We start from the raw sequence: 57,671 nt of genomic DNA on the forward strand, positions 1-57,671 counted from the left end.
CGTACCCGAATTTTCTTACTCAACGGCCTTATTCAATACAAATAAAAAACACCGGAGAAGGAGTTCGATTCCTTCTTCCGATGTTCATTGGTGATACTATCAGTCCGATTTGACAAAGAGCCATTATTTAATAGAAGAAACTCAACCATCCAATCAATATCTCAAGATAAAAACGGCTCTTCTATCATCCCAAAGGATGACAGAAGAGCCGTTTACGTCCGAGTACACCAGTTTTTCCAAACCAGTTCTATTGCTATATGTTAAATTGAATTATTTAACGATTTCAGTAACAACGCCTGAACCAACAGTACGTCCACCTTCACGAATAGAGAAACGAGTACCGTCTTCGATCGCGATTGGGTGAATCAATTCAACGTCCATTGCTACGTTATCACCAGGCATTACCATTTCAGTACCTTCTGGCAATTCAACTACACCAGTTACGTCAGTTGTACGGAAGTAGAACTGAGGGCGGTAGTTAGTGAAGAATGGTGTATGACGTCCACCTTCTTCTTTTGATAAAACATAAACTTCAGCTTTAAATTTTGTATGTGGAGTGATTGTAGCTGGTTTAGCCAATACTTGTCCACGTTCGATATCTTCACGTGCTACACCACGTAACAATGCACCGATGTTGTCTCCTGCTTCAGCGTAATCCAACAATTTACGGAACATTTCAACACCTGTAACAGTTGTTTTGTTGATTTCTTCAGCGATACCAACGATTTCAACTTCGTCACCAACACGAACTTGTCCACGTTCCACACGTCCTGTAGCAACAGTACCACGACCAGTGATTGAGAATACATCCTCAACTGGCATCATGAATGGTTTGTCAGTGTCACGAGTTGGAGTAGGGATGTACTCATCAACCGCAGCCATCAATTCCAAGATTTTTTCTTCGTAAGAAGCGTCGCCTTCTAATGCTTTCAAAGCAGAACCAGCGATGACTGGAGTGTCATCTCCCGGGAAGTCGTATTCTGATAATAGATCACGAACTTCCATTTCAACTAATTCAAGCAATTCTTCGTCGTCAACCATATCCATTTTGTTTAAGAAAACAACGATGTATGGTACACCAACGTTACGTGATAACAGGATGTGCTCACGAGTTTGAGGCATAGGGCCATCAGCAGCAGATACTACCAAGATAGCTCCATCCATTTGTGCAGCACCAGTGATCATGTTTTTAACGTAGTCCGCGTGTCCTGGGCAGTCAACGTGCGCATAGTGACGTGCATCAGTTTCATACTCGATATGTGAAGTATTGATTGTGATTCCACGTTCTTTTTCTTCTGGAGCATTATCAATTTCAGCATAGCTGGCAGCTTCTCCGCCACCATGTTTAGCTAATACTGTAGCAATTGCAGCTGTTAAAGTAGTTTTACCATGGTCAACGTGTCCAATAGTACCAATGTTTACATGGGGTTTAGAACGGTCAAATTTTTCTTTAGCCATTTTAAAATGTTCCTCCTAAAATCAATTGATTTTTTATTTATCTGATAGGCGGTTCAACGACCGTCTGATCATCTTTAATTATTTTACCCGAAATCTCAAAAAAAGCCTAGTCCTAAGTTAGCTTCTCAAAGCAGCCTTTAACTATTCAGCGGAATTACCGCCATTTTTCTTGATAATTTCTTCTTGGATGGACTTAGGTACATCTTCATAGTGGTCAAATACCATCATAAAGGTTCCGCGTCCTTGTGTTGCAGAACGTAATGTTGTAGCATAGCCGAACATTTCAGCCAAAGGTACGATCGCATTCACGATTTGTGAGTTACCATGCGCTTCCATTCCTTCAACACGTCCACGACGACTTGTAACGTGTCCCATAATATCACCTAAGTAATCTTCAGGAACGGTAACTGTTACTTTCATCATCGGCTCTAAAATTACAGGATTTGCCTTTTTCGAAGCAGCACGTAAAGCCATAGACGCCGCTACACGGAAGGCAGTTTCATTTGAATCGACATCATGATAAGAACCATCATAAAGTTTTGCTTTAATATCAACTAATGGATAACCAGCAAGTACCCCATTGTCCATTGAGTCGCGCAATCCTTTTTCTACAGCTGGAATGTATTCACGAGGAACCACACCACCAACGATTGCATTTTCAAATTCAAAGCCTTTTCCTTCTTCGTTTGGTGTAAATTCAACCCAAACATGCCCGTATTGACCTTTACCGCCGGACTGACGGACAAATTTACCTTCAGCTTGAGTAACTGGTGCACGGAATGTTTCACGATAAGATACTTGAGGAGCACCCACATTCGCTTCAACTTTGAATTCACGTCTCATACGGTCAACCAATACGTCCAAGTGAAGTTCTCCCATACCAGAGATAACTGTTTCACCAGTTTCAACGTTTGATTCAACACGGAATGAAGGATCTTCTTCTGCAAGTTTTTGCAATGCTACACCCATTTTATCTTGGTCTGCTTTTGACTTAGGTTCAACCGCAACTTGAATAACTGGTTCCGGGAACTCAATTGATTCAAGGATAACTGGTGAATCCAGCGCACATAACGTATCCCCTGTTGTTGTATCTTTCAAACCAACCGCAGCTGCGATGTCACCTGAATATACTTTGTCAATTTCTTGACGAGTATTTGCGTGCATTTGCAGAATACGTCCAATACGTTCTTTTTTATCCTTAGAAGCGTTCAATACGTATGAACCACTTTCAAGAACACCAGAATATACACGGAAGAAAGTTAAACGACCAACAAACGGGTCAGTCATAACTTTGAAGGCTAATGATGCAAATGGTGCTTCATCATCAGCAGGGCGAGTTGTTTCTTCGCCTGTCTTCGAGTCAATCCCTTTGATAGCTTCAATGTCAAGTGGTGACGGCAGATAGTCAAGTACCGCATCCAACATCAATTGAACCCCTTTGTTTTTGAAGGCTGAACCAGCCATTACAGGAAAGAATTCAACATTGATTGTTGCTTTACGGATACCCGCTTTTAATTCTTCTTCAGTAATTTCTTCGCCTTCCAGATATTTCATCATTAAGTCTTCATCAGTTTCAGCAACTGCTTCGACCAATTTTTCACGCCATTCAGTAGCTTGTTCCATATATTCTTCTGGGATTTCAGTTTCCTGAATATCTGTTCCCAGATCATTTGTGTAGATTTCAGCTTTCATCTTAACTAAGTCAATGATTCCAGTAAAATCTTCTTCAGCACCGATTGGTAATTGAATCGGATGCGCATTCGCTTGTAAACGGTCATGTAATGAGTTTACTGAATATAGAAAGTCTGCACCAATTTTATCCATCTTGTTACAAAAAACAACACGAGGAACTTTGTATTCAGTCGCTTGACGCCAAACTGTTTCAGTTTGAGGCTCAACACCTGACTGCGAATCAAGAACGGTAACCGCACCATCCAATACACGAAGAGAGCGCTGCACTTCAATTGTAAAATCCACGTGCCCTGGTGTATCAATGATATTAACACGATACCCTTTCCACTGCGCAGTTGTTGCAGCAGAAGTAATCGTAATACCACGTTCTTGTTCTTGCTCCATCCAGTCCATTTGTGAAGCCCCTTCGTGGGTTTCACCAATTTTATGGATTTTACCAGTATAATATAAGATACGCTCTGTTGTTGTTGTTTTACCCGCATCAACGTGAGCCATGATACCGATATTACGAGTGTTTTCTAACGAAAATTCTCTTGCCATTCAGCTTATTTCTCCTCTCTTTATTTAAATGAACTGTAAAAACTTATCTGATGCAGTCTGAAGCTGCACACAGAGAGGGATCTTACCAACGATAATGTGCAAATGCACGGTTAGCGTCAGCCATTTTATGTGTATCTTCACGTTTCTTAACTGAAGCGCCAGTATTGTTGGCAGCATCCATTATTTCTTTTGCTAAGCGTTGTTCCATTGTGTGTTCGCCACGCAGACGTGCGTAGTTAACAACCCAACGAAGACCTAAAGTCGTACGACGTTCTGGACGAACTTCAACTGGTACTTGATAGTTAGAACCCCCAACACGGCGGGCTTTTACTTCAAGAACAGGCATAACGTTCTTCATGGCTTGTTCAAAAACTTCCAATGGATCGTTACCTGTAGATTCTTTAATAATATCAAATGAATTATAGATAATATTAGCAGCAATCCCGCGTTTTCCGTCAACCATTACACGGTTGATTAAGCGAGTAACTAATTTTGAGTTATAAATAGGATCTGGTAAAACATCACGTTTTGCAACAGGACCTTTACGAGGCATTCGTAACTCCTCCTTCCGAAATATTTCTTCTATTATAATATGTTAGTTGTCAGCAAATTAATTAGCAGCTTTTGGTCGTTTAGTACCATATTTAGAACGGCTTTGTTTACGATCGTTAACGCCGGCAGTATCAAGCGCACCACGAACGATATGATAACGTACCCCTGGCAAGTCTTTTACACGTCCACCGCGCAGCAATACTACACTATGTTCTTGTAAATTATGACCAATCCCTGGGATATATGCTGTTACTTCGATCAAGTTTGACAAACGAACACGGGCATATTTACGTAAAGCTGAGTTCGGTTTTTTAGGTGTCATAGTCCCCACACGTGTACATACCCCACGTTTTTGCGGAGAGTTCACGTTTGTTTGAGATTTCTTGAAACTATTATATCCTTTGTTCAATGCAGGTGAGTTAGATTTCTCTACCTTTGATTTACGAGGTTTACGTACTAATTGATTAATTGTAGGCATTCCTTGTTTTCCTCCTTCCTCAATTCGCTTCTAGTTCCACACATCCAGGTGGTTCTTTTTTTGCGATAAAAAATAATGCATCTATGCATCCTTTATCAAATATGCTTTGATAGACAGTCAGCACGTCTCAACGAGAGACCTGTACATAAAGCACCTTCGCTAGGATAGCACGATATACCCTATCTGTCAAGCTTTTGAAGTGTTTTTTTCATCAAATATTATTCTTAGATTTTTCTTCATTTTTTTCCCACTTTTTTTAATCCTTTCTATCTTTTCTATTCAAGAAACGGTACAATATTTTTGATAAAGCGAAAGGAGCTTGCACTGAAATGAATCAAAAACAAATGGTGGGAATTGAAGCAGCTAAATATGTCAAAGATGGAATGATTGTTGGTTTGGGAACCGGTTCAACCGCAAAGTACATGGTTGATGAAATTGGACGGCGCGTGAACGAAGAAAATCTTAATATTGTTGGTGTAACAACGTCTAAAGCAACTGAAAGACAGGCACTTGAGCTAGGAATTACGTTAAAAAGTATTGATGATGTTTCCCATGTAGACATAACAATTGATGGTGCGGATGAAATCAGTTCCAATTTTCATGGAATTAAAGGCGGCGGCGCAGCTCTGCTTTTTGAAAAGATTGTTGCTACTTATTCCAGAAAAAACATTTGGATTGTTGACGAGTCAAAACTGGTGGACAAGCTTGGGGCATTCCCTCTTCCAGTCGAAGTCATTCCTTACGGCAGTCAGCAGTTATTGTACCTTTTTGAAACAAAAGGTTTCAACCCGTCCATCCGAACATTGCAAGACGGCACTCCTTTAATAACCGATGGCGGACACTATATTATCGATCTGCAAATGAATGTGATTCCAGACCCAATTGCACTGGGCTCTTATCTTGATCAGCTGGTAGGCGTCGTGGAGCATGGCTTGTTTTTAAACATTGTCTCAACTGTGATTGTTGGAAGTAATGAAGGCCCGCAGACGATTCAAGCTCACTCACGCTAGATTTCTTTCTCTCCCTGTCTCAATTATATTTAAGCTCAAAACTATCAAACTATATAGGAAAGGATATTCTATGAATTTTATCGGTTATGCACGAACGACTATAAATGAATGCGATCTGGATACACAGCTCTCTTTGCTTTCAACCTATGGATGTGACAAAATTTATCAGGATACATTTAAGCCTGCTGAAAACAATGTCAATTGCTCACTTCTTGATTCAATTGTTGATGATTTGAAAGAAGATGATACATTAGTAATCTGCCGACTTAACCATCTGGGGAAATCTACCAGACAACTGACTGAATTCGCCCATTTTTTCAAGAAGAACCATATCCATTTAGTCAGTCTTGAAGAAAAAATAGATACCCGCGGTCCGGAAGGTCCTATTTATTTTAAGTTAATGCAGGGACTGGCAAAAATGGAGTGCGAGCTGATTAAAGAACGAACGCTGATCGGACTGACAAATGCCCGTAAAAGAGGCAAAATCGGAGGGCGCCCTAAAATCGATATGAAGGTTGTTCATAAAATACGGCAGATGTATTATGACAACCATGAAAATGTTCAGGTTATTGCTTCAAAATGCCAGGTTTCGATTGGAACCTGCTATAAATATATAAATTTAACAGAAGCGGATATTCAACAAATGAATAATTGAGAGAGTTAAGCTGAGATTGGTTTTCTGAGATAAAACTGTCTCAGCATTTTTTATTTCCTGCTTTTTTATCCTGTATTCAAGCTTATCACTTCCCCTTCTCTGCTCTGTTACGATTGCTGCGGCTTTTCCTGTTGCGCCAGATTCTTGGCTGTTTGCTAATTTATATTGGAAATTCAATGAAAAACATTGTACAATAAACAAGTAATGAAATTTTCAGAAACCATATATAAAGGAGACTTATCATGCCAAAATTAGTTTTTTCTCGTCACGGATTAAGTGAATGGAATGCATTGAATCAATTTACCGGATGGGTTGATGTGGATTTAGCACCTGAAGGGATCGAAGAAGCCATAGAAGGCGGACGCAAAATTAAAGAAGCAGGAATTGAATTTGATGTAGCATATACTTCAGTATTAACTCGTGCAATCAAAACATGTAACCTGATTTTAGAAAACTCAGATCAATTGTGGGTTCCTCAAATCAAATCATGGCGCTTAAACGAACGTCATTATGGTAAACTTCAAGGATTAAACAAAAAAGAAACAGCTGAAAAATATGGCGATGAGCAAGTACACATTTGGCGTCGTTCTTATGATACTCTGCCTCCATTATTGGAAGTAACTGATCCGGAATCAGCTGCAAATGACCGTCGTTATGCAATGCTTGACAAGCGTGATGTCCCAGGCGGAGAAAATCTGAAGGTTACATTAGAACGTGCCTTACCTTTCTGGCAAGACGAAATTGCTCCTGCTCTATTGGACAATAAAACTGTTTTAGTTGCAGCACATGGAAACTCTTTACGTGCATTGGCAAAACATATCGAAGGCATCTCTGATGAAGATATCATGGATCTTGAAATTCCAACTGGACAACCTCTTGTTTATGAATTAAACGATGATTTAACAGTTGCGAAGAAATATTATTTATAAGAATATCTTTTTAAGAACCCGCTCGGAACTTTCGAGCGGTTCTTTTTTAGTTAGACTCCGGTAGTCGTTTAACTAAAAAAGAGAGGCACACATCATTATGATGTCACTCCCTTTCCTCATTATGTTATTCAACCAGTTTTTCAGTATCTTCTTTACTTCATAAATTATTTTCTTCTGTTCCATGTAGCATTTGACCTAATTGTCATCATCGTGAATGCCGTCTAAAGTTACATCTAGTTGCTCAATTTCTTGAATATTACCTTTTACCAAAGAACCCTCGTAATTGAGCTGCTTGTCAATACTATCATTCTCTTGTTCAGCCGCCTTTTCTTCATCTCTTTCGATTTTATTTTCTTTGCGACTAATCGATTTTACTTCATATAAGTGCTTTTTCCTGTTCATAAAAGCACTTGATTTTGCTAGCATTATCTTCAATCTTGGCCAACGGCTCAGCCAGCTTAGACATTTCCTTGCCAATTTTTTCCAATAGTTTAACTTCTTTTTGTCCGTAGTCTGCCATTCTTTGTTCCTCCTAATTAAAACAAATCGCTGTTATTCAATATCAGCAGTTCCACAAAAGACAGAAATAACTAACTGATTCTGACATAAAGAATACACCCATAACTGATTTCCCTCAAAAATTTGTACCTCCTATATGAAAATCATAGAGAAAATAAAACAGGAATCCCCTGATTTTCCAAGGAATCCCTGTACATTGGCAAAAATTAATTCAATTGCTTACATTTTTACCTGTTTATTCATTTTATTAATCATCAAACCCATTACTATCAGAAACTGTTCTAAACCAGCGACCTGACTTTTTAATTGTGCGTTTGCCGTCTTCTGCCAGATCAACTGCAATAAAGCCATAACGATTTTTATAAGCATTTGTCCATGACCAGTTGTCCATGCATGTCCACATGTGGTAGCCTAGGCAGTTGCTGCCTTCCTCAAGCGCTTGATGCACATAACGCAGATGATCTTTTACAAATTCAATGCGGTAGTCATCTTCAATAACACCCAGTTCATTGATATATTTTTCTTCCCCTTCAACACCCATTCCGTTTTCAGAAATGTAGCAGGGAATGTTGCCATAATTTTCTCTTACATTTGTCAAGATATCATAAATCCCTTTTTCATAGATTTCCCATCCACGATAAGGGTTCATCTTTTTACCAGGCATGTCATATACATCAAAGTAGTCATCCGGCATTGGTCCATGTGTATGATCCACTGCTGATTCTTTTGCTTTAATACGACGAGGCTGATAATAATTGATTCCCAGAATATCAATTGTATTCTCTTTGATAACGACTAAATCATCTTCCTGCATTTCAGGAACCATATCCAGTTCTTTAACAATCTCTATCAATTCTGACGGAAACTCACCTTTCACTGCCGGATCAAGGAATGAACGGTTAAAGAATGCATCTGCAATCGCCGCTGCTTTCACATCTTCAGGGTTGGATTCATCACGCGGATAGCTTGGTGTCAGATTCAGAATAATCCCGATCTGTCCGTCCAGCTCCATTTCATGGTACACCTTCACAGCCAATGCACTGGATAACGCTTCATGATAAGCCACTTGAATCGCATGCTTCAGGTTGATTTCTTCTGGGTAATGGAACTGATACAGATAGCCCGCTTCAACCGGTACAATCGGCTCATTATGCGTAAACCATTTTTTTACACGATCTCCGAATAATTCAAAACATGTTTTCGCAAATTCCACATAGGCATCCACAGTTTTTCTATTTAGCCAGCCACCCTGTTCTTGCAGCGTCCAGGGCATATCAAAGTGATATAAATTCATGAAAGGTTCGATGCCTGCTTCAATCATTTCATTAATGTAGTCATTATAGAAAGCAACAGCCTTGGGATTCACTTCTCCCGTGCCGTTTGGAATTAGACGACTCCACTGAATAGACGTCCGAAATGTTGTATGTCCGGTTTCCTTCATCAACTGGATATCCTCTTTATATTTTGTATAAACCTGAGATGTTTTCTCTGGTCCTACCTCATTAAAAAACTTTTCCGGAGCCAATTTGTACCATTCATCCCATAGACTTTCTCCTTTACCGTCACCTGCTGCACGGCCTTCTGTCTGTGGTCCGCTTGCTGCTGATCCCCACCAGAAATTTTCAGGAAATTTGTATGTTGTCATGTTTATCCATCCCTTCTTATATCCATTCCCATAATAATCTACTTCACCACAAAAATCAATCTTTGCAAACAAAAGTATATACATTTATTTTAAAGGATAGACATTTAAATCAAAAGATGGTATATTTGTCGTTGTGATCGGTTACAAAAAAATATTTAGGGGGATATTTATGAATAGTTTTATGGATAAGCTTAGCGAAAAAATTATGCCTTTAGCTAACTGGCTAGGACAAAATCGCTATCTAACTGTTTTAAGAGATGCATTTATGCTGTCATTTCCGTTAACAATGTTTGGTTCAATTGTAGTGGTTATTAATAATCTGCCATTTTTCAGTGATGACTTAAAAGGAAATTTGGGAAATCTGTTTGGAAATGGTCAAAATGCTACAATGAGTATCATGTCAGTGTTTGTCACTTTTGGTATCGGCTATTATTTATCTAAATCTTATGATGTAGAGGGCATTTTTGGCGGAGCTGTTTCATTTGCCAGCTTCCTGATCCTGACACCCTTTTTCATAACTCTTGAAAGCGGCGAAACCATAAGCGGTGTGTTAAGTCTTGACCGCCTCGGTGCTAAAGGCATGTTCATTGGTATGATTGCTGCTTTTCTTGCAGCGGAAATCTACTGTCGTATTACAAAACGAGGCTGGCAGATTAAAATGCCGGATGGCGTTCCTCCAGCAGTAACAAAATCTTTTGCAGCACTGATTCCAGCAGTCTGTACCTTAACTATTTTCTTGTTCATCAATGCAGCAGTAACTGGATTCTTCAACACAAACCTTCATGACGTAATTTACGAAGTAATTCAACAACCATTGACTGGTTTGGGAAGCAGTCTTCCAGCAACACTGATTGCACTGTTTTTCGTTCAATTCCTGTGGTTTTTCGGTTTGCATGGTCAAATCATTGTAAATTCTGTAATGGACCCAATCTGGAATACATTGATGCTTGATAATTTGGAAGCTTACCAGGCAGGAAAAGAATTGCCGCATATTATTACAAAACCATTCATGGAAACATTCACTGTAGGTCTTGGCGGCTCCGGTATGACCTTGGCTGTAGTTCTGATTATGGCCTTCTTCCTTAAGAAAAAACAATATAAGGATGTTGGCCGTTTAGCATTAGCACCCGGGCTGTTTAACGTAAACGAACCTGTAATCTTCGGTTTGCCGATCGTTTTAAATGTCTCAATCCTTATTCCATGGGTTCTGGCTCCAATCGTTGTAACAACCATAAACTATCTTGTTATGGCAGCTGGGATTGTTCCTCCGCCAACCGGAGTCTCTGTCCCATGGACAGTTCCAATTATTGCAAGCGGTGTTCTCGCTACCAACTCCTGGCTGGGCGGACTGCTGCAGGTGATTGACTTCATCATAGTCGCTCTCATCTGGTTTCCATTCTTAAAAATTATGGACAAACAGGCAGATGTCAATATCTGATATTCAACTTTCTAAAATGATCGAAAAGGCTGGATTTCTATTCCGGCCTTTTCCTTTACCTCAAAATATAAAGTATATTGCAGAAAAGAAATTTTTGCCTATCAAAAGGTCCTAATGCTTTTTAAAAATCGCTCTTGCAATAATTACGGAGAGTAAACAAAAAAAACGATGACAGCCTCATTTTCTGAAAAGGTGAGCAAATTTTTCGTCATCGCTGTTTTCACTTATAAATACTGTATAAAAAAATTATCGTTGTAGAAAGTCACAGAGTTCGTTATACTCATGATTGAGGTGAAAGTTGTATGCCAAAATACGAAGAGATTGCGAATATACTGCGGGAACGCATAAAAAATAAAATATATCCTCCTGACACTCTGCTGCCAAATCAAACTGATTTAGTCAAGGAATTTTCAGTCAGCAGAATGACGATCAAAAAAGCTGTGAATATTTTGACAATGGAAGGACTGGTTTATGCGCAGCGCGGAGCCGGTACTCGAGTGTTAAATCACTCTTTTTGGGACAGAGATACTTCTCCTGCCAATGAATATCAGGGGCTTAGTGTCCAGATGAATGCCGCCAACCGGGAGCTTGCCAGTCAGGTCATCCTGTTTGAAGTGGAATTTCCCAGCGAAAATGTACAGGAACGTTTAATGCTTCGACCGGAACAGCCCGTCTACAAGATCATTCGATTAAGAATTCTGGAGAAAAAACCATATGTACTGGAACATACCTTTATGCCTGTTGATCTGGTTCCCGGCTTAACCAATGATGTTCTGTTAAATTCCATTTATGATTACCTGAAAAAAAGTTTGGGTATTCAATTTGCCGGTGCTTTTCGTTCCATTCAGGCGGACAAAAGCAACCACTATGATCAGGAATACCTTAATTGCAGTGTAGATGATCCCATACTTGAAGTGGAGCAAATTATTTACTTGAAAAATGGACGTCCGATAGAATACTCAAAAAGCCGCAGCCGATTTGATCAGCGCAGCTATTCAGTACTGGACGTTCAGGGAACATAATTGTTTGCTGAATCGGTTAAATACAAGAAAATTTTCTATAATAAAAATAAGCGTATCTGTGATATTAGTATATCTAGAACCCTTAAAATCGAATAAACACTGTTCCAGTCTTTGTATGATTCAAGCATTCGTAAAAGCGTAGGAGTACGTTCTTGCATAACCTTAAAACATGCGATGAGCATTCAAAGAAGCGTAGAAGCAAAGCCCCTCCATGCTTCGAGGAGAAAAGATGTGCTCTTGCAATTACTCGTCGCATGGAGAAGCTTTGTCACAACCTCGCTTATTTTTTATTAGGGCTTATCTAAAAAATATTGCAAAATCACTTTTCCAAACAGGTCCTAGATAAATGCAGATTCCGACATACATGCCTGATAAATGGAAATAACATCATAAACAGATAGCGGGACATACGCAGCTGTTTCGATTGTACTGTGTTTTACTGCCTGCTCAGCCATTTCGGTCAATTTTTCTTCATTAATCCCCACTTCTGGAAGAGTCATTGGAATACCGCAGGATTTAAAGAAATCATAAGTTGCCTGTATTCCTTTTTTAGCGGCAGTCATTGCATCCGCTTCTTCAATATTCCACACATTTTTAGCAAATTGCTGGAATTTAGCTGCTGTTTCTTCCGACAATACATGCGACATCCAGCGTGGTGTTAAAATAGCCAGTCCTACACCATGCGTAATATCATAAAATGCACTCAACTCATGTTCCATCGGGTGGCAAGACCATGCACCGTCTTTTCCATTTCCTGTCAGACCATTCAACGCAAGACTGCTGGCCCACATCAGATTGGCACGGGCATCATAATTGTCCGGTGTCTTCAAAGCAATCGGGCAGTTCTTAATCACAGTTTTCATCAATCCTTCAGAAACAAAATCCTGAACATTCGCTCCAATCGTTTTCTTAAAATAGTTTTCAAATAAATGACTTAATATATCTGCCGAACCGGCTGCGGTTTGATACGCAGGAACCGTAAATGTATTCTGAGGATCAAGGAAAGAAACCTTTGGTATCATGGAAGGCGCGCCCACACCCAGCTTTTGGTTTGCTGCAAGGTTACTGATAACTGCTCCGCTGTTCATCTCACTGCCTGTTGCTGCCAACGTCAGAATAGTTACAAGAGGCAATGCGGGTCCGTTAAATGTTCGCCTTTCCAAAACAAGCTCCCACGCTGATTTTTCATAATAATAGCCGGCAGCAACAACTTTGGCACAATCAATGGTAGAACCGCCGCCAACAGCCAAAATCACATCTACTTTATGCTCACGACACAAAGCAATCCCGCGATCCACTGTTTCAATCCGAGGATTAGGCTCAATTCCGTTTAGCTCCACTACATTGTTTTGATTCTTCTCCAGCAATTTAAGAACCTGGTTATACAGACCGTTCTTCTTAATACTTCCCCCACCATAAGCCAACAGGACAGTTTTTCCAAAAACGTTCAATGCATCTGTCAATTCATCCTTTAAACGATCTTTCCCAAAACGTACATCAGTTGGTACATAAAAACGAAAATTATCCATTCTTTCACCTGCTCTAAAAGTATTGTTTGACTCAAGATAATCATATACTTTTTCAAGCTCTTTCGCCAGTCAACGATTTGTCATTTAAAATTCTAACGGCACCGCTTTCTGCTGCAAATCACATTGCTTCTGTTCCGATCCAAAAAGTCGCACAAGCCAGAATCCAGCAAGCGCTCATAGCCTATTAAAAGGTTTCTCTCTGACAGCAATCATCACTTTTCACTTTTCAGCAGCAAATATAGGAAATAAGGAGCCCCGACAATGGCAACAATCACACCTGCCGGAATTTCACCACTTTCCAGCAGTAAACGTCCAATCGTATCACTAACCACCAACAGCAACCCGCCAACTAATAAGGAAGCCGGCAGCAGTTCTCTATGCTTTTTAAATCCCAGCCCTCTGACAATATGAGGGGCAATCAATCCCAGAAAATTAATACCTCCAGTAACTGAAATAGCTGATGCAGCCACCGCAACTGCCAATACTAATGAGAGCAATCGTTCTTTCCCTACACTCACACCAACTGAGGCTGATGCTTCATCTCCCAATTGAAAAATATCATAAATCCGATGTTTATGCATGGTCAGCAAAAAAGAAATGAACAGCCAGGGAATTAACGCCCACACAAATGTCCAACTGCTGCCCCAAATACTTCCCGCCTGCCACATCGTAACAAAGCGGTAATTTTCAGAATCCAGTTTTGTCATCAACAAAATAGTCAGTGCCGAAATCCCAGTACTTAAAACTACCCCAGTCAAAACCATTCTTACCGGTGTGATTCCTTTTCTGCGATCATAGGCAATCCAGACGATGCCTCCAGCCGCAGCCAAAGCACCAATCAATGCAACAGCAGGCAGCAAAAATACAGTCAAGCCGCTAGTTTCTATAAAGCTTATAAACAAGAGCACAGTAAAACCAGCTCCTGCATTAATCCCCATAATCCCAGTATCTGCCAAAGGATTCTGTGTCACACTTTGCAAAATAGTTCCACTTAAGCCTAACGCCCCACCAGCAAGTACAGCAAGTAAAATTCTGGGGAGTCGAAAATCCAGGATTAACAAACGTTGTGCTCGGCTTCCGCCACCAAGAAAAACCTGACACAGTTCCTCAAAGGAAACTGATATCTGTCCGTGCATCAGACTGAAAAGCACTGCTGCTAGAGTCAACATAAGAAACAGGATATACATAACCATTATCTTCTTTTTACTCATCCCAGGTTTCCTCCTTTTCTAAACAGATAAATAAAGAAAGGAATCCCAATTAATGCAACAACAACCCCAAACGGTGTTTCAAAAGGGGGATTAATCATTCGGGCTGTAAAATCAGCTGAAACAACCAGCAGAGCCCCGCCGACAGCAGAAAAGGGAATCAGCTTCCGATAATTCTCTCCTGCAAAAAAACGCATCATATGCGGAACAATCAAACCGACAAAGCTCACTGACCCGGCAATGGCAACTGACAGACCAGATAAAATAAGAATCAGCACACTAACCGTTAAACGAATACGCTGAGGATTTTTCCCTAGACTGACCGCAGTGTCATCACCAAAACGCAAGACTGTGACAGAAGAGCTGTAGAAAAGTGAAGCCGCTATTGCCAGAAGAAAGATTGGCGCAGCAAACTGCAGCTGCTTCCATGAAATCACACTGACACCTCCTAATGACCAGAAGGTAATATCCTGACTGAGATTAAACCAAAGAGCGATAAACTGGCTGATTGAAATAAATAAGGCGCTGATACCGGCACCAGCCAACGTCAACCGGATAGGTGTTGCACCTTGCCGGGAACGACTGGATATCTTGTATATCAGATAGACACTGACACCAGCACCCAAAAAGGACACCAGTAAAATTTGCCAATACCCTGCACTGGGCAGAAAAGCGAACGATACCGCAATTCCCAGAGCAGCTCCTGCATTAATACCCAAAAGCCCGGAATCTGCCAACGGATTTTGCGTAATCCCCTGAGCCAATGCCCCAGTCACCGCCAGACTTGTTCCAACTAAAGCAGCGCCAAGTACTCTGGGTAGGCGAATCGAATAAATCACCTGATGCAGCTGGTTCTCCTGATCAAATTGTAAAAAACTTTCTTTCATAATTTTAAAAGGAACGTTAACCGCTCCATTACTTATGGAGATAATCATCATGATTAGCAGAAGAAGTATTAGGAGCAGAAACGCCAGCCCCTGCTGCTGTTGCAGCTTAGCCTTCACATTCATATGCATTCTCCTTATCCGCCATTTCATAAGAAAGCACTAGCGGGCGCTTCGTTTTGCCGTGACAGACAATCTCTGCATCAATCGAGAACACCTGTCTCAGCGTTTCTTCAGTGATGACCTCCACTGGTGTCCCTTTTTTAAATATCTGTCCTTCTCTCATTGCAATTACCTGATCCGAGAACCTGGAAGCCAGATTAATGTCATGAATTGTCATAATAATTGTTTTTTTCTGTTCCTGATTAATCATTTTTAAAACATTCAGAATTTCCAACTGATGTGCAGGATCAAGATAGGTTGTCGGTTCATCCAATAGTAGAACCTCCGTATCCTGTACCAGTGCCATAGCAATCCACACCCTTTGTCGCTGTCCTCCTGATAAAATGGCCACAGATTCACGTGCCAGTTCTGTCAGCCCGGTCATCTCCAATGCCCACTGGATATATTTCTGATCTTCTACAGTAATGCTTTTCCAGCCTTTCTGGTAAGGATGGCGACCGAAAGAAACTAAATCAAAAACAGAAAGATCAATCGAGTTTTCTGGAGTTTGAGAGAGAATGGCTAGTTTCTGAGCTATTTCTTTGGATGTATACTGATTCAAATTTTTACTGTCTAAAAGAATCTGCCCGCTTAATTCAGGTAATATCCTTGCCAGCGTTTTCAGCAATGTAGATTTCCCACATCCGTTTGGTCCGATAATACTGGTCATTGATCCTCTTTCAAAAGAGGTATTTAAATTCATGCTGATTATTTCCCTGCCATAACCGCTTGTCAAATCAGCCGCTGTTAGAATATCCATAGTTCCCCTTCTTTTATGAAGCCTGTACTTGTCAAATATCTGCTAAATTGAGAATGATTCTCAACAGATTGCACTTCATTATAAAAAAATACGCTGTAAAAAGCAATCATCTTTAGAAAAGTTTGAAAGAAAATACTTTCAAACTTTTCTTTTTTACATCCAGACCATATCTGAAAACTATTGGGGAAATGGTTTTTTTAAGAATTTTAGTGAAGGTCTAAATTTACCAAATAAAAAAGCCAGCTCATTTTGGCATATTCATTTTTCTATAAACAATGGTTGGAAAAATAGGACCTATTCTCATCCGCATACTAGCGATCTCTTAGTGATAACCATAAGTATTTGGCTATTTATTTCAATCAGAGTATTGCATGCCACCCTGCTAGTGCCCCTAGATAAGCTAGCCTCCATTCAAGGACTCCGCATATAGCCCGTCTTATATGATCAAAAGACATGCGACGAGCATTCGTAGAAGCAAGCTTTTAATACTGGAATGAATTATTGCTAATTCATCAGATTGTCGGTTCGCATGCCATTCTACTAGCTATTCCTGCATCAGTAGAAAACCCTTGTATCTACGAGGCTTACTACACTACACTTCGTTTCGATCTCATCAATTTCTAAACGGCAGAGCCATTAAGAATTGAAGGACTTCGTTTCGATCTCATCAATTTCTAAATGTCAGAGCCATTAAGAATTGAAGAACCTTGTTCGATTCTCCATACAAACGCGTTTACTTGGAAAAGCGTTGACAGTATGGTGCATAAGCGAGGCTTTATGACAATGACTGCCACGAAAGTATTCGCCACTAGAATTTTCAGACAAGTTTCAATATAATGATTGACAAACTTCTTAATATAAATGATAATGAGAATCGTTATCATCATTAACAATGTTTAAGGAGAGTAATAAATGAACTTATTGAATAAATCTGCTCTATTTGGCTTAACGTTACTGATAAGCGGAGGTTTATTAGCCGCATGCGGTACACAGAATGCCGGAACAAGCAACTCGACAATCGAGAGTACTGCGAAAGAACGGGTTCTGACGGATACCTTGGGAAATGAAGTAACGATTCCAGCCAATCCAAAAAGAATTATCGCCAGCTATCTGGAAGACTATCTTATCGCTTTAGACGAGACGCCTGTAGCCCAATGGACAGTGAACAACGCCAGTATTCAGGATTACCTGCAGGAGGAATTAGACGGCATTCCGACAATTTCCTATGATTTGCCTTATGAAGAAATATTAAAATACGAACCAGATCTGATCTTGGTCAGCTCTTCACCACTGGTTGAAGGCGGAAAGTATGACGAATACAACAAAGCAGCTCCTACCTATGTTGTGAAAAACGGTGAGGGTGTTACATGGCGGGACCAGTTAACAGATGTTGCCAATGTGCTGAATAAAGAAAAGCAGGCGGAAGAAGTTTTAGAGACGTACGACACACTGGCTGCAGATACAAAAGAAGAATTGACTCAAGCCAATGCAAATAATCAGTCAGCTGCGGTTTTATGGGTAACAAACAATCAGGTATTCATGGTTGCTGAGACAAAATCAAGCGGTACTGTTCTTTATGGCGATCTTGGTTTGAAAGTTCCTGAGCTGGTAACAGAAATATCCAAGGATGCAACAGCAGACTGGAGTGCTGTTTCTCTGGAAAAAATGGCAGAACTGGATGCAGATAATATTTTCCTTATAAACAGTGACGAATCTGATCCTTTTTTTGAGGAAAGTGTCTGGAAAAATCTAGATGCAGTGAAAAATGATAAAGTATTCTCTTTTGGCGGCGATTCCAGCTGGTTGTATAATGGACCAATTGCCAACACCAAAATCATTGAAGACGTAAAAACATCACTATTAGGCGAATAAAGAAAAAGCTGAAACAAATGCTCAGAAAACGGGCAATTCTGTTTCAGCTCTTTTATTGTATACTTCGAAAAATCTATTCTGCAATCGCCGTTTCCAGACCTACTTCCATCATCTCATTGAAGGTTGTCTGACGTTCTTCTGCAGTTGTTTCTTCACCAGTAATGATATGGTCGCTGACCGTACAGATCGCCAGTGTCTGTACCTTGTATTTCGCACCCAGATAATACAGTGCAGCTGCTTCCATCTCAACTCCCAGAACCCCAAGTTCAGCCAGCTTCATTGTTTCTGCTGTATCATCCTTATAGAAAGAATCCTCAGAAAGTACGTTGCCGACATGTGTTCTATAGCCTTTTTCAGTTGCGAAATTATAGGCTTTCAACAGTAAATCGAAGTCGCCGATTGGCGGAAAGTGAAACTGCTGAAAATGTTTGGCAATCATGGATGAACTTGTAGCTGCTCCCTGCGCAATAATCAGGTCACGAACGTGAACATCTGTTGAAAGAGCCCCGCAGGTTCCAACACGAATCAGTTTCTTCACATCATAAGAGTTGATCAGTTCATGGGCATAGATTGTTGCAGAAGGCATCCCCATGCCAGTTCCCTGAACAGAAATACGCTCTCCCTTATAAGTTCCTGTATAGCCCAGCATTCCCCGAACCTGATTGTAACAAACCGGATTGTCCAAAAATGTTTCAGCAATATACTTTGCTCTTAAAGGATCTCCCGGCAGTAAAATTTTATCAGCAATTTCTCCCTGTTTTGCTTCAATATGGATGCTCATTTGTTTCCTCCTCATATTAACTTTCTTTCAATCCTATCACCTCTGTACTGCTTTTGATAAAGTACAGGTGATCCAAGATTTTTTACAGTTCTTCCAATGTTGCTTTAATCAGCTGCTTAAATTGCTCTTTTACTCTTTCCGTTGTTTCAACTACTTCTGCATGGTTCAGACTACTTTGCATTCCTGCCGCCAGATTTGTAATACAAGAAATACCTAAAACTTTCATACCACTGTGTACTGCGACAATCACTTCAGCAACTGTTGACATTCCAACCGCATCTGCTCCAATTGTCCGAGCCATGCAAATTTCAGCCGGTGTTTCATACGTAGGTCCAGAGAAACCCATGTAAACACCTTTCTTAAGCGCCAAGCCTTGATCAACAGCAACTTTCTCCGCTTTTTCCTGATACTCTTTTGTATACGCCTGACTCATATCCGGGAAGCGAGGTCCCATTTCCTCTTCATTTTCTCCAATTAACGGATTATCCCCGGTGAAGTTAATGTGATCCGTAATCAGCATTAAGTTGCCCGGTTCAAAGCTTGTGTTGACTCCGCCAGCCGCATTCGTCACAACCATTGAATGGATACCCAGTGCTGCCATCATTCGAACAGGATAGGTGACAGTCTGCATTGAATGTCCTTCGTAGTAGTGGAACCGCCCCTGCATTGCCAAGACTTTTTTACCCGAAAGTGTGCCATAGACCAGCTTTCCAGCATGACCGACTACTGTTGAAACAGAAAAATGAGGGACTTCTGAAAAAGGGATTGCAATCGCTTCTTCAATTTCCTCAGCCAGTTCTCCCAAGCCGGAACCAAGAATCAGTCCGAAATCAACTTGCTCAATTCCTTTTTCTTTTAAAAATGCTGTTGTTTCCTGTAATTGCTCGTTCAACTTTGTCATAGTTTCCCTCCTATTTTAGGTCCTTTAAAAAGCTTATGCCGTTTTCTGTTGGTGCAACATCAAAATTTTCTGCAATAGTTGCTGAAATATCTGCATAGTGTCCTTGAGCCAAACTTCCCTGTCCCTGCATATTTTTACTGTAGACCAATAACGGTACATACTCTCTTGTATGATCTGTTCCCGGGAATGTCGGGTCGTTTCCATGATCCGCTGTAATCATCAGTAAATCATCCTCCTGCATAGTATCGATAATCTCTGGAATGCGCAGATCGAACTCTTCAATAGCATGTGCATAGCCCACAACATCTCTGCGATGACCAAACAGTGCATCAAAATCGACAAGATTCGTAAAGCTTAACCCGGTAAACTCCTTTTTCATAACGTTCAACAGCTGATCCACACCATCTATGTTGCTCTTCGTACGAACAGCTTCTGTGATCCCCTGTCCGTTAAAAATATCATTAATTTTCCCAACTGCAATCACATCTTTGCCAGCTTCCTTCAGCGAATCCAGCACTGTATGCCCAAATGGATCCAGTGCATAATCATGGCGATTGCTTGTACGTGTAAAGTTACCGGGCCTTCCGAGATAAGGACGAGCGATAATACGACCAATCATATACGGTTCATCTTTCGTAATATCCCGAACATACTGACAAATTCGATACAGTTCATCCAGCGGAATAATTTCTTCATGGGCTGCAATCTGGAGAACAGGGTCAGCAGATGTATAAACGATCAAATCACCTGTTTTCATTTGATGCTCACCGTAATCATCAATAACAGCAGTCCCGCTGTAAGGTTTGTTACAGACAATTTTTCTGCCGGAAAATTCTTCAATCTGCTTCAGTAATTCCTCCGGAAAGCCTTCCGGAAAAACACGAAACGGCTTTTGTATGTTCAGTCCCATAATTTCCCAGTGACCGGTCATCGTGTCTTTGCCGACAGAGACTTCTTCCAGTTTTGTTGCATAGCCAAGATGATTTTTCTCAGCAGCTACATTATGAAGCGGGGCAATAGTCCCCAAGCCCAGCTTCTCCAGATTAGGAATTGTCAGCCCAGCTTCTTTTGCAATATGACCTAGGGTGTTGCTGCCGACATCGCCAAATTTATCCGCATCAGGTGCTTCTCCGATGCCTACAGAATCCATTACTACTAAATGTACACGTTTAAACATAACCATCCTTCTTTCTTCCAGTTTTGTTTAGATATATAAAAGGATGACGAAATATATCGCCTGCTTTCGCCATGCCCTTTGTCCCAATAAAAAAATAACTGACTCTTGGTTTCGCTCATTTAACAAGGAGAGTGGGACAGAACAAAGTTCCAAACTCTCTTCGTATCTAACCCCGAATAAACAGCGGTATAAAAGCAAAAATTCTTTTTGCGACGAGTAACCGCAAGAGCAACTCCTTTAGAATTAAACCGAACGATCCTGAAAATATGAAGAGCTTCAGGTCCTTCACCGAGCAGGTAACAGGACTTCATCTACTCTGCTGAAGCAATCCTAGTGAAGCCTGCCAACTCTAGTATGTTTTATATCTAGAAGTTGATGTGATCGAAGCACAGCGTAGAGTAGTGTATCCATTCACAGCTCTTCATTTTATGAATCGTGTTCCTTGACAATTTTCGGATAGTCCTTCTTAATTCTCGGAGCTGATCGCTTTTGTCCAGACCTCAGCGGCAGAAGCAATTAAACTGATACTCTGTTAAGAAGCTGCTGTTTTTCCTGCTTCCGATCTTTCTTTTACAGTACTCATTTCTACAAAAAAAGGCAAGACTAAAGAAATGTTCCCATAGTCCCGCCCTGTTGTACAATCGTCTCTGTTATTTTGATTTAATATAATTCTGTCCGTTCGCTTTCGGTCCTGATGCTTTTCCTAAGAAAAGTACCAGTACAATCACTGTCAGTACGTATGGCGCTGACTGCAAATAAACATCCGATATTTTGGAAATCAAAGGAATGCTGGCTCCGGCGATACTCAGATTCTGAGCAAAGCCAAAGAATAAAGCTGCTCCCATCGCACCAAGCGGATTCCATTTACCGAAAATCATGGCAGCCATGGCGATGAAGCCCTGACCGGCAATCGTTGTTGCCGCGAAACGTCCGGCGATAGACTGTGCAAAAATTGCTCCGCCCATACCGCCTAAAAAGCCGGAAAGCATTACACCGGAATAGCGCATCATATATACATTAATTCCCAGTGTATCTGCTGCCTGAGGATTTTCACCAACAGAACGCAGTCGCAGACCGAAGCGTGTTTTAAAGATAACAAACCAGGCAATCACTGCAATGCCGACCGCAAAGTAGGCAGGCAGGAATGTTCGTTTAAAGAATAGATCTCCGATAATCGGAATATCTTTTAAAATTGGAAATGCAAAATAACCAAATGATTTAGCAATTGTGTCTGTCTGACCTTTTCCATAAATAACTTTAACAAGGAAAATCGCCAGTGCAGGTGCCATCAAATTAATAACCGTTCCGCTAATAATGTGATCCGCACGCAAATTGACAGTCGCCACAGCATGAAGCAGCGAGAACAGCAGACCCACAGCTCCGCCGACCAGACAGGCCAGCCAAGGCGTAAGGCTTCCAAATGTTTCAGCAAAAGTTAAGTTGAACACCACTGAACTAAATGCCCCCATAACCATAATACCTTCCAAACCCACATTTACAATCCCGCTTCGTTCTGAGAAAGTTCCGCCCAATGCAGTTAAAATCAACGGAGTGGAATAAAATAATGTCTGATTGATAATCGTTTGAATTGTTGACATTAACGCTGCATCCATTAGATTTCCCCTCCTTCTTGACTCTCATTATTCCCTGTTGTTTCTATCTCCTGAACAACAGCCAGTTCTTTTTTCCCTCCGGTTGTTTTCGCCATAAAGAAACGAATCAGATAATTGATTCCCACAAAGAATATAATTGACGCAATAACTACATCTACTAATTCAGTAGGTACTCCGGCTCTAAGCGGCATTCCCTGTCCGCCGAGCTTCAGAATACTAAACAGCAAGGCAGACAACAGAATTCCTATCGAACTGCCGGCTCCCAGCAGAGACACCGCCATCCCATCAAATCCAATACTCAGAGAAGAGCCTTGGACAAAGAAGTTTTGGAATGTCCCCAGCCCCTGAACCACACCACCAAGACCAGCTAGTGTCCCGGAAATAATCATGGAAAGAATAATCGTCCGTTTACTGCTCATCCCAGCATATTCAGAAGCAAATGGATTCAACCCAACTGAACGGATTTCAAAGCCAGCCGTTGTTTTCTTCATTAAGAACCAAACAAGGACAAGGAAAATCAGAGCCAGAAGAATCCCTAAATTCAACCGTGAGCCATTACTCATTTCAGTCAAAAACGAATTTCTAAGAGTTGCATTCGCTCCAACCATCTTCGTTACACCTTTATTACTCATCACGTCCGATGACATCACATTGTTCACAATATGCGTACTTGCGTAAAGCAGGACATAGTTCATCATAATTGTTACGATGACCTCACTCGTTCCAAAATAGGCCCGGAGAATCCCAGGGATAGCTGCAGCTGCAGCTCCCGCCAGTGCTCCGGCTAAAATAGCCAGCGGCAATACGATGATTCTTGATGTATCCGGCATAGACAAAGCCACCCAAATACTTGCAACCCAGCCGCAAAGTGCCTGTCCGGAAAGTCCGATATTAAAGAAACCGGCTGAATTGGCAACAGAAAATCCTAACGCCGTAAAGATAAGCGGACCGGCTGTTACAAAGATTTCCCCGATATTTTTAGGTCCCTGTCCAAAAACAGTTGTAAACATTGCAGCATATCCTTTAACAGGAGAATAGCCGAAAATCAACATAATAATTGCTCCAAGTACAAACCCCATAACAACTGAGAGGATAGGAACCATAATATTTCTTAATTTTTCTGATTTATCATTCAACAGAATCACCTGCTTCCACAGTGTTTAGCTCTCGACGGGCTTCTTCCAGTGAATAGCCTGCCATCAAAAGTCCCAGTTCATTTTCCGAAGTCTCTTTCGGATCAACAATTCCCACAATCTTGCCGGCATGAATAACAGCAATACGGTCTGAAACATTAAGAATTTCATCCAGCTCAAAGCTGACAACTAAAACAGCCTTATTCTGGTTGCGTTGTTCAATCAAACGTTTATGAATGTACTCAATTGCTCCGACATCCAGACCCCGTGTCGGCTGTGAAACAATCAGCAGATCCGGATTGCGATCCACTTCTCTGGCAATAATTGCTTTTTGCTGATTTCCACCAGATAAAGCTTTTGCCGGAACCAGTTCGTTCGTTGTCCGTACGTCATATTCTTCAATCAGCTTACGCGCATACTCATCAATCTTATTGTAATTCAACACGCCATTTTTACTTAAAGGTTTTTGATAGTACGTCTGCAGTGCAATATTCTCTGCCAGTGTCATTTCCAGAACCAATCCATATTTATGACGGTCTTCAGGCACATGCCCAACACCCGCTTCTGTGATCTGGCGAGGCTTTTGATTTACAATGGATTTTCCATTTAATTCAATCGTGCCGCTTTCAATCTTTCTCAGTCCTGTCAGAGCCTGAATCAATTCAGACTGTCCGTTTCCGTCAATTCCAGCAATCCCGACCACTTCACCGGCACGAACATCCAGACTCAATCCCTTCACAGCTTCAAGTCCGCGACTTTCTTTTACTACCAGATTATTAATTGAAAGTACTGTTTCCGAAGGCTTTGCCGGTTCTTTTTCTGTCTTAAATGACACAGAACGACCTACCATCATGTCAGCCAGCTGTTGAGAGGAAACATCTTTAATATCTACAGTATCAATACTTTTCCCTCTGCGAATAACGGTACAGCGATCGGCTACCTTTTTGATTTCATCCAGTTTATGCGTAATCAAAATGATTGATTTACCTTCTTTTACCAATCCGTGCATAATATCAATCAGCTCATCAATTTCCTGAGGTGTCAGTACAGCTGTCGGTTCATCAAAAATTAAAATATTCGCTCCGCGGTAAAGAGTTTTCAGAATTTCCACTCTTTGCTGCATACCAACAGAAACATCTCTGATGTAGGCATTGGGATTCACATCCAGACCATATCTTTCCGATACTTTTTTGATCTCTTCAACCGCTTTTTTACGATCAAGAACGCCGCCTTTAGCCGGTTCATTACCAAGTATGATATTCTCGGTAACTGTAAAGGCGTCAACCAGCATAAAATGCTGATGGACCATTCCTATTCCCAACCGGTTTGCTGCTGTAGGACCATTAATATCTACTTTTTTCCCGTCTATGTAGATTTCACCTGATGTCGGTTCCAAAAGTCCTGATAAAACATTCATCAGTGTCGATTTACCTGCTCCGTTTTCTCCCAGTAATGCGTGGATTTCTCCGGGTTTCACCTGCAGATTGATGTTGTCATTCGCTTTGAATGTGCCGAATTGTTTTGTAATGTTGCGCATCTCAATGACATAGTTTTCAGCCACGTTTTTCACATCCTAATATTTTTTTCACTTGTACCAAGCAGTAATATACTAAATTTCAAATTAACTGCCAATTCATAACAGTCATGTAACGCAAAGCCCGGGGAATCATGCTTAAAAGCCGAGAGACAAAATCTGTTGTGTGACTTTTAAGAAAACAGGTTAGTTTATGCCTTATAGTACCAGTAAAGAAGCTCTCGAAGCTTCCCAGGTAAACTAGTTTATCTATCCTGCTTTCTTAGAAACCGGAACATTTATTGAACAAAGTCAAAGCGAAAGATTCTTTCTGTCCAAAACAGGAAGTTCTCCCGCTTCTTCTTTGTTTCAAAAGCAGAGACTGAGATACTGCTGTTTGTAATTAATATCTCAGCCTCCCAGTTCAACTAGTTGTTTAGTCTTTTACATCTTCTGGAACTTCCGGAACAGTGACTTCTTCAGCAATGATTTTTTCTTTCGCAGTATCAACAGCTTTTAGAGCATCTTCACTTAAGAAGCCCTCTGTCAAATCAACTCCGCCGTCTTTCAAACCATATACTTTATGTTCGCCGCCAGGGAATTTGTCTTCTAAAGCAAGATTAGAAATATCTTTCACTGCCGTACCCACTCCTTTAAGAGTAGAAGTCAATGTAAAGTTGTCTTCTTTTCCATCTTTAGTTGTGAATTTCCCTTCAGCTTCCTGATCACTATCAACACCGATAACCCATACTTTGTCCTGGTCGCCCGTTTCGTTTAAATCTTTTGCTTCCTGGAAGACTCCGGCACCTGTACCGCCTGAAGCGTGGAAGATGATGTCGACACCACTTTGGTACATTGCAGCTGCAAGTGATTTACCTTTTGCAGGGTCGCCAAATGAAGCAGCATATTTAACATCTACTGTGATGTCTTTGCCTAATTCCTCTGCCGCATCTGCAACGCCCTGACGGAAACCAGCTTCAAAGCGATCAATTACAACCCCTTCTTCACCGCCGATAAATCCAACTTTATCTGTTAATGTTGTATTCGCTGCAGCAACACCTGCTAGATAAGAGGCTTCGTGATCTTTAAATGTTGCAGAAACAACATTGTCTTTTCCTTCAATTACACTGTCAATAATACCGAATTGAGTATCAGGATTTTGATCTGCAGCAGCACTGATAGAATCAGCAAGCAGATAACCAATACCAAATATTGTATTGAAACCATTGGATACAGCTGTATCAATATTTGTTACATACTCAGAAGCATCATTTGACTGGATGTAATCATAACCACCTGCGCCTTTTGACAAGCCATTTTCTTTACCCCATTCCTGCAATCCTTCCCACGCAGATTGGTTAAAGGATCTGTCATCCACGCCGCCGATATCTGTTACAATGACTACACTGTGTTCAGCATCTGTCGAACCGCCTGCTGAGCCGCCGTCTGTTGAATCCGTAGTTCCGCCGTTTCCGCCGCATGCCGCTAACGCAACTGTTAAAGCAGCCGCAACTACACCTAGACCAAATAATTTTGCTTTTTTCATTTCTGTAAAGCCCCCTAAATAAAATAGTTTTATATTTCCAACAGCCAGGATGACTGAATGAAACTGATGTAATAACGCTAGAAATTCTACATGTCGTCTTCTGTAAATGCATATGGCAGCAGTTCAGCTACCGTTGTTTCTTTTGATACACCCTTATCACCGACCAGAGTTACCGGCATATCAGGATCACAAAACTCTGCAATAACTTGACGACAAGCACCGCAGGGAGAAATAGGTCTTGGCGTATGTCCTGCCACAACCAAATGTTTAAATTTGCGCTTTCCTTCTGAAACAGCTTTAAATATAGCTGTCCGTTCTGCACAATTCGTCAAGCCATAAGATGCGTTCTCAATATTAACACCTTGATAGATCTCGTCGTCTTCAGTTACAAGACAGGCGCCGACCGGAAAATGTGAATAAGGAACATAAGCCTTATCCAATGCATCTTCTGCAACAGCAAGCCATTCTGGTTTCACAGTCATGAGTTTCCCACTTTCCTGTTCATTTCATTTGTTTTAAAATCAGTCAGTATTATCAGTAACCAGTACCTGTAGCACCTTCCATAATAGATACGCCGGCACTCGTCCCGATTCTTGTTGCACCTGCATCAATCATTGCCTGAGCTTCTTCTTTATTGTGGATACCGCCTGAAGCTTTCACTCCCATGTCGGGTCCCACAGTTTCCCGCATCAGCTTCACATCTTCTACTGTTGCTCCGCCTGTTGAAAATCCTGTAGATGTTTTAACAAAATCTGCACCTGCTTCTTTTGCCAGCTCACAGGCCTTTACTTTTTCTTCATCTGTAAGCAGTGCTGTTTCGATAATTACTTTTACCAGTGCTTTATCGGCTGCCGCCTGAACAACTGCCTGAATATCCTTCAACACTTTTTTATAATGCTTCGATTTCAGTGCACCAACATTTATCACCATATCCACTTCATCTGCACCATTGGCAATCGCATCTCTTGTTTCATATGCTTTCACTTCCGAAGTATTAGCTCCTAAAGGAAATCCGATCACTGTACAAGTAGAAACGTTTGTCCCTGCCAGCTTTTCATTCGCCAAAGCTGCCCAGAAAGGATTCACACAGACAGAGAAAAACTCATATTTTTTTGCTTCTTCAATTATTCTCAACACATCTTCTTCTGAGGCATTTGCTTTCAAGATTGTGTGATCGATCATTCGATTTATTCCCACATTTGACACTTCCCTTTTCTTTAATATTTTACAGAGTAATTATATCATGAATCAGAACAGGTTCCTCGCCTGAATCCCCGATTTCAATATTTTTATAAAGCATTTCTTTGATATTCCCGATTTCTTCTTTATTTGAATAAATCGTCAGTAAGGATTCTCCTTCAGAAACCGGCATACCAACTTTCTTATGCAGCTTAATTCCTACTGCATAATCAATCGCATCTTCCTTTGTTGCCCTTCCTGCACCCAAAAGCATGGCCGCAATCCCGATCTCATTTGCAACAATTCGCTGGACAACGCCTGTTTTTTTTGCAGGTAAATCAATCTGGTATTTTGCTGTAAGCAAGCATTCAGGATTATCAACGATTGTCTCGTCGCCGCCCTGATTGCGAATCATTTCTTTGAATTTGGCCAACGCAGCACCAGATTTCAAGGCTTCTTCCAAAAGCCCGCGTGCTTCTTCCAATGTCGCTGCTTTTTCAGCAAGTACGACCATTTGACTGCCTAACGCGTAGCACATTTCCACTAAATCTTCCGGACCGTTCCCTTGCAGTGTTTCAATCGCTTCAACAATTTCCAGACTGTTTCCAATCGCTTCGCCTAATGGCTGAGACATATCTGAAATCACTGCCATCGTATTTCTGTTGGCCAGTTTGCCAATGCGAACCATTGTTTCAGCAAGACGACGCGCTTCATCCAGATTTTTCATGAATGCGCCCTCACCAGTCGTGACATCCAGCACAATAGCATCTGCCCCCGCAGCAATTTTCTTGCTCATAATGGAGCTGGCAATCAATGGAATGGAGCTGACTGTGGCAGTCACATCACGTAAAGCATAGAGCTTTTTATCCGCCGGAGCCAATTCTCCTGATTGACCAATTACTGCTACATGACTTTCATTCACCAGCTGAATAAAACGTTCATCCGGTAATTCCACCTGAAACCCCGGTATAGCTTCCAGCTTATCGATCGTTCCGCCGGTATAGCCCAGTCCTCTGCCGGACATTTTAGCTACACTGACACCGACACTTGCTACTAAAGGAGCTAAAATCAGTGTGGTGGTATCTCCCACACCGCCTGTTGAATGCTTATCCACTTTAATTCCCTTTATGCCGGACAGATCAATGGTTTCACCTGAATGCGCCATTGCCAGAGTCATCTCTGTTATTTCTTCATCTGTCATGTCCTGATAAAAAACCGTCATCAAAAATGCACTGATCTGATAATCGGGAATATCTCCTTTTGTATATCCGTCAATAATAAACTGAATTTCTTCTTTATTCAGCTTTCCTCCATCACGCTTCTTTTCGATCAAATCGACCATTCTCATGATTATTTCCTCCGAATCCCCAATGTTGTATTATGCACTAAAAAACTCTGCTGATGGATGTTTGGTAAACCAGTTTACTAAATCCAATCAGCAGAAAAAGAAAGCGCTTCTAAAACGAACTTTACCTTTTTTCTACGCATTGTCAATTTCTTTTGTACTGTTTCTTTCAATAAAGGTGGCTTCAAATATCTTATTGGGCATCTTTTCCCCTTCATCATGGATGGCATCAACCAAAAATTTCGCAGCAAAATAACCAATATCAAATGCGGGCTGATAGACAGTTGTCAAAGTCGGTGTCAGATATTTGGATATTTCCAGTCCGTCAAATCCAATGATCGAAATATCTTCCGGAATTCGCAGTCCCTTTTCAAATACAGCCTGATACGCACCGATAGCCATCTCATCGTTACCACAAAAAATTGCTGTAACCTCTTTGTTTTTTAACACTTCTTTAGCTGCCTGATAGCCGCCCTTCAAGGTGAGTTCCCCGCTTTGAATGTAGGCCTCCGTGATTGCAATCTCATGCTTTTCCAAGGTGTCTCTATATGCTGTCACTCGTTCTGTCAGCTTGTAGTAGCCCTGGCTTTCCTTCAGCATCCCAATATGACGGTGCCCTTTTGCTATTAATGATTCCATTGCCTGGCAGGCACCTTCGTACTCCTCAATCAGAAGCTGCCCCTGATCCCGTGTGTTGATTCCCCTATCTATAAGCACCACCGGAAATGAAGACTGCAGGTGACGATGCAGAACATGGTCTTCCGGTAAAATATTTGGTGTTGCCAAAATAATACCATCTACCGACCGATGAAGCAGTTCACTTACATATTTCGTTTCCTCTTCCTCACTGTGCTTGGAGTTGCAAAGAAGAATCATATAACCAAGTGAGTTGAGATAGGTTTCAACTCCTTCAATAATTTTCGAAAAGAAAAAATCAGTCACATCAGGTACAATCATTCCGATTGTTTTGGAATGGCGTGTAATGATGTTCGATGCAAAAAAATCTGGTTTGTATTGATGCTTTTCAACAATTTCCAGGACTTTTTCTCTTGTTTCTTTGCTAAATCGGCTGCCTTTATTATTAAGTATCTGAGAAACTGTGGTGACTGAAACACCTGCCAGTTCAGCTACTTCCCTAATGGTTAATTTCATCCTCGATTAGCTCCCTATAAAATCCCATACATTTTCAAAAATACTGAATTGAACAAAGTCATTTTACCAAAAATGTTCGGATAAATACAGAAAAATAAAAAATTTATCATAATAAAAATAACAGCATTTTTTCATTTTATTTTCTGAAAACAAGTAAACAACACCTTAGTAATCGACCGTTAGATACCTCTCAACATTTGTGAAATTTACTGAAAATTTTCAGAATCCTGGAAACATATTTAAGTCAAAAGACGAATATTCTATTTTTATTGAAAGACCTTCACTAAAACAGTTCGATTCTACTTCCCTTTACACGGACTCGAAGTCCCAACATACTTAAAACTGATTCTGAAAGTGTTCTAGACAAGCCTATTTTAACTGGATTTTAGCTATGGGGCTTTTTTTATGATCAACTGTTGCACTTAACATGTATATTCAAGACTAAAAAAAGGACTTTACAGACTTAAGTAAAAAAACAAAAGAAAACGTTTGCGAAACAACAGTTATGTAGTATTGTAAATTCAATAATTTGAAAGGTAGGGTGTTATTATGAACAAGTTTTTTAGGAAGACAATTGGGTTGGTGAGTTTAACAACAATTTTAGCAGCTTTGTTACCAGGGAGACGGTTCTAGCTACTGAAGATTCTCCACAAGAATGGGCTGGTTTATCTGGAATGGAACTGCTTCGGGATTCACTTTCTTTCGTTGTGAAAGAAAGGCTTGTTTAGATAGTGTCATGTCAGAGGCCCCCTTTCGTTTTAAATAGTGGTAAACTTCCATCGTTGCGGTAAGGTCACGTTTGAAAAGAAATGAATAAATGACCTCTTTTAAAGGGAATTTTCGATTCCGGTAAAACTGTTCGGCGAATCAGGGAATAGTACAATGGAATGGAACTGAGAAAAACCGAGTAAGCGGGCAGTCAGATCAAATCGCTTGTGATAGGGAACAGCCATGCAAATCACCCCTTTTCTTTTACTGTAAAAGATTTTGGGAGAAAAGAAAAGAGAAACTCCAACTTTTTTTCGGAGTTTCTCTTAAGTTGACGATGTTACCTACTTGGTTCTTGAGACAGAACACTTCTGTCACAACCTCATTTTTTCTAACTGGTAACTATCAAACCTTAACCGTTTACCAACTATTAGGGCGTATCTGAAAAATTCGGTTTCCTCCATAATTTTCAGATACACCCTGTTTTTTTCTGCTTCATTATTTTGTCATAGTGTAAAAAGGATCATTAGAATTTTTTCGAAGCAGCCAGATATAAAAAATGAAGCTCCCCGTACACAGAATAAACAACACAGTACCTGCTACAAATCCCTGCGGAAGGAAGACAAATTCAATTGTATGCTTTCCTGCCTCTACCGGTAAAGTCAGCAATGCCTGTTTGAAAATTGGAATTTCAGCCTCCTCACCATCGATATATGCTTTCCAGCCTTTATCATAGGGAATAGTAGTAAAAATCACCTGATTTTCCGATAAGTCAACTTCAGCTGTTGCTTTCCTGCCGGAAACTTCAAAATCGACAGCTTTTTTCTGAATATTTTCAACAGCACTTACAAACTTATTTACATCTAAAAACGCCGCCTCTGGCTTAACAATAGTAAATTTGCTGTCATTTACATAGACTTCATTTTTTTCCAAATTTGTAATAGTCATTTTTACTTTAACCGTTTTTGCTTCTTCATAATAGCCCAGAGAATAGTATTGTCCGGTTTCAACTACAGAACTTTGATAAGCTGTTCCCTCAACATCAAACTCAATAACCGGTGCGGCAAACGTCTTATAATCTACTGGATAAATACTTACGTAGCCCTGTTTTCCCGCCGGTACGTCCACTTCCCATTCCAATACTACAGGCTCTTCAATATCGTTCGGAGTATAGGTCACTATATCCGTTTTGTTGATTTTGTTTGTTTCAATCGTAACATTTTCTGAATCTGTCAAGTTTATTTCATCAAAGGAAAAATAGACTTCATCTAAAGCTGCCAAATGATTCAATAAGGATACCTGGGTTTCAACAGCTCCTTTTTCGTAAATCCCTGCATCCGTCAACATCCCCAAAGGCAATGCATAATTATTTTCATATAAACTAAATTCACCTTGTTCCGCAATCTTTGAGTAACCAAACTTCAAATTATCTTCTTGAGCTAAATTATACTTAATGCCAACCAGTGCATCCATAATCAGCGTGTTATTTGCATACCTTATGTTCAAATTGGTACCAGTTGACCGGTAGCCCAATGCATTCAGAAAATAAGAAGAATGTCTGTTTCTAATAGAAGAAAACATATTCACACCACTGTATCCATAGTTAAAGGCATCATTCGCAGAAACAGGATTAAGGTTTTCCATACGATAAAAGCCTTCTGCTTCTTCTTTTGTCTTATCTACCAGTGTTTTAATATCTTCGTAAGGTTCCGCATAATATTTTCTGCTGGGGTAATGCCATTCGTAAAGAATACCGCTGATCAGCACATAGCTGTTAAACATGGCTTCACTGCAAGCAAAAAGGACAAATAAAATACTTAACCACTTTTTTACTTTGCTTTGCTTTTTCATAAAGAAGAACAAGAATAAATAAATCAGCAATAATCCTAAAGTAAAAAGGAGACTCCAAGGATTGATATAATCGTAGTCCCCTCGATCTGTTACAAGCTTTGTTATTATATACGCAGTAATCAGCCCGACAACAATAGTTGCCAGCAGATCAAACTCTTCCTTTTCAAACTTTTCCCAGCCATAGCCTGCCAATGTCAGCAATAAAAAAGAGAAAACAAAGCTGAATCGGAAATTAAACATATTCGGCGTATGCATTCCCTGCCACATCAAATTAAGTGGTTCAAGATAGAAACTAGTGAAAATAAACAGTAGAAGCAGACCATAGCTCAGCTTCTTTTGCCAGTTTATTTTTTTTGTCAGAAAGAAGAACAGACTGAACATCAATGTAATCAAGCCGACGTAAATATAGGGAGTGGAAACTAGTTTCGTACTGTCATAAACCCCTACCATATTCTTAATAACCACATCAAATAATCCAGTATATTTTGTTTTTAATTGAGCGATTTCACTAAATGATTCTCCATTATTGCTTAAATCTGCAATGGTAGGCAAAATGATAATCATTGAAGCTCCGCCAGCCAGCAATGAGGTAATCAAATACATTGGAATACTTGATAAATATTGTTTTTTTTCTGTAAAAAGACGTACCCAATAATAGAGGAAAGAAAAAACGCCTACAATAAAGGCCATGTAAAAATTAGAAACAAACAGTAGAAAATAACTGATAAATAAAAGAATCGGTTGTTTTCGATCCATCAGTCGATTAATGCCTAAAATAATCAGCGGAAGATACATCAGGGAATCCTGCCACATAACTATTTCCGAATATGCAACAGTAAAAGACATCAGTGCATAGGAAAAACTCATTATCAGTTGTCCCCAGCGAGGAATCTTAAATGTACGATAAGCATAAAGCCAGAAAGCACCGCCGATACAGCCGATTTTTAACAGAGTTAGATAATACAAAAAATCCGGCATCTGTAAATTATTAAAAAAGATGACCAGCGGACTGAATATCCCTCCCAGATAATAGGAGATAAAAGACCAGTAATTCAGACCCAACGAGCTGTTCCACGTGTAAAAGATGCTTTGCTCGCCTCTTAACGTATTATTTAAGCTGGCAAAAAAATTGGCATATTGCGAAAATGAATCACTGGCAAGAATGGTTCGATGCTCACTGCCGGGATAAACACCGATTTTCGCGTAGACAATGATCATAACAAGAATTGGGAGCACAATACTTAACGAAAAAAAGCACCCTTCATTTTTAAAAAATGTATGTATATTTTTTTTCATCTTCAGCCTCATTTCTTTTATTAATGAATAAAGCCAACCTTATTAAATGGAAAGTAGCGAATATCCACTACTCCCTCAATCTGCTCTGCTTTTATAAAACCAAGCGTCCGGCTATCTGTTGAACGGTTCCGATTATCCCCTAAAACAAAATAATGATCCTGAGGAATTTCTTTTATTTCCTTCAGTTGCTCGCACAGTGCTTCTGAATCTATCTGCAGTACAATTGTGCTGTCCGGCAATTGACCGCTATGTATTAATTCTTCCAGATCTACAGCAGAAAACAGGTTTTCGACCAGATATAAACGGCCCTTATTCAAGCAGACTTTATCTCCCGGCATACCGATTACTCGTTTCACATAAGAGCTGTCTTCTGTCTCCTGATCAAAAGTGACAATATCATAACGGTGTATTGCTTTCCCTTTATGTGTCAGAAGCCTGTCGCCATTTTGAAGCGTCGGCTCCATAGATTGTCCGCTGACAAAATGAGAACGAAAATTCATCAGAGAATAGAGACACAGACATACAAACAAAATAAAAAGAATATTTTCAAGTATGCCATACCCCTTACTTAACCACTGTCTCCATATTCGATATTCTTTTTGCTTTGCAGTTTCTTTTTGAGTCCTCATTTTACGTTTTTTTCTAATCAGCTGATTTTTTACAGATATCTCTTTTTTTACCCGTTTTCTATGAAATCGATCAGAAGCCCCGGCTTTTTTTCTTTGTGATGTCTCCATAAAAAACTCCTTAATTTATAGTCCTCTCATCTCATGAAGAAGAAATAGCTTCATCTTCCCCACTCCAATAATATCTTTCGCATCTACCAATCTGCAGTAACAGCTGTCTGCCCCAAAAAATCAATTATTCCCTAAAACAAAATATTTTTCTTCTGGTATTCTATTTGAGCTGCTGCCCGGAATACCTTTCATTGAAATGTTTTCAGTCAGATGACAGTTCCCATCTCTTGCTTCCACCAATGATTCAGTCAAAAATCATTCTGGTTTTAATTTACTATTCCCCAGCAGTTCACTCTGAACGAAACTGTTTCTTTCTTCTGGAAGACCAATTACACTCTTATAGAAATTGCTTCCTTATGATTCGGTACCTTAAAATATATCAGTGGGAAGCGATTGATTTTACTTACTTTACTGACAAAGACCCAATCCCCCTCTTCCAGCTCCAGTGACATCCCCCCTGCTAACTTTCGACAGAGTAAATGTAAATAAAGAGATCGTGCAGATTAACAGAGGGGAGAAAAAACACTGAAGTATATTCATACGTTTGGCAGAATCGTTCAATTTATAGAATCAGCAGTTATCTGTTCCTGTACCTTGGTTTCTCCATTTCTCTATTTCTTTTTGGAGGCTGCTTTTTCCTAGGTTTCTGATTTCTCTTAGGTTTCTTATTTATTTTCCGTACAATCAAAAAAATAAGAATGATGACAACCAGCAGAATTCCCGCAACAATCAGAATCAGCATCCAGTTGATACCTGCCTCCTGAACCAGTGTCAAGTCCTGTTCGTTAAATTTTTTCGCTTCTTCGTTAGAAATAGTAAACTCCTGTTCCCACTGCCAACGTCCTCCGGCTTGAGTAGTAACCAGTATTTTTGCAAGATAATCTCCTCCAACCATCCTTTCCCCATTCATTGAGACAGGGAAATTAATTAAAGAGTTAGGGGCCATTCGCATATTCATTTTTTCCATATCATAAAGTACTTCATCTGAATTCTTTTTCATAATCTGGACATTTACAGTCATATCATTAACATAAACCGGTTGAATGTTGGAAAAATTAATATACACAGAATTTCGAAAATTATTCAATTCAGGATAGACTTTATTCAGTTTTAATTCCGGCTCTATAGCCTCTGTATCTGCCTCACTCAGTAGAATCCCTGTTTGATAGACAAATTTATTTTTGATCATTCCTCCGTCTGTTTCAGTATCCAGACCTTCTGTATCTTTTTCTCTCAATCCGACAGCTCCAGAAATATAGCCTTCAAAAGAGGCTTCCGGCATAGCAATATCCAGATTCAATATTTCCTGACTGTTCGGAGGCAGAACAACTTCTTCCGGACCTTTTACAATATCAGCGAAATCATATTTTAAAGATGCATCCTTCTCAATCTGATTGGGTCCATACTCGATTACACCATTACTGTTGGTTTTCGCGCCATTCAATTCAACTACAATAGTTATTTCCTTGTCTGATGAATTATTTAATTGAATTTGGATTGTTTGCTGCTGTCCGGGAGTCATTCTAAGATCAAAATAGCCGACTTCTGGATTATGTTGGTTTTCTGGCAGAATCACCTTATAAAAAAAGCCTTTCAGCTCTTCCTGAGTTCCACCCGCTTCCTCTGCTTCTACAGGTATAGAAAATAGAAATGCAACAGTTGTTATGTATAAAAAAGTAAGTATTCTAAAAATATTTTTTTTCATGTTAGGGTCCTGGTCCTTTCTTATCCTGAAAATAAGACACCGATTCCGAAGAATCGGTGATCTTTTCGAACAATAGGTTTAATTAGTTTGCATCAGCAATTGTCCAAGTGATTTCAGCTTGGTACTGACCTGCTTTCAATACGTTATCCCCAGGTACAGTCAATGTAACACCATCGTACGTATCGGCTTGTGCATTCGCAGTTGTATCGAACATAATTTCAAATACACCAAAGCCTTTTCCATCTTCATTGCTTTCAACAAATACTTGTGCTTTTGATCCGTCATCTGCAAACTCTAATGAAGTTACCTCTTGTACAGCATCTGTTGGAAGTGTTGCAGCGTTTGTACCTGTTACCAATGAAATATTTTTGTAAGTCAGTGTAGCTCCATCTAATGTAGAACTCATTGCCGTATTAGTGAATTGAGAAGTCAACGCTGCTTTGACTGTATAGTAGTTGCTGGCTACATCAGATCGAACATCCTGGAACCGTACAAAGTGTGCAGTTGTCTGGTTACCGTCAGTAAATGGCAATGCATCGTAAGTCTTTTCTGAATCATTTGCAACAATCGCATGTGAATCAAAATCAATGTCAGTTACAGAAACAACTTTCAAAGTCCCTGGATTTGGGTTTTGAGAAGGTGCCGTCAATGGGTCACCAGTTGATTCACCTGGAGGCAGGTTTGTTGGGTTAGTCGATGTATCAGTTGTAAATTCAACTGTACCTTTCCCAGATGCATCTGTTCCGTCAAAATCTGCTTTTGTTGCTGAAGGGATCGCAAGCCCTGCTCCTACTGCTGCCAATAAAGCAGCGCCTACTAATTTGTGTGAAGTTTTCATGTGTGTATTTCCTCCTATATATTACATGTTTTTATTTATGGCAACTCAGATACTATCCAAGTTATCATCGTTTCATATGCTACTGGATCTTTTTATGCAGCTGCCGGTATTATTAAGCTAAGTGCTTCATTTTGATAGATGGGCCTACCGTTAGAATCTGGATTTATTACCGGATTACCGGCACTATCCAAGCAAGGGAGAAGTAAGTGCTTCATCTTGTCCGTTTTTCATTTTATACGGAAGCTCTGAAGATAATGGACCATTGCCTTCCCCTATATTGGGATTTTCCTCTGCCAGATCATAGATATGTCTAATATTTTCAATCCAAATCACATCTTTTTGAATAACGGGTGCTTTTGAAAATTTCTGGGTGAATTCACCCAGAAATTGCCCAAAGAGATCACTGCTCCATCTAGTTCTTTGTTTTCAGTTGAGTCATTTTTAAAACGCATTTCTTGTCTTATCGGACATACGTACATTTGACCCAAAATTAAATTGCGGTACAAAATTGATACCCAAATTCCCGCTTATTGAGGGCTGTCATCAGGATCAGCTGAATTCCCGGAATTTTCAGGATCTTTTATCTGCTGCTCATATTTCCCTTCAAACTGAATATGCTCTTCACCAGTTACAATACTTTCCGCCTGAACTGATTCAGCATTCAGGAACAAAATTGAGGTTGCAGGCAACATTACCAGAAAGAAAGCTTTTGCTTCTTTTCACTCTGTTACGCACCCTTTCCTCCATTTGATTCCTGATCTTTTTTTCGTTTGAAGTAGAAAAGGATAAGAGCAATTAAAACCATTACAGCTCCACTGATTCCCAAACTTACTTTCACCATTTCACCTGTAGACGGATATTTTCCCGTTGGCTTGACCGTACCGGATTCAGAACTAGCTGGCTCTGAGCTGCTTATTGGTTCTGACCCAGATGGAACAGTTGAACTGCTGGGACTTGTTACTTCATCATAAAAAGAAATAACGCCTTTTGTTTGTACCGCCCCACCATTTTCAACTGCGTTTCCACTAATTGGTAAATAGAAAAGAAAGAGTACTACAAATAAAGCAGAAACACAGAACGATGAAATATTTCTAATCTGTTTCATTTATTTTTCCTCCATTGCTTTATGGTGTTTCTCCTACGGTCCAGACAATCGTTGCACTGTATTTTCCAAGTTCACGGACTTTTCCGGCAGGAATATCCAGCTTAAATCCTCTTTCCCCATTCGCCCACCTGTCACTGACATTATACTGACCATTTTCTGAGTGCGTATCTACCACAATTGGCTGGTCAGAATTATTCAGAACAATCTCTGAATCTTTCCCGTCACCCGTACGATAGCGGATGGCATCCGGAAGAACATTGCTGCCGCTGCCTCCACTGCTCGTCAGAGACGTTTCCAGTCTGGCTTTTAATGTCCACTCAGTCATCATTGTACGACTATCCCAAATAACCAGCTCTTTATCATATTCAGGCTGTTCTACCCGAACACCGAATACTCCAGCATTTTGTACACCAAAGCCAATTGTTGACGGCGCTGAATAAATAAACAGTGTACCGTCATCTTCAAAGGTAACGTAAATTGTCTTTTTCGCCGTTCCTACAGATAGTATGACTGGATAAGATTGTGCTGTATCTTCACCGACACTACTGTAATCAATTAAGAATAAGTCGGGATCTTCTGTCACATCAGTCATGATTGTTCCAGATATTGTATATCCTTTTGCTTTTCCAGCTGTTATGATAATCGCACGTTTTTCTTCATCAGAAGCATTTTTCCAGGAAGTCAGACTTATAGAACTATCAATTCCCCGTACAGAACCGTCACTGGTTGTCACAGTTTCGTCATCACTGACATAAATTTGTACTTCAGCAATTGTTTCGTTTCCAGCTGCATCTTTCACATTGACTTTAGCAATTTTCAGCCCTACAGTTTCAACCAAAGCATCCCTTTCTTCTTGTGTTGTCACCCAACCAACTGTCAAATTAGCAGTTGGTGTAGTTTCATCTGTATAAGAAGAAAGTGCCTGTTTCGGATCTGTAGGAATTGCAGCCGCCTGATTCTGTTGTACAGAAATCAGTTTTGTTGTTACTTTTGGTGCTTGTTTATCAAGTATTTTAATGGAAATTTCATGCGTTCTCTGATCCTTATCAACTAGCTTAATTGTTCCCGTTGTTCCTCCAGCAAACTGGGCGAAATCAGCATCATCAAAACTCCAGTTTCCATCCACATCAGTTGTAGTTGTAAAGGTCTTAGCTCCCAATGTCATTGTCAGAGTTGCAGCATCCGCCGACTTAGCAACATTTGATCCGTCAGGCACAACGTAATCAGTTGATCCCGATAATCCAACTTGATTATTGGGAATTTCATATATATCATCAACTAACGTCGCTTGTTCCTCTTCCAGATTAATGCTTGGCAGCAGGATATCATTTGACCAGCGACTGTAATTATTGAAATTAAAGATTTCAGCCATAGCTGGTTCTGATGAAGTAATGGTTCCTCTAACATTTGTATAAAGTCCCGTAATATCAAAGGTTGCGACATTCGGCCAAATCTCAATCGGGTTTCCTATACCTGCTTGTGTTGTTGACCAAACTGCATGATTCATATTCTTCACGCTGATACTACTTCTAGAACCTGAATTATAGGCATAGAAGAACTGATTTCTTCCGAAATAGCGAATATCGAAGATTTCCGGGGTATCTACAATTAAATTCATCTTGTAACTATAAATAGCACCGTTAGTTGCCCCTGTTCCCAGTGTTGATATTTCAGTCACTGAACCTGAATTGATAATAATCTGAGCATGAGGTGACTGAGCATCACTTCCATTACTGGTTATTGTTCTCAATGCAGATCCATTATTTTGAGCGATCGCACGCAATGTTCCGTCATTTTGAACCACCTGATAATTGGCAATGACATTCTGATAAGCTTGTCCTGATGTTCCATTATTTTGCCCATATACAGCAGCATTTCTCTGTACCCAGAACTTTAACTCGGTCGGTCGATTATTCCAGCCACCAGTTGCTCCATAATTTGTTCCCAAAACGAAGTTTAATGGGCCATACAAATCACCATAGTATGTCGGATTGCTATTTGCAGTTCCGGTTGTCGAAATAACATAGGCATTTTCAGGATCATCAGGATTTGTCTCATTACCGTAAACGGTAATGTTTGTTGCAACGATCCCTTTTCCTTCAGTGCGGATTGTTACATTCCCTTTAAGCATCACTTGTTTTGCATAATATAGATAGGCAAATTCATCGGCTGAATTAACGTCTATATCTTTAAATGTCACTGTCAATTCAGCATTCTGGTTACTTGGTCCGACATTTGATGCTATCCTATTATCTGCACGACCGTCATAGATCGGACCTCTATAGTTGCCCGTTGTATGCCCGGTTGAAGCAATTCCGCCTTGACCGATTATTGAGTTATAGATAGTAAAATCTGTAAAGTCCTCATAACCTTTCAATAGAAGCTTTCCTGCATTTCCAGAAAACGTCAGCGTGTGACCATTCAAATCAAGATTCTTGTTTGTCGATACAGTAGCTGTTGTTGTCAACGTAAGATCAGCAGCCAAATAGTACTCAATATCTGTCGTATTGGTCATAGCAGCATTCCAATCATCAATGTTATTGATTGGTTCACCAATTGGCGCAGCCATTAGCTGAATTTCAGCATTTGCCTCTACTGCAGCAGATACCGTACCTTGTAGAACAGTGATGTTTTGCGTCAACTCAGTAACCGAAAAGTTGTTCACATTTTTTGAAGCAGTAATCTTATACTCTCCGGCTTTTTCTGCCATAATCGGCAAAACCAGCTTCTCTTCTTTTGATGCTTTACCGTTCCACTGGATACGATAGATATTTTCTGACATTGTATTGCTGACAGAAAACACCCCGCGTTTATTTCTTATCCCAATCTCTTCTCCAACCAGATGCAGTCCTTTGGGAATATGAACCAATAGATAGGAAACACTGTTTTCAGTTATCTCCGCTTCGTTCTGCACTTTTTTATACGTTTCTACAGATAATGAGTGTGTATCTAAATCATAAATAGTTATTTCAAAGATACTATTTACTTCATATTTGTTATTTTCAGGAAGTGTGACCTCAAGAGCTGTTTTTGACTGCTCTTTTGCAGAGATGGATGTTGCTCCATTTATACTCCCGACAATCCCTCCCAGACCAAGTAAGCCTGCAACGAGTAACAAAACCTTTAGTTTTTTGCTATGCATTAGTTTCCTCCTTTCCACAAAATTGGTATGTCGCTTATGACACGTTTATTTCAACTCCTATTTCCCCTAAACTAAAATGAACTGAAATAGTTCAGCTCATCTATTAAAGGAAATAGAAAGTGAAACCATTATTTAGCCAGTGCCCACTCATCAAGGCGGTACCCCTTTGAACGCACTGTTTTAATGTACTGAGGATTTTTAACATCCCTCTCAATTTTTTTTCTCAGATGGAAAAACAAGTTCGTTACCTTGTATTTTTTATTTCCATCTTCTTCTCCCCAAATCTGTCTATAAATCTCATCATAAGTCAACGTCGTTCCAGATTTCGATTTCAGCAAATTCACTGCTGCAAATTCCAGTCTGGTAAGGGTTATTTCTTCTCCATTTTCTATAGATATGCTAAAATTTTGTGGGTAAAGTTCAATCATTTTAGCTTGCTTTTCATGATTGTTTTGTAAGCTTTTTATACAGCAGTCTCGTCTTTGAAGTGCATTTTTAATCATTAACGAAAATTCTTCTACAGAGCAGTTTTTGTCAACATATGCATTGATACCTAATTGCATATAAATCATTTTTCCAATATCCGACTCCTGATTCGACATGACATAAATCATAGCTGTAGAAAAATCACGAAAGGTCACGATCCATTCGCAGACTTTGCCGATCGTATCGTACCCCTTTTCTTCCATAAGAACGATCCCCAAAGAATTCATGTATTTTTTATAATTGCTCTCATTCAGGTAAATGATTTGAAAATTCTGCTCTTCCAGTTTTTCTATGTATTTGCTGTTTGTCTCATATGTCTCGCTCATTATTCCGATTGTAGTCATAGTATCAATTCGTACTCCTTTCTAATTTTTTATAGATTCTTCTTTTTGCATAGTATTAAAAAATAATTCAATGAAACATCTGATAGAGTGTCCATTTGTTTTCGTCATTTTATAGAAATGACGAAAGAAGGTCTTTTTTTATTGCTGTGTCTCTCTTTCGGCAGAACCTGTACTAAAGCACTGACGGCGTATAAAGAATAAAAAAAGAGGGCGTGACATTAGTATGTCGCAGCCTCCTAAAACCGGATAAACGGTGTCCCAGTCTTTGTATACTTCTGTGGTTAGCTCTCTCCTATTTAAAAGTATTCATGAGAACATCATTTCATATATGGCTATCTCTTTGTACATGAAATAAATTCTAACAAACTTATTCCCTTCAGAGCATTGTATAACATTCTTTAAGATTATTTTCTAATACAGAAAAGTCTTGTATCTACGAGTCTCACAACACAACACTACACTTCGTTTCGATCTCATCAATTTCTAAACGGCAAAGCCATTAAGAATTGAAGGACTTCGTTTTGATCTCATCAATTTCTAAATGGCAAAGCCACTAAGAATTGAAGGACCTTGTTCGATTCTCAATACAAATGCGTCTGTTTGAAAAAGCGTTGACATGTCTTTTATGCCCACCTAAGATATGCGACGAGTAACCGCAGGAGCACTTGTACGAACTTAATTGCGACGAGTAACCGCAGGAGCACTTGTACGAACTTAATTGCGACGAGTAACCGCAGGAGCAGATGATTCATGTTATCTACTTGGTTCTCAGCGATAAACACTTTTGTTATCCCCTCTTTTTTTATAAGCATTTATTTACATTGATAGTGTAAGGTACGATCCAGCTCATCCATAGCTGAAATGCGCTTTTCCATCATAGAATCTGTGTAAGTATCCAGTGTCATTTTTATTGAGGCATGCCCTAAAAGACGACTTAAACTAGCAATATCAACTCCCTGCTCCAAACACCTTGTTGCAAAGGTATGCCTAAGTGCATGAAATGGAATAGCAGGTAATTTCGCTTCTTTCAAAAGCTTACTGAAGCGATAACCAATGACTCTCGGTTCTGCCAGTTTTCCTCGACAAGAAATTAAATACTCACCCTGCTCTTCCATTCTTTTTTCTAAAAGATATCTTCTTAAATTCGCTGGAAGAGGAATTATTCTTGAAGACTGGCTTGTCTTGGGGGTTCCAACAAATAATTTAGTTCTTTTCTCACTTGAATCCATATCCGTAATTCGAGAAATTGTTCGATTCACGTAAACTAAATTTTCTTCAAAATCAATGTCTGACCATGTCAATCCACTGATTTCACCAATCCGCATTCCTGTATAAAGAGCCAGTATTACTGCTGAACACCCTTTCTCTTGAAAAGCCTGCATTTCCAATGCCCTTTGCTCTTTTACAGATAAAGACCGTACACGCTTAGCTTGACCCTTTGGCAAGACAACTGCAGTTGCAGGATTTTTAGAAATATTTCCTGCTGCTTCTGCTTGTATTAGTGCTTTTTTGACAAGAATAAAAATATTTTTGATAGAACTCGCCGCAAGTGGTTTGCTTTGGAGAACATAAATAAAATTTTGCAGCGTATTTTTATCTATTTTGTGTAGTCGTAAATCACCTAATTCAGGCAAGATAAAGCGATGAACTAAATGAAGATATTTGGAATAGGTCGTCGGTTTTACGCTCTTCTTTACTTCCTCATTCATCCACTGGCAGATCCAATCACCAAAAGTCACATAATAAAGGTTGAAACTTTTTCTAACATGCAAGTGATTTGCCTTTAGTATGGTTAACTTTTCCTTGACATCAGAGTATTTTCTTCCGTAAACATAGCCATACTTAGCCTTATTATCAACACGAGCCTTAATATAACGTCCCTCCCAACGACCATCTTTTCTTTTATAAATATTTTCACCTTTTTTAGGCATTTAAATTTCTCCTTCGCTATTCCTTTTTTGACGGATTTTTTGACGGCTAAAGAATGAACGTCTTAAACGTATGTATTTTGTTATTTCCATACTTTTTTACACCATCATTTGGTTCATTCCTGAAATTAAATTCCGTTCTTTTTTTATCTCTACGTCTTTTGTTAAAAAAACAGAAAAAAATGATAAAAAAACGATAGATAAAATATTGACTCTAACGATTCACTCCGCTAGAATATGTAAAGAAGCAAAAAAAACGAAATAATTTTTAGATTTTTAAGATAAAATTCCTCATTTCTATAAAATGACGAAAAATCCGGTTCCTTTCTAACAGTTATTTACATCAACAATAAGCAAGCCTACCAAGACATCAATCGATGTCTCTTTTTCACATGTTTTTGAAATAATAAAGATAAATTATCTCGAATATTCTTTTCCTTTTTCTACTCACTTCATGTTTTTCATTCATTTATTATATAAATATAACAAACAAACGATATAAATATAAGACCATTCTTTATATTTTTTCTTCTAAACTATTTTTTCTTCTTTAAGTTCCTGCTGCTGCCAGTATTACTGAAAAAATTTATGCCTAATTCACTAGCTAAGGTTCGTATTTTTTCCTTCTATTATATAGTAGAATGTTAACCAGTTATTTCATCAAGTTCTGAAAACAGAATCCAGACATTCAAGATCTAAGTATATTTACTATTCGATAAAAGAATATACACTCCTCTAACTGCTTTTTTTATTCCTTTTCCTTCTCAGCTTTTTTAGACACTCTGAATTGCAAAAAATACATCTTCCAACATTTTCTCGCCGTATCTTCCAGTCTACAAACTCGAGGGACGTTGGTCTTCCTGTCAAAACATTGGTGGATTTAGACCCGTTTAATCCAGATTGTGATAAAGTTACTGAGATAAGTAGAAAGTATCAGGTTACGAGTTATCATGTGTTTTCCCTATAATCTTCTACCGTTCATTGTCAAAACTGTGTGCCACTGTTTGATATTCCCGGGAAGAGTGTTACTGGAAATGTTGCATTAGTTTGTTATTTGTAATACTATTTGACTCCCTGAACAGCCATTCATCGAAAAATATAATTTTTGAGCAGGGCTGCTCAATGAGAATGTCTTCTGAAATTAGAACATTGATTACTCAGAATAGCGGACAGATTTATGATATTTATGTTAGAGGGACTGCTTCTGGTTTTACCAAAGAAAAGTTGGAGATTTAAACAAAAAAACAACTGAATTTCTGAAAAGCAGATGATCACTTACTCATCCTAACTTTTACTAAAACTCAGTCATTTCTTTTTGTATTTGATTTTTAAAGATTTATTGCTTATTTTGGAAGATCAAACTCAACAGAGGATCGTTTGAAATCTTCACTGTTCACCAGATTTAGTTTAAGACCAAAATCCTTCTCACGCCAAATCTTTTCATACTGCTCCTGGTCCATAGCAAACACCTGTAAAAGCTCTTTTTGCTCTCCTGGTTCTATTGTTTGAGTAGTATAGCTTAGCAGCATGCCTTCACTGAGAATTCTCTGAGAACCGTTATTCACTGTCAGTACAGCTGAAGTGCTGCTCATAGAAATAGGCTTCTCTCCCTGATTGTCTACATCAAATTTCACTGTCAGCAGTACAACTCCATTTTCAAAATTACTGAAACGAGCCGCTTCCATTTCATTTGGCTCAAAGAATGTAAACTGGTATTCTGACAGCGTTGCATCAATCCCGTCAACACTTTCAGTTTTACCGATAGCTTTCTTCTCTTTATCCAAAGTTTTTGTTCCCATGTCATCTGTACTTGCTTTATCCTGCAAGAAAGATGAATTCGCACTAGCTGTATCTTCTCCATCTGCAGTTACTGTTAATTGAATTTTCTGATTCGTTCCGACACTATCCTCAGCAGAGAATGACTCGGCCTTTGTAAACCCTCTTGGCACATTCATTGTGACTATACCTAAATCACTAATAGTGTCCAAAGCATTTTCATCAAAAATGTAGTTTAATGTGGCGGTCACTGTTTCGCCGGCACCAACCTCTCCTTTACTTTTCACAGATATTGCACCATAGTTATCATCAGAATCTTCGACAACTGTCCGATTATTAGTGTAAGCTTTTGTTGCACCTGTAAATGTCAGATCTGGTACAGTTGGATAATATAATGTTTTATCACTGTTATTTGTAATAGATATCGTCGCCAGCATAACTGCTCCTCTTACTGTCTGACCTCCAAATGGAATTTCAAAGTCCGAATCAAAATCAGTAAATTCAACCAAATCATATTCATCAATAGAAAGAGTCAAGTCTTCTATCTCAACTGTCACAGGCTTGGTCTGAGAATACAATAACTCGGCAGTATCTGCTCCCAAATATTCCTCCATCATTTCTGCCCGTTCTGACAATTTAGATGTACTTGAACTATTCTTTTTAATGCTGCTTGATTCTGTCGTTGATTCTTCAATTGAACTTGAATTGGACACCTCTTCAGTTGACGTCTGCGAGGACGACTCTTTCGTTTCTTTTTTCCCATTGTCGCATGCCCCTAAAACAACAGCAGATAACAAGAGCGCCAAAATAATTTTTTTCATTCTACATCTTTCCTTTTTTATTTTTTTGAAAAAAGGTAAACCCTCAAATATTCCACCAACAATAAAAAAATTTGATCGTCTTTTTACACCCTCTTCCTTTAAAAAGTATAGCATAGTTGAAATATAGGAATATCTCGAATTTTTTTTCAAATGAATACTTTTGTGAGAAAAGAATAATAAATTTTAACTTAGCATTTATTTCCAATGGTTTTCAGCATATATAGATCACATAAGTAAAAGAGGGAATCCAAAGGGGTGGAAAATTCTCTATTTTACCATTTGAAATATGATTCGCCAACAACACGCTGCCTCCAACCACTTCGTTGATTATTATTACAAATTAAAAAAGCAACCTATTCCCAAAAAGGAAAAGGTTGCCACAGTTGCCTGCATGAACAAGCTTCTGAAATGTATGCATTCCATGACTAGGAATCATACAAGATACGCTTATGCGTATACGGCCTCCAACGACCAATAAGGACGAATCCTTATAGCTAGATTATACCACAGACCAGATAAAAAAATGAGTCTTATATCTGGCTTATTTGAGGTGTCCTTTATTTGATAGACGAGTGACATAATGGAACTGCCAAGTTTTTTCAAGTATTTATTATTTTCTCCTTGACTAATCGGAGGAAATAGAAGGTTATTACTTGTCTCAGGTTGGCAATGCTTTTTCAAATAGACGTGTTTGTATCGAGAATCGAACAAGGTCCTTCAATTCTTAGTGGCTTTGCCATTTAGAAATTGATGCAATCGAAACGAAGTCCTTCAATTCTTAATGGCTTTGCTATTTAGAAATTGATGAGATCGAAACGAAGTGTAGTGTTGTGTAGTGTTGTGTAGTGTGGTGTTGTGTAGTGAGACTCGTAGATACAAGACTTTTCTATAGTAGAAAACAAGCTGACAGGATGATATGCAACGCTCTGAGGGAAATACAGGGGCAAACAATTGTGTTCATCGCTAAGAGGTTGCTGGATGAATGTGGAAGTATTCAGAACCTAGCAGGAGATAGCTAATCTCAGAGCATATAAAGACTGAAGCTCCGTTTATTCAATTTTAGGGAGTGTAAAATAAATATGTCACACCCCCTGCTGCCCCAGTTTTACTGTTCCTTCACACTCTTTAAAATGTAATACCCTTTATCCTTCGAAACGATCTCTACATTACCAAAAATTTCATTCATTTTCTTCTGAGCACTCGGTGCTCCTTGTTTCTTTTGAATCACCACAGTTAATGTACCGCCTGGAGTCAATAATGGCTCTGCTTCACTTAAGATTGTATGAACCACCTGCTTTCCGGCTCGGATGGGGGGATTGCTGACAATCGCTGCATACTGCTTGTCATGAAGCGTTTCATAAATATTTGAAGGATGAATATCAACTATCTCAATCTGATTCTTTGCTGCATTTTCAACAGCCAGCGAAACCGCACGCTGATTGATATCAACCATTTCAACAAATCGCCCGGAGGCATAAGCTAAAGCCAGACCAATCGGACCATAGCCGCAGCCAACATCCAAGATTTTCCCTTCCGGGAGTTCCTGCCAGTTAAAAGAGTCAATCAGTACTCGTGAACCATAATCCACACCTTTGCGGGAAAATACACCGCTGTCAGTGATAAAATGAAAATTTCGTCCTGCCAGCTCAAAAGACCATTCGTCTAATTCATGTGCACTATCTGGATTTTCTGTATAATAATGATTTGTCATTTCACTTCGTTCCTTTACTGAAAAGTCGAGACAACAACTACCGTCCCGCCTGATATTATTTAATCTGAAGCAATCTTCTCCCTTAAAATGCAATCTGCATAAGTAAGATAGAAAATGGCGCTGATTTCTCTAAATTATTTTACCCGTTTTCCTTTTATTTCACGAACAATTAAAGCAGCCAGAAATTCATAGCCCACCTCTGAAAAGTGCAATCCATCCGGTTGTAAAAATTCATCTGTTCCGGGATAAACCGTCATCGCATGGTATATATCAACTACAGGTACTTCCTGCTGCTCACCAATTTCCTTTGCTTTCGCCACAAACCGGCGAATTTCCTCAGCCTGTCTGTCCGGCTGTCTTGCTGAATCAACAAATGGCGGTGTAAATAAAACCACTTTTTCCTTTCCAATACTGTTGATCATCTGAGACAAATTTTCGCCATACTCCTGTACATCAATCGGACGACTATCAGAACAATCATTTGCTCCGAAGAAAATAGTAACCATATCCGGCTCTTTACTGAGCACATCTTTTTCCATGCGTTTCAAGCCGCCACTTGTCGTATCTCCCGGAATCCCGGCGTTAATAATTGCTATATCCATAATCTTCTGGGCCTCCAGTCCTTCTTTCACCAAATTAGTCAAGATCGGCGAAGCGGGTTCATCAAAGAAGCCAGCTGTGATACTGTCACCAAACAATACAAGTTTTGCCATAAAATGTCCACCTCTTCTGTATCTGTCGGATTTTTTTCAATCGTTTTCGAGGATTGAAACTCGATGGTTTTCTTGCTGATTTCCTTATTTAGGCATTGCGAAAAAGTAGCTTTCAAAAGCTCTTTCATTTCTTTGCTTTTTCCTGTCCGTTCCTTAATCATACCATTTGAAAAAACTTTTGCCCAACAAACATTTCTTTTCCGTAATTACTGTGTAGCAGCTATAGAATTATGTTAAAATAGGCAAAGTAAAGCATGTCACTATCGTTGGAGGATCTAATGGATGAAAAAATGAATTACTATCGTATTCCCCGCGAGGAATGGCAGGGATTCTACCGAAATGGAGAAGCCCCGCTGACTGAAGAAGAATTGGATAACATTAAAGGGTTTAATGATCAGATTTCATTAAAAGATGTTGAAGATATTTACGTCCCTCTAACCCATCTGATCCACCTTCACATGAAAGAATTTGAATCTCTGACACTGAGTAAGGGATTATTTTTGCATAGATATGTTCCTGTGCCTCCTTTTATTATTGGAATTGCAGGAAGTGTCGCTGTTGGAAAAAGCACAACTGCCCGGCTGCTGCAGACGATTTTAACACGTATTTTTAAGCGGCGAAATGTTCAGCTGATTACAACTGACGGTTTTCTTTATCCAAACAGGGTATTGGAAGAACGCGGAATCATGGATCGAAAAGGATTTCCTGAGAGCTATGACATGGAAAAACTAATTACATTTCTAAATCAAATAAAAAATGGCGAAGACGATATTCATGTTCCTATCTATTCTCACAGTGTTTATGATATTATCGAAGGTGAATATGAAATCATCTGTCAGCCGGATATTTTGATTGTGGAAGGGATTAATACCTTGCAGCTTCCCGCGAACCAACAGATCTATGTCAGTGACTTTTTTGACTTTTCTGTTTTTGTGGATGCAGAACCCAGACTGATTGAGCAATGGTATCTGGAACGCTTTGGCGCCTTGCTGGATACAGCTTTTCTAGATCCGAACAACTATTACTATCAGTATGCAATCGGCGATCGAAAAGATGCTTTTGAGATGGCTCGAGGTGTCTGGAAAAGTGTCAATTTGAAAAACCTTGAAGAATACATCTTGCCTACCAGAGGAAGAGCTGATATCATACTCCATAAAAAAGAGAAGCATATCATTGATGAGATCTATTTGAGAAAATACTGAGGATGTAACACTCCAGTTTTCTTCTAGAACAATGAACAACACTTTGCATTTAGAGAGAATGAAGCAACTGCGGCAACTATAGGCCTCAGCCTTCCTGATTTACTGGTGCAGGCTCTTCGCTGGCAGTTTAGCAGCAGAATTGCCGGCTTCCTCTATATCACTTCTCTTTATATAAAATTCTAATAGATAGGGGTAATAAATGTGACAAACGTTGCCGAAATGACAGACGTTGAAAAAATTATTGTATTGGACTATGGCAGCCAGTATAATCAGTTAATCACCCGCCGAATCCGTGAATTCGGTGTGTTTTCAGAATTATTGAGCCATCGTGTAACTGCTGCAGAGGTTAAAGAAATTGCACCAAAAGGAATTATTCTATCAGGCGGTCCCAACAGTGTGTATGATAAGGATGCATTCCGCATTGATCCGGAAATTCTTGAACTGGGCATTCCCGTTTTAGGAATTTGTTACGGCATGCAGCTGATGACTTATTGTCTGGACGGAAAAGTTGAATCAGCAAAAAATCGTGAGTACGGAAAAGCTGAATTAGAAGTGACTGCAAAAGACGCTGTATTATTTAACGGCCTGCCTTCACCACAGACGGTTTGGATGAGTCATGGCGATTTAGTGACTGAGCTGCCAACTGGTTTTGAACTGGTTGCCACAAGTAAAGACTGTCCAATTGCTTCCATTCAGGATACAAGCCGGAATTTTTACGGTGTACAGTTTCACCCGGAAGTCCGTCATTCTGAATATGGAAATGATCTGCTTCGCCGCTTTGCATTTGATGTATGTCACTGTTCAGGCGACTGGTCAATGGAAAACTTCATTGAAATGGAGATTGCAAAGGTTCGTGAAAAAGTCGGTAACCGCAAAGTATTGTTAGCACTTTCCGGAGGCGTGGATTCAAGCGTTGTCGGCGTGCTTCTGCAAAAAGCAATCGGTGATCAGCTAACTTGTATCTTTGTAGATCACGGACTGCTTCGTAAAGGCGAAGGTGATCAGGTCATGGATATGCTGGGAGGAAAATTCGGCTTAAACATCATCCGTGTTAACGCACAGAAACGCTTTCTGGATAAGCTGGCAGGCGTTGCCGATCCGGAAGAAAAACGTAAAATTATCGGAAACGAATTTGTCTATGTCTTTGATGATGAAGCAACCAAACTGAAAGGCATTGACTTCCTTGCACAAGGAACACTTTATACAGATGTGATTGAAAGCGGCACTGAAACAGCTCAAACCATTAAATCCCACCACAATGTGGGCGGTCTGCCAGAAGACATGCAATTTGAATTAATTGAACCATTAAATACATTATTTAAAGATGAAGTACGCGCACTTGGAACAGAGCTTGGAATGCCTGACAATATCGTTTGGCGGCAGCCATTCCCAGGACCAGGACTTGGTATCCGTGTGCTGGGGGAAATTACTGAAGAAAAACTGGAAATTATTCGCGAATCGGATGCAATCCTTCGTGAAGAAATCGCCAGTGCCGGCTTAGACCGAGACATTTGGCAATACTTTACTGTTCTGCCGGGCATCCGCAGCGTCGGTGTAATGGGTGACGGAAGAACCTACGATTACACAGTCGGTATTCGTGCAGTAACTTCAATCGATGGAATGACCGCAGACTTTGCCCGTATTCCATGGGATGTACTGCAAAAGATCTCTGTACGTATCGTAAACGAAGTCGACCACGTAAACCGAATCGTGTATGATATTACGAGCAAACCGCCGGCAACGGTGGAGTGGGAATAATTAAAGAAACCGTGAACCCTTTGATACTAAAGAGTTTCACGGTTATTTTTTATTTTTTGCAACCATTTTGCAACCAATAAGCCTGTCTAAAAAGGCAAATCATCATCACTAAAATCAAATGGATCCTTTCTGATATCAATCTTGCTTAAACGCATTTTTAGATTTTCTAAAATAATTTTCTTCTTTTGATAATCACTATTTAAAAACATTCTATAAAACTTTTCAACAGTACTTACTCGAATATAGTGATTACTAGAGCAAGTATAAGAATTATCTACAAAAGCCTCTACTAATAAATCATTATTTTGAATAAAATCTTCTAGAATACTGCTTTTAAGCACGATTTCCAAATCATTCAACACTTTATTTACCTCTATAGCAGGAGTGAATTTTCCATAAAATCTAATGATTATTCCCATCAAAGACTCTGCCATATTTAAATATATATTTTTTTCCTCTTCTGTAAAACTCATGTTTGAAAGGACACCTTTTGCGATATCTGCAGAAATATTTTCAAAATTCTCATATCTATTTTTGCTATCAACTTCACACATTTTTTCTAAAACATTGGAGAACTTAAAATCTTCATTGCTATCTAATTGAATCAACTTTCTAAAAAGATAACCAAGAAAATATATTTCTGTTTGACTTGTATATTCATTGGAGTTTATAACTTCATTTGGAAATTCTGTCGCTGGCCAATTTAAATAAATACTATTTTCCGAATTATCACTATCTAAAATCTTACTAAAACCAAAATCGATCACTTTAATTTGACCGTCATTATCAACCATTATATTTGCAGGTCGTATGTCTCTGTGCAAAATATTATTATCTTCTAAACAAACAAAAGCATCTATAACACTTCGAAATAATTGATTAAGATCAACAATATTATTATCTACATATTCATCTATGGGTACTCCTTCAATATACTCCATTTGAAGATAGCCTAAAGTATACTGAGGATACAAGTAATAATTATAAACCCTTACAATGTTTGGGTGAGATAATTGAAATAGTATTTTTATTTCATCTACAAATCTAAGATAAAAATCTTCCTCATACTCTGAATTACTTTTAGATGGTTGATATTTTTTTATTGCAAACAAAGTATCTGTAGTCTCATCTTTAAACAGATTAGTTACACCCGTTCCACCACTCCCTAGTTCTCTGATGAATTTAAAAAATTTTGATTGATTAAACTCAACATTTTCTCCCGCTTTCATGAAACAGCCTCCTAAAATAATAGTACTCAATAAATATTATTTTAACACAAAAAGACCAAGAATAATTCTTATTCCCAGCCTCCGTTAACAATAGAATTTATTATCCTATTTAGAAATATTTATCTTCTCTTTCTCCCCTAGGTTATCAATCTTCTTCTTTAATGAATTTGTACTAAATAAAAAGTTTTCATGAAATGTATTGAAAATTCTAGCTTGTGAGTGGAACTCCCTCATAATTTTTTTCTTGTTCAATGGAATTGCTTGATTTTCGAAAAATTTATTTAGTAACTTTAGTGGCTCTTGCCACGAAGCTAGTTGCTCTAAGCAGTCTTTTAATTCGTGAATATCCTGTTGAGTAATTTCTTTGATCGGTTGGTTATTTTTAGTTATTATGCTTTTCATTATTCATACCTCCAAATATTTTTATGCGATTTTTGCATAGAAATAAACATGCGAAAAACGCATACTATAAAATTGCCCTGAGGTGATTTTATGTATTATCGAATTCGTGATCTACGTGAAGATGCTGATTTGAGCCAAGAACAAGTAGCCAAACTTCTAAATGTCAGCCAAACAACTTATTCTCGGTATGAAACAGGTAAGTTAGACATTCCTAGTCAATCTTTGATAAATTTAGCTAACCATTACTCTACTAGTATCGACTACCTACTTAATCTAACAAACGAAAAACGACCTTATCCCAGAGCATAGTTCTTATTTTTATTCTATGCGATTTTCGCATAGAAATCAATATGCAAAAAGCGCATAACGTAAAATTACTTTTGAGGTGATTTTATGTATTATCGAATTCGCGACTTACGTGAAGATACTGACTTAAGCCAAGAACAGGTAGCCAAGCTTTTAAATGTCAGTCAAACAACTTATTCTCGATATGAAACAGGAGATTTGGAAATTCCTATTCCATCTTTAATAACATTAGCTACCTTTTATTCTACCAGCATTGATTATCTCGTGGACTTAACAGACTACAAACAAGCTTATCCAAACAAAAAGAAGTAGATCAGAACAATACCATTAGTTAGGTACTATTCTGATCTACTATTATTCTATTTTAAAACTTTCATGTTATCTGCTTTGAAAGATAACGCAATGAACTTATTTGATACATAAGGATTCACAACTAAATTTTCAAATTGAACTTTTACTTCTTCGATTTTATCAATTTCCGATTGTGTAATAATCGGCTTCTCTCCCAACACCGTTACACGAATACTTTTATATCGTTTATCTTTCATTAATACTTCATACGTGTATCCATCAATTTCTCCAGTCCGTTCATTTCTTCCTGTTCTTTCATTCATTTCATATTTAATTTTGGGTGTAACTTCTACTAATTGTAAATCCTTACCTAGTTGATTAACTAAATCAAAGTCTTTCATCTTCATTTCCGGCATATTATTTTCCTACTTTCTTAATATATTGATTTCCAGAGAATTTCTTTTCTCTACGTACTTCATTCTTCCGCTGAATGACAATTCCTGTCAGTTTATTAGCAACTTCTCGGTTGGTATGAGGGTAAAGATGTCCATAAGTTCCTAGAGTCGTCTCGATATCCTCATGTCCTAAACGATCTCTTACGTCTAAAGCATTGATTCCTAATGAAATAAGCAAACTTGCATGTGAATGTCTTAAAGCATGAATTTTGATTTTATGAACATTAGCCAATTCCGAATGACGTTTAATTACATGGCGTAAGGTGTGTTTATTTGTTGGCAGTCCATTATAGGACAAAACATATTTGGAACCACCATTATTATCTTGTTTTTCCTTCCATTCTTTTAAGAGCGTCATCAAATCATCATCTAAGGCAATCGTCCGAATACTTGCTCTTGTTTTAGGCTCAGTACAATAAAATTCTTGTGCATTTTTATAGAACATAGATTTTTCAATACGAACTGTCTCCCTTGCTAAATCCAAATCCTTCCATTCCAAAGCCTGAGCCTCTCCTAATCTTAAACCTGTCATGAACAAAAAATAGATACTGGTATACGTGTAAAATTCATAATAATCAATAGTATCAAATGTAGCTATAACTTTTTGAAATTCATCTAATGTCCAAAATTCAATTTTTTGCTTTTGTTTTTTTACATTTCCAACAATTTTAGCTGTGTTATTCGCAACTAGACCTAGTTTGACCGCTAAATCTAAACTCATTTGAAACAAGCCATAAATATTTCGAATGTATGCACTTGAATACTCTTTTGATAACTGATTCTGCCATTTCTTTATAATAGGCGCACTAATATCAGATAGTTTGTACCGACTAAAGTAATTCAAATGCTTATCCATTGAAGAAAGCCGGTTATCATATGTTCGCTTCCTCACTCGTTGCTTATAGTCTGGTAAAAAATATTCATCAAAGAATTTTTTATAGGTCATGGTGCTATTTTTGCGGATAGCACTTTTCGAAAAATCGTTCATATACTCGTCATAAGCAATCTTGGCTTCTTTCTGAGTAGTGAAACCCCGTCCCCATTTACGAACTCTTTTTCCCTCTTCATCAAATCCTAAATTTGCGACATAATACCATTTCCCAGACTTTTTATCTTGATAGATATTTGAAATTTTAGGCATGCTGCTTCACTTCCTCGTATTGAGATAGCTTTATACCCAAAAGTTCTTCAACCGCTGTTACAGGCACTCTTCCTAAGCGTTTACTTGTATAATATAAACAACCTTTAGTTACCATTAAAGCCTTAGCTTTTCTAATGATTTCTGCTGACTGGCTTGGTCCAAAACCTAACTCAATCAACTCTTTTTTTGTAATTGTAATCAATAATCTTCCTCCAACTTCTCTTTATTGATTACCCAATCTGTGCTATACTTTAAATTGCGAAGTTTAAAGTGGAGCTTGAGACTGGATAATCTTATCCTTTCTTAAGTTCTCTTTTTTTGTCATTAAATAGACTGATTCTATTAAATCCTCTCGTCCGATATCAACCAAATGATCGACAATCTTTTTTGTTAAAGATCGAGATACTTCTGCTTCCTCTACCTCCTGTGCTAAATTCTGTAAATACCCTAGAGCATCATTCTTAGCCAAAAAATCAAAAGCTTTCAACGTAGATAAACCACCTCCAAACAAAAACCATTGTTCCGTGTCTTTCAACCCTCTAATCTCATATTTTCTTGGTATGTTTAATGGAGCAACATTTCCTAAGTAGCGTTTCCAGAATCGAGGAATTCTTGTATGATTATCGTCTAAATAGAAAGTTAGTTCTTGTTTAACAAATCCACGTATTAATACTTCTAGTGATTGATTGTCTTGTGAAATCAATTCGACTACCGAATGAGCTACTTCTCGCTTAAATTCCACTTCAAGACGTTTCCAAGAGCCAATTTCTTGAACTGCTCTTTTTTCCTTTTGGGCTGTTTCTAAATCTTTATCGTATATCCGAAACATAATATCTGACGTTCGCTTCCCAATATAGAGTGTTTTACTGGTTTTTGTTCCAACTACATTACTCTCAGTTACATGAAATTTTCGTTTTCTAGACTCATATCTTTTTTTCTTACACAGCTTAATCAGTTGCTCGACCTTAAAATAAGGCTGTTCATTTCGATCATCAAGCGCAATATCTAAACGTTTGACTTTAAAACGTTGATT

Annotated in this window: 50 protein-coding genes and 1 pseudogene (1 of these 51 running past the window's edge); 11 read left to right on the forward strand and 40 right to left on the reverse strand. The window is 39.1% G+C overall.

Going from position 1 to position 57,671, the window contains the following annotated elements; genetic code table 11:
* Window positions 1–270 precede the first annotated feature (270 nt).
* The 4 genes from tuf to rpsL form a co-directional block, all read right to left on the reverse strand.
* The gene (tuf, locus tag IW492_RS13610) at window positions 271–1,458 is read right to left on the reverse strand and encodes an elongation factor Tu (protein ID WP_202068189.1); all 1,188 of its coding nucleotides are present in this window, start codon (window positions 1,456–1,458) and stop codon (window positions 271–273) included.
* A gap of 141 nt (window positions 1,459–1,599) precedes the next feature.
* Window positions 1,600–3,690, reverse strand: a complete 2,091-nt coding sequence (fusA, locus tag IW492_RS13615) for an elongation factor G (protein WP_202068190.1) — start codon at window positions 3,688–3,690, stop codon at window positions 1,600–1,602.
* Window positions 3,691–3,772: 82 nt separating this feature from the next.
* A complete protein-coding gene (gene rpsG / locus IW492_RS13620) occupies window positions 3,773–4,243 on the reverse strand; it encodes a 30S ribosomal protein S7 (protein ID WP_069662405.1) in 471 nt (156 codons plus the stop codon).
* Window positions 4,244–4,300: 57 nt separating this feature from the next.
* A complete protein-coding gene (gene rpsL, locus IW492_RS13625) occupies window positions 4,301–4,720 on the reverse strand; it encodes a 30S ribosomal protein S12 (RefSeq protein ID WP_202068191.1) in 420 nt (139 codons plus the stop codon).
* A 329-nt stretch (window positions 4,721–5,049) separates the two neighbouring features.
* Here rpsL and rpiA point away from each other — a divergent pair, with 329 nt between their 5' ends.
* The 3 genes from rpiA to gpmA all read left to right on the forward strand — a co-directional run bounded on the left by rpiA (window position 5,050) and on the right by gpmA (window position 7,314).
* The gene (rpiA, locus tag IW492_RS13630) at window positions 5,050–5,730 is read left to right on the forward strand and encodes a ribose-5-phosphate isomerase RpiA (RefSeq protein WP_202068192.1); all 681 of its coding nucleotides are present in this window, start codon (window positions 5,050–5,052) and stop codon (window positions 5,728–5,730) included.
* Between the two features lie 70 nt (window positions 5,731–5,800).
* Complete coding sequence (locus IW492_RS13635; RefSeq protein ID WP_202068193.1) at window positions 5,801–6,385, forward strand: recombinase family protein; 585 nt, start codon at window positions 5,801–5,803, stop codon at window positions 6,383–6,385.
* A 242-nt stretch (window positions 6,386–6,627) separates the two neighbouring features.
* A complete protein-coding gene (gene gpmA / locus IW492_RS13640; protein WP_202068194.1) occupies window positions 6,628–7,314 on the forward strand; it encodes a 2,3-diphosphoglycerate-dependent phosphoglycerate mutase in 687 nt (228 codons plus the stop codon).
* A gap of 195 nt (window positions 7,315–7,509) precedes the next feature.
* Here the strand turns inward: gpmA and IW492_RS13645 are convergent, their stop codons facing one another.
* The 3 genes from IW492_RS13645 to IW492_RS13655 form a co-directional block, all read right to left on the reverse strand.
* The gene (locus tag IW492_RS13645) at window positions 7,510–7,740 is read right to left on the reverse strand and encodes a hypothetical protein (protein WP_202068196.1); all 231 of its coding nucleotides are present in this window, start codon (window positions 7,738–7,740) and stop codon (window positions 7,510–7,512) included.
* The gene (locus tag IW492_RS13650; RefSeq protein ID WP_202068199.1) at window positions 7,691–7,834 is read right to left on the reverse strand and encodes a hypothetical protein; all 144 of its coding nucleotides are present in this window, start codon (window positions 7,832–7,834) and stop codon (window positions 7,691–7,693) included. Before IW492_RS13650 ends, IW492_RS13645 begins: the two co-directional genes overlap by 50 nt.
* Before the next feature lie 246 nt (window positions 7,835–8,080).
* Entirely contained in the window at window positions 8,081–9,478 is a 1,398-nt protein-coding gene (locus tag IW492_RS13655; RefSeq protein WP_202068201.1) for a glycoside hydrolase family 1 protein, read from the reverse strand.
* Between the two features lie 169 nt (window positions 9,479–9,647).
* Between IW492_RS13655 and celB the strand changes: the two genes are divergently transcribed.
* Window positions 9,648–10,916 carry a PTS cellobiose transporter subunit IIC gene (gene celB, locus IW492_RS13660; RefSeq protein WP_202068203.1) on the forward strand — a complete coding sequence of 423 codons (1,269 nt, stop codon included), beginning with the start codon at window positions 9,648–9,650 and terminating at the stop codon, window positions 10,914–10,916.
* 302 nt (window positions 10,917–11,218) lie between these two features.
* On the forward strand, window positions 11,219–11,938 hold the full coding sequence (locus tag IW492_RS13665; protein ID WP_202068205.1) for a GntR family transcriptional regulator: 720 nt from the start codon (window positions 11,219–11,221) through the stop codon (window positions 11,936–11,938).
* Window positions 11,939–12,276: 338 nt separating this feature from the next.
* Here IW492_RS13665 and IW492_RS13670 read toward each other — a convergent pair whose 3' ends face one another.
* From IW492_RS13670 to IW492_RS13685, 4 genes are all read right to left on the reverse strand, one after another.
* A complete protein-coding gene (locus tag IW492_RS13670) occupies window positions 12,277–13,467 on the reverse strand; it encodes an iron-containing alcohol dehydrogenase (protein WP_202068206.1) in 1,191 nt (396 codons plus the stop codon).
* 212 nt (window positions 13,468–13,679) lie between these two features.
* Window positions 13,680–14,678: a FecCD family ABC transporter permease gene (locus tag IW492_RS13675; RefSeq protein ID WP_202068207.1), complete on the reverse strand. Its 999-nt coding sequence runs from the start codon at window positions 14,676–14,678 to the stop codon at window positions 13,680–13,682.
* A complete protein-coding gene (locus IW492_RS13680; protein WP_202068208.1) occupies window positions 14,675–15,685 on the reverse strand; it encodes a FecCD family ABC transporter permease in 1,011 nt (336 codons plus the stop codon). The genes IW492_RS13675 and IW492_RS13680 overlap by 4 nt, the downstream gene beginning before the upstream one ends.
* A complete protein-coding gene (locus IW492_RS13685) occupies window positions 15,669–16,481 on the reverse strand; it encodes an ABC transporter ATP-binding protein (protein WP_202068209.1) in 813 nt (270 codons plus the stop codon). Before IW492_RS13685 ends, IW492_RS13680 begins: the two co-directional genes overlap by 17 nt.
* A 912-nt stretch (window positions 16,482–17,393) precedes the next feature.
* Between IW492_RS13685 and IW492_RS13690 the strand changes: the two genes are divergently transcribed.
* Entirely contained in the window at window positions 17,394–18,353 is a 960-nt protein-coding gene (locus IW492_RS13690; protein ID WP_202068211.1) for an iron-hydroxamate ABC transporter substrate-binding protein, read from the forward strand.
* Between the two features lie 73 nt (window positions 18,354–18,426).
* On the opposite strand, the gene deoD is transcribed toward IW492_RS13690, so the two are convergent.
* The 21 genes from deoD to IW492_RS13800 all read right to left on the reverse strand — a co-directional run bounded on the left by deoD (window position 18,427) and on the right by IW492_RS13800 (window position 47,430).
* On the reverse strand, window positions 18,427–19,134 hold the full coding sequence (gene deoD, locus IW492_RS13695; RefSeq protein WP_202068213.1) for a purine-nucleoside phosphorylase: 708 nt from the start codon (window positions 19,132–19,134) through the stop codon (window positions 18,427–18,429).
* Window positions 19,135–19,216: 82 nt separating this feature from the next.
* Entirely contained in the window at window positions 19,217–20,035 is an 819-nt protein-coding gene (locus tag IW492_RS13700) for a purine-nucleoside phosphorylase (RefSeq protein ID WP_202068215.1), read from the reverse strand.
* Window positions 20,036–20,045: 10 nt separating this feature from the next.
* Window positions 20,046–21,212 (reverse strand): phosphopentomutase, encoded by a 1,167-nt coding sequence (deoB, locus tag IW492_RS13705; protein WP_202068217.1) that lies wholly within the window; start codon window positions 21,210–21,212, stop codon window positions 20,046–20,048.
* A gap of 650 nt (window positions 21,213–21,862) precedes the next feature.
* Window positions 21,863–22,825: an ABC transporter permease gene (locus tag IW492_RS13710; protein WP_202068219.1), complete on the reverse strand. Its 963-nt coding sequence runs from the start codon at window positions 22,823–22,825 to the stop codon at window positions 21,863–21,865.
* Window positions 22,825–23,961 (reverse strand): ABC transporter permease, encoded by a 1,137-nt coding sequence (locus IW492_RS13715; protein WP_236671922.1) that lies wholly within the window; start codon window positions 23,959–23,961, stop codon window positions 22,825–22,827. The genes IW492_RS13710 and IW492_RS13715 overlap by 1 nt, the downstream gene beginning before the upstream one ends.
* On the reverse strand, window positions 23,954–25,495 hold the full coding sequence (locus IW492_RS13720; RefSeq protein ID WP_202068290.1) for an ABC transporter ATP-binding protein: 1,542 nt from the start codon (window positions 25,493–25,495) through the stop codon (window positions 23,954–23,956). Before IW492_RS13720 ends, IW492_RS13715 begins: the two co-directional genes overlap by 8 nt.
* Window positions 25,496–25,907: 412 nt before the next feature.
* Window positions 25,908–27,017 carry a BMP family lipoprotein gene (locus IW492_RS13725; RefSeq protein ID WP_202068222.1) on the reverse strand — a complete coding sequence of 370 codons (1,110 nt, stop codon included), beginning with the start codon at window positions 27,015–27,017 and terminating at the stop codon, window positions 25,908–25,910.
* An 86-nt stretch (window positions 27,018–27,103) separates the two neighbouring features.
* Window positions 27,104–27,499 carry a cytidine deaminase gene (locus IW492_RS13730; RefSeq protein WP_202068223.1) on the reverse strand — a complete coding sequence of 132 codons (396 nt, stop codon included), beginning with the start codon at window positions 27,497–27,499 and terminating at the stop codon, window positions 27,104–27,106.
* Window positions 27,500–27,551: 52 nt separating this feature from the next.
* Window positions 27,552–28,214, reverse strand: coding sequence for a deoxyribose-phosphate aldolase (gene deoC, locus IW492_RS13735; RefSeq protein ID WP_202068224.1), 663 nt, complete (start codon window positions 28,212–28,214; stop codon window positions 27,552–27,554).
* Between the two features lie 28 nt (window positions 28,215–28,242).
* Window positions 28,243–29,544: a pyrimidine-nucleoside phosphorylase gene (locus IW492_RS13740; protein ID WP_202068225.1), complete on the reverse strand. Its 1,302-nt coding sequence runs from the start codon at window positions 29,542–29,544 to the stop codon at window positions 28,243–28,245.
* 132 nt (window positions 29,545–29,676) lie between these two features.
* A complete protein-coding gene (locus tag IW492_RS13745) occupies window positions 29,677–30,693 on the reverse strand; it encodes a LacI family DNA-binding transcriptional regulator (protein ID WP_202068226.1) in 1,017 nt (338 codons plus the stop codon).
* Between the two features lie 1,206 nt (window positions 30,694–31,899).
* Window positions 31,900–34,548 carry a YfhO family protein gene (locus IW492_RS13750; protein ID WP_202068227.1) on the reverse strand — a complete coding sequence of 883 codons (2,649 nt, stop codon included), beginning with the start codon at window positions 34,546–34,548 and terminating at the stop codon, window positions 31,900–31,902.
* Window positions 34,549–34,568: 20 nt separating this feature from the next.
* Window positions 34,569–35,285: a signal peptidase I gene (lepB, locus tag IW492_RS13755; RefSeq protein ID WP_202068229.1), complete on the reverse strand. Its 717-nt coding sequence runs from the start codon at window positions 35,283–35,285 to the stop codon at window positions 34,569–34,571.
* A gap of 577 nt (window positions 35,286–35,862) precedes the next feature.
* Window positions 35,863–36,990, reverse strand: coding sequence for a DUF916 and DUF3324 domain-containing protein (locus IW492_RS13765; RefSeq protein WP_202068233.1), 1,128 nt, complete (start codon window positions 36,988–36,990; stop codon window positions 35,863–35,865).
* Between the two features lie 82 nt (window positions 36,991–37,072).
* The gene (locus tag IW492_RS13770; RefSeq protein WP_202068235.1) at window positions 37,073–37,828 is read right to left on the reverse strand and encodes a WxL domain-containing protein; all 756 of its coding nucleotides are present in this window, start codon (window positions 37,826–37,828) and stop codon (window positions 37,073–37,075) included.
* A gap of 527 nt (window positions 37,829–38,355) precedes the next feature.
* Window positions 38,356–38,520: a hypothetical protein gene (locus IW492_RS13775; protein WP_202068237.1), complete on the reverse strand. Its 165-nt coding sequence runs from the start codon at window positions 38,518–38,520 to the stop codon at window positions 38,356–38,358.
* Between the two features lie 35 nt (window positions 38,521–38,555).
* The gene (locus IW492_RS13780; protein WP_202068239.1) at window positions 38,556–38,933 is read right to left on the reverse strand and encodes an LPXTG cell wall anchor domain-containing protein; all 378 of its coding nucleotides are present in this window, start codon (window positions 38,931–38,933) and stop codon (window positions 38,556–38,558) included.
* Between the two features lie 19 nt (window positions 38,934–38,952).
* Window positions 38,953–42,075 (reverse strand): hypothetical protein, encoded by a 3,123-nt coding sequence (locus IW492_RS13785; RefSeq protein ID WP_202068240.1) that lies wholly within the window; start codon window positions 42,073–42,075, stop codon window positions 38,953–38,955.
* A 128-nt stretch (window positions 42,076–42,203) separates the two neighbouring features.
* Entirely contained in the window at window positions 42,204–42,905 is a 702-nt protein-coding gene (locus tag IW492_RS13790) for a winged helix-turn-helix domain-containing protein (protein ID WP_202068241.1), read from the reverse strand.
* A gap of 812 nt (window positions 42,906–43,717) precedes the next feature.
* Window positions 43,718–44,836, reverse strand: a complete 1,119-nt coding sequence (locus IW492_RS13795; protein WP_202068242.1) for a tyrosine-type recombinase/integrase — start codon at window positions 44,834–44,836, stop codon at window positions 43,718–43,720.
* A gap of 1,340 nt (window positions 44,837–46,176) precedes the next feature.
* Window positions 46,177–47,430, reverse strand: coding sequence for a DUF5068 domain-containing protein (locus tag IW492_RS13800; protein WP_202068243.1), 1,254 nt, complete (start codon window positions 47,428–47,430; stop codon window positions 46,177–46,179).
* A 223-nt stretch (window positions 47,431–47,653) separates the two neighbouring features.
* Here IW492_RS13800 and IW492_RS18130 point away from each other — a divergent pair.
* Window positions 47,654–47,908 (forward strand): annotated as a pseudogene (locus tag IW492_RS18130) (IS110 family transposase); the annotation flags it as partial.
* Between the two features lie 627 nt (window positions 47,909–48,535).
* Here the strand turns inward: IW492_RS18130 and IW492_RS13805 are convergent.
* Window positions 48,536–49,141 carry a class I SAM-dependent methyltransferase gene (locus IW492_RS13805; RefSeq protein WP_202068244.1) on the reverse strand — a complete coding sequence of 202 codons (606 nt, stop codon included), beginning with the start codon at window positions 49,139–49,141 and terminating at the stop codon, window positions 48,536–48,538.
* A gap of 134 nt (window positions 49,142–49,275) precedes the next feature.
* Window positions 49,276–49,854, reverse strand: coding sequence for a GDSL-type esterase/lipase family protein (locus IW492_RS13810; protein WP_202068245.1), 579 nt, complete (start codon window positions 49,852–49,854; stop codon window positions 49,276–49,278).
* Between the two features lie 278 nt (window positions 49,855–50,132).
* Here IW492_RS13810 and coaA point away from each other — a divergent pair, with 278 nt between their 5' ends.
* A complete protein-coding gene (gene coaA / locus IW492_RS13815) occupies window positions 50,133–51,056 on the forward strand; it encodes a type I pantothenate kinase (protein ID WP_202068247.1) in 924 nt (307 codons plus the stop codon).
* A gap of 201 nt (window positions 51,057–51,257) precedes the next feature.
* Window positions 51,258–52,814, forward strand: a complete 1,557-nt coding sequence (guaA, locus tag IW492_RS13820; protein WP_202068249.1) for a glutamine-hydrolyzing GMP synthase — start codon at window positions 51,258–51,260, stop codon at window positions 52,812–52,814.
* Between the two features lie 86 nt (window positions 52,815–52,900).
* Here guaA and IW492_RS13825 read toward each other — a convergent pair whose 3' ends face one another.
* Both IW492_RS13825 and IW492_RS13830 read right to left on the reverse strand, forming a co-directional pair.
* A complete protein-coding gene (locus tag IW492_RS13825; protein ID WP_202068251.1) occupies window positions 52,901–54,043 on the reverse strand; it encodes a protein kinase family protein in 1,143 nt (380 codons plus the stop codon).
* A 105-nt stretch (window positions 54,044–54,148) separates the two neighbouring features.
* Window positions 54,149–54,445, reverse strand: a complete 297-nt coding sequence (locus tag IW492_RS13830; protein WP_202068253.1) for a hypothetical protein — start codon at window positions 54,443–54,445, stop codon at window positions 54,149–54,151.
* Between the two features lie 90 nt (window positions 54,446–54,535).
* Here IW492_RS13830 and IW492_RS13835 point away from each other — a divergent pair, with 90 nt between their 5' ends.
* Together IW492_RS13835 and IW492_RS13840 are read left to right on the forward strand one after the other, a co-directional pair.
* On the forward strand, window positions 54,536–54,754 hold the full coding sequence (locus tag IW492_RS13835) for a helix-turn-helix domain-containing protein (protein ID WP_202068255.1): 219 nt from the start codon (window positions 54,536–54,538) through the stop codon (window positions 54,752–54,754).
* A gap of 84 nt (window positions 54,755–54,838) precedes the next feature.
* Window positions 54,839–55,063 carry a helix-turn-helix domain-containing protein gene (locus IW492_RS13840; RefSeq protein WP_202068257.1) on the forward strand — a complete coding sequence of 75 codons (225 nt, stop codon included), beginning with the start codon at window positions 54,839–54,841 and terminating at the stop codon, window positions 55,061–55,063.
* A 47-nt stretch (window positions 55,064–55,110) separates the two neighbouring features.
* Here the strand turns inward: IW492_RS13840 and IW492_RS13845 are convergent, their stop codons facing one another.
* The 4 genes from IW492_RS13845 to IW492_RS13860 all read right to left on the reverse strand — a co-directional run.
* On the reverse strand, window positions 55,111–55,458 hold the full coding sequence (locus IW492_RS13845; RefSeq protein ID WP_202068259.1) for a hypothetical protein: 348 nt from the start codon (window positions 55,456–55,458) through the stop codon (window positions 55,111–55,113).
* Between the two features lies 1 nt (window position 55,459).
* On the reverse strand, window positions 55,460–56,638 hold the full coding sequence (locus tag IW492_RS13850; protein WP_202068261.1) for a tyrosine-type recombinase/integrase: 1,179 nt from the start codon (window positions 56,636–56,638) through the stop codon (window positions 55,460–55,462).
* Window positions 56,631–56,840: a DUF3173 domain-containing protein gene (locus IW492_RS13855; protein ID WP_075492210.1), complete on the reverse strand. Its 210-nt coding sequence runs from the start codon at window positions 56,838–56,840 to the stop codon at window positions 56,631–56,633. The genes IW492_RS13850 and IW492_RS13855 overlap by 8 nt, the downstream gene beginning before the upstream one ends.
* A gap of 63 nt (window positions 56,841–56,903) precedes the next feature.
* Window positions 56,904–57,671, reverse strand: partial view of a replication initiation factor domain-containing protein gene (locus tag IW492_RS13860; protein ID WP_202068264.1) — the 3' portion only. It continues 327 nt past the right edge of the window; the window shows 768 of its 1,095 coding nt (coding positions 328–1,095); its start codon lies beyond the right edge, outside the window; the stop codon is at window positions 56,904–56,906.

Source organism: Enterococcus sp. BWB1-3, from assembly GCF_016745275.1.
GTDB lineage: Bacteria > Bacillota > Bacilli > Lactobacillales > Enterococcaceae > Enterococcus_L.

Bases quoted from the DNA above. Each gene is read 5' to 3' on its own strand.
- tuf (WP_202068189.1), bottom strand. From the start codon at position 1,458: ATGGCTAAAGAAAAATTTGACCGTTCTAAACCCCATGTAAACATTGGT.
- fusA (WP_202068190.1), bottom strand. From the start codon at position 3,690: ATGGCAAGAGAATTTTCGTTAGAAAACACTCGTAATATCGGTATCATG.
- rpsG (WP_069662405.1), bottom strand. From the start codon at position 4,243: ATGCCTCGTAAAGGTCCTGTTGCAAAACGTGATGTTTTACCAGATCCT.
- rpsL (WP_202068191.1), bottom strand. From the start codon at position 4,720: ATGCCTACAATTAATCAATTAGTACGTAAACCTCGTAAATCAAAGGTA.
- rpiA (WP_202068192.1), top strand. From the start codon at position 5,050: ATGAATCAAAAACAAATGGTGGGAATTGAAGCAGCTAAATATGTCAAA.
- IW492_RS13635 (WP_202068193.1), top strand. From the start codon at position 5,801: ATGAATTTTATCGGTTATGCACGAACGACTATAAATGAATGCGATCTG.
- gpmA (WP_202068194.1), top strand. From the start codon at position 6,628: ATGCCAAAATTAGTTTTTTCTCGTCACGGATTAAGTGAATGGAATGCA.
- IW492_RS13645 (WP_202068196.1), bottom strand. From the start codon at position 7,740: ATGCTAGCAAAATCAAGTGCTTTTATGAACAGGAAAAAGCACTTATAT.
- IW492_RS13650 (WP_202068199.1), bottom strand. From the start codon at position 7,834: ATGGCAGACTACGGACAAAAAGAAGTTAAACTATTGGAAAAAATTGGC.
- IW492_RS13655 (WP_202068201.1), bottom strand. From the start codon at position 9,478: ATGACAACATACAAATTTCCTGAAAATTTCTGGTGGGGATCAGCAGCA.
- celB (WP_202068203.1), top strand. From the start codon at position 9,648: ATGAATAGTTTTATGGATAAGCTTAGCGAAAAAATTATGCCTTTAGCT.
- IW492_RS13665 (WP_202068205.1), top strand. From the start codon at position 11,219: ATGCCAAAATACGAAGAGATTGCGAATATACTGCGGGAACGCATAAAA.
- IW492_RS13670 (WP_202068206.1), bottom strand. From the start codon at position 13,467: ATGGATAATTTTCGTTTTTATGTACCAACTGATGTACGTTTTGGGAAA.
- IW492_RS13675 (WP_202068207.1), bottom strand. From the start codon at position 14,678: ATGAGTAAAAAGAAGATAATGGTTATGTATATCCTGTTTCTTATGTTG.
- IW492_RS13680 (WP_202068208.1), bottom strand. From the start codon at position 15,685: ATGAATGTGAAGGCTAAGCTGCAACAGCAGCAGGGGCTGGCGTTTCTG.
- IW492_RS13685 (WP_202068209.1), bottom strand. From the start codon at position 16,481: ATGGATATTCTAACAGCGGCTGATTTGACAAGCGGTTATGGCAGGGAA.
- IW492_RS13690 (WP_202068211.1), top strand. From the start codon at position 17,394: ATGAACTTATTGAATAAATCTGCTCTATTTGGCTTAACGTTACTGATA.
- deoD (WP_202068213.1), bottom strand. From the start codon at position 19,134: ATGAGCATCCATATTGAAGCAAAACAGGGAGAAATTGCTGATAAAATT.
- IW492_RS13700 (WP_202068215.1), bottom strand. From the start codon at position 20,035: ATGACAAAGTTGAACGAGCAATTACAGGAAACAACAGCATTTTTAAAA.
- deoB (WP_202068217.1), bottom strand. From the start codon at position 21,212: ATGTTTAAACGTGTACATTTAGTAGTAATGGATTCTGTAGGCATCGGA.
- IW492_RS13710 (WP_202068219.1), bottom strand. From the start codon at position 22,825: ATGGATGCAGCGTTAATGTCAACAATTCAAACGATTATCAATCAGACA.
- IW492_RS13720 (WP_202068290.1), bottom strand. From the start codon at position 25,495: ATGCGCAACATTACAAAACAATTCGGCACATTCAAAGCGAATGACAAC.
- IW492_RS13725 (WP_202068222.1), bottom strand. From the start codon at position 27,017: ATGAAAAAAGCAAAATTATTTGGTCTAGGTGTAGTTGCGGCTGCTTTA.
- IW492_RS13730 (WP_202068223.1), bottom strand. From the start codon at position 27,499: ATGACTGTGAAACCAGAATGGCTTGCTGTTGCAGAAGATGCATTGGAT.
- IW492_RS13740 (WP_202068225.1), bottom strand. From the start codon at position 29,544: ATGAGAATGGTCGATTTGATCGAAAAGAAGCGTGATGGAGGAAAGCTG.
- IW492_RS13745 (WP_202068226.1), bottom strand. From the start codon at position 30,693: ATGAAATTAACCATTAGGGAAGTAGCTGAACTGGCAGGTGTTTCAGTC.
- IW492_RS13750 (WP_202068227.1), bottom strand. From the start codon at position 34,548: ATGAAAAAAAATATACATACATTTTTTAAAAATGAAGGGTGCTTTTTT.
- lepB (WP_202068229.1), bottom strand. From the start codon at position 35,285: ATGGAGACATCACAAAGAAAAAAAGCCGGGGCTTCTGATCGATTTCAT.
- IW492_RS13765 (WP_202068233.1), bottom strand. From the start codon at position 36,990: ATGAAAAAAAATATTTTTAGAATACTTACTTTTTTATACATAACAACT.
- IW492_RS13770 (WP_202068235.1), bottom strand. From the start codon at position 37,828: ATGAAAACTTCACACAAATTAGTAGGCGCTGCTTTATTGGCAGCAGTA.
- IW492_RS13775 (WP_202068237.1), bottom strand. From the start codon at position 38,520: ATGTTGCCTGCAACCTCAATTTTGTTCCTGAATGCTGAATCAGTTCAG.
- IW492_RS13780 (WP_202068239.1), bottom strand. From the start codon at position 38,933: ATGAAACAGATTAGAAATATTTCATCGTTCTGTGTTTCTGCTTTATTT.
- IW492_RS13785 (WP_202068240.1), bottom strand. From the start codon at position 42,075: ATGCATAGCAAAAAACTAAAGGTTTTGTTACTCGTTGCAGGCTTACTT.
- IW492_RS13790 (WP_202068241.1), bottom strand. From the start codon at position 42,905: ATGACTACAATCGGAATAATGAGCGAGACATATGAGACAAACAGCAAA.
- IW492_RS13795 (WP_202068242.1), bottom strand. From the start codon at position 44,836: ATGCCTAAAAAAGGTGAAAATATTTATAAAAGAAAAGATGGTCGTTGG.
- IW492_RS13800 (WP_202068243.1), bottom strand. From the start codon at position 47,430: ATGAAAAAAATTATTTTGGCGCTCTTGTTATCTGCTGTTGTTTTAGGG.
- IW492_RS13805 (WP_202068244.1), bottom strand. From the start codon at position 49,141: ATGACAAATCATTATTATACAGAAAATCCAGATAGTGCACATGAATTA.
- IW492_RS13810 (WP_202068245.1), bottom strand. From the start codon at position 49,854: ATGGCAAAACTTGTATTGTTTGGTGACAGTATCACAGCTGGCTTCTTT.
- coaA (WP_202068247.1), top strand. From the start codon at position 50,133: ATGGATGAAAAAATGAATTACTATCGTATTCCCCGCGAGGAATGGCAG.
- IW492_RS13825 (WP_202068251.1), bottom strand. From the start codon at position 54,043: ATGAAAGCGGGAGAAAATGTTGAGTTTAATCAATCAAAATTTTTTAAA.
- IW492_RS13830 (WP_202068253.1), bottom strand. From the start codon at position 54,445: ATGAAAAGCATAATAACTAAAAATAACCAACCGATCAAAGAAATTACT.
- IW492_RS13835 (WP_202068255.1), top strand. From the start codon at position 54,536: ATGTATTATCGAATTCGTGATCTACGTGAAGATGCTGATTTGAGCCAA.
- IW492_RS13840 (WP_202068257.1), top strand. From the start codon at position 54,839: ATGTATTATCGAATTCGCGACTTACGTGAAGATACTGACTTAAGCCAA.
- IW492_RS13845 (WP_202068259.1), bottom strand. From the start codon at position 55,458: ATGCCGGAAATGAAGATGAAAGACTTTGATTTAGTTAATCAACTAGGT.
- IW492_RS13850 (WP_202068261.1), bottom strand. From the start codon at position 56,638: ATGCCTAAAATTTCAAATATCTATCAAGATAAAAAGTCTGGGAAATGG.